At 71.8% G+C, this 57,671-nt stretch carries 42 protein-coding genes, 1 pseudogene and 1 riboswitch (1 of these 44 running past the window's edge); of the genes and pseudogenes, 9 read left to right on the top strand and 34 right to left on the bottom strand.

Translation table 11 applies throughout. From position 1 onward, the window contains the following. Positions 1 to 232: 232 nt before the first annotated feature. From cimA to AB0C36_RS05865, 13 genes are all read right to left on the bottom strand, one after another. Entirely contained in the window at positions 233 to 1,828 is a 1,596-nt protein-coding gene (gene cimA, locus AB0C36_RS05805) for a citramalate synthase (RefSeq protein ID WP_358349773.1), read from the bottom strand. A gap of 400 nt (positions 1,829 to 2,228) precedes the next feature. After that, on the bottom strand, positions 2,229 to 3,329 hold the full coding sequence (locus tag AB0C36_RS05810) for a branched-chain amino acid aminotransferase (protein ID WP_358349776.1): 1,101 nt from the start codon (positions 3,327 to 3,329) through the stop codon (positions 2,229 to 2,231). Between the two features lie 258 nt (positions 3,330 to 3,587). After that, the gene (locus tag AB0C36_RS05815; RefSeq protein ID WP_358349779.1) at positions 3,588 to 4,640 is read right to left on the bottom strand and encodes a 3-isopropylmalate dehydrogenase; all 1,053 of its coding nucleotides are present in this window, start codon (positions 4,638 to 4,640) and stop codon (positions 3,588 to 3,590) included. Between the two features lie 737 nt (positions 4,641 to 5,377). Further along, positions 5,378 to 6,967: a phosphoglycerate dehydrogenase gene (gene serA / locus AB0C36_RS05820; protein WP_358349782.1), complete on the bottom strand. Its 1,590-nt coding sequence runs from the start codon at positions 6,965 to 6,967 to the stop codon at positions 5,378 to 5,380. A gap of 143 nt (positions 6,968 to 7,110) precedes the next feature. Then, positions 7,111 to 7,503 carry an FHA domain-containing protein gene (locus tag AB0C36_RS05825; RefSeq protein WP_358349785.1) on the bottom strand — a complete coding sequence of 131 codons (393 nt, stop codon included), beginning with the start codon at positions 7,501 to 7,503 and terminating at the stop codon, positions 7,111 to 7,113. A 39-nt stretch (positions 7,504 to 7,542) separates the two neighbouring features. Next, entirely contained in the window at positions 7,543 to 8,418 is an 876-nt protein-coding gene (locus tag AB0C36_RS05830; RefSeq protein WP_358349788.1) for a hypothetical protein, read from the bottom strand. Between the two features lie 22 nt (positions 8,419 to 8,440). Further along, positions 8,441 to 10,072 (bottom strand): protein phosphatase 2C domain-containing protein, encoded by a 1,632-nt coding sequence (locus AB0C36_RS05835; protein WP_358349791.1) that lies wholly within the window; start codon positions 10,070 to 10,072, stop codon positions 8,441 to 8,443. Positions 10,073 to 11,093: 1,021 nt separating this feature from the next. Then, positions 11,094 to 12,092 carry a ketol-acid reductoisomerase gene (gene ilvC / locus AB0C36_RS05840; protein ID WP_358349794.1) on the bottom strand — a complete coding sequence of 333 codons (999 nt, stop codon included), beginning with the start codon at positions 12,090 to 12,092 and terminating at the stop codon, positions 11,094 to 11,096. A 119-nt stretch (positions 12,093 to 12,211) separates the two neighbouring features. Further along, positions 12,212 to 12,736 (bottom strand): acetolactate synthase small subunit, encoded by a 525-nt coding sequence (gene ilvN / locus AB0C36_RS05845; RefSeq protein WP_358349797.1) that lies wholly within the window; start codon positions 12,734 to 12,736, stop codon positions 12,212 to 12,214. Positions 12,737 to 12,762: 26 nt separating this feature from the next. Next, the gene (locus tag AB0C36_RS05850) at positions 12,763 to 14,508 is read right to left on the bottom strand and encodes an acetolactate synthase large subunit (RefSeq protein WP_435838988.1); all 1,746 of its coding nucleotides are present in this window, start codon (positions 14,506 to 14,508) and stop codon (positions 12,763 to 12,765) included. A 295-nt stretch (positions 14,509 to 14,803) separates the two neighbouring features. Continuing rightward, positions 14,804 to 17,575 carry a putative bifunctional diguanylate cyclase/phosphodiesterase gene (locus AB0C36_RS05855; protein ID WP_358349803.1) on the bottom strand — a complete coding sequence of 924 codons (2,772 nt, stop codon included), beginning with the start codon at positions 17,573 to 17,575 and terminating at the stop codon, positions 14,804 to 14,806. 415 nt (positions 17,576 to 17,990) lie between these two features. Further along, the gene (locus AB0C36_RS05860) at positions 17,991 to 19,556 is read right to left on the bottom strand and encodes a DUF2079 domain-containing protein (RefSeq protein WP_358349806.1); all 1,566 of its coding nucleotides are present in this window, start codon (positions 19,554 to 19,556) and stop codon (positions 17,991 to 17,993) included. Positions 19,557 to 19,796: 240 nt separating this feature from the next. Then, positions 19,797 to 20,771: a 2-hydroxyacid dehydrogenase gene (locus tag AB0C36_RS05865; RefSeq protein WP_435838989.1), complete on the bottom strand. Its 975-nt coding sequence runs from the start codon at positions 20,769 to 20,771 to the stop codon at positions 19,797 to 19,799. Positions 20,772 to 20,859: 88 nt separating this feature from the next. Between AB0C36_RS05865 and AB0C36_RS05870 the strand changes: the two genes are divergently transcribed. Next, positions 20,860 to 22,053, top strand: a complete 1,194-nt coding sequence (locus tag AB0C36_RS05870; RefSeq protein ID WP_358349809.1) for a PQQ-dependent sugar dehydrogenase — start codon at positions 20,860 to 20,862, stop codon at positions 22,051 to 22,053. Positions 22,054 to 22,162: 109 nt separating this feature from the next. Here AB0C36_RS05870 and AB0C36_RS05875 read toward each other — a convergent pair whose 3' ends face one another. From AB0C36_RS05875 to AB0C36_RS05920, 10 genes are all read right to left on the bottom strand, one after another. Next, complete coding sequence (locus AB0C36_RS05875) at positions 22,163 to 25,177, bottom strand: helix-turn-helix transcriptional regulator (RefSeq protein ID WP_358349811.1); 3,015 nt, start codon at positions 25,175 to 25,177, stop codon at positions 22,163 to 22,165. Positions 25,178 to 25,383: 206 nt separating this feature from the next. Further along, a complete protein-coding gene (locus AB0C36_RS05880) occupies positions 25,384 to 25,566 on the bottom strand; it encodes a hypothetical protein (protein ID WP_358349813.1) in 183 nt (60 codons plus the stop codon). A gap of 294 nt (positions 25,567 to 25,860) precedes the next feature. Then, positions 25,861 to 27,366 (bottom strand): Asp-tRNA(Asn)/Glu-tRNA(Gln) amidotransferase subunit GatB, encoded by a 1,506-nt coding sequence (gene gatB / locus AB0C36_RS05885; protein ID WP_358349815.1) that lies wholly within the window; start codon positions 27,364 to 27,366, stop codon positions 25,861 to 25,863. Continuing rightward, complete coding sequence (locus tag AB0C36_RS05890) at positions 27,363 to 27,596, bottom strand: hypothetical protein (protein WP_358349817.1); 234 nt, start codon at positions 27,594 to 27,596, stop codon at positions 27,363 to 27,365. Before AB0C36_RS05890 ends, gatB begins: the two co-directional genes overlap by 4 nt. A 66-nt stretch (positions 27,597 to 27,662) precedes the next feature. Then, complete coding sequence (gene gatA / locus AB0C36_RS05895; protein ID WP_358349819.1) at positions 27,663 to 29,156, bottom strand: Asp-tRNA(Asn)/Glu-tRNA(Gln) amidotransferase subunit GatA; 1,494 nt, start codon at positions 29,154 to 29,156, stop codon at positions 27,663 to 27,665. A 2-nt stretch (positions 29,157 to 29,158) separates the two neighbouring features. Beyond that, a complete protein-coding gene (gene gatC / locus AB0C36_RS05900; RefSeq protein ID WP_235052788.1) occupies positions 29,159 to 29,458 on the bottom strand; it encodes an Asp-tRNA(Asn)/Glu-tRNA(Gln) amidotransferase subunit GatC in 300 nt (99 codons plus the stop codon). Positions 29,459 to 29,597: 139 nt separating this feature from the next. After that, on the bottom strand, positions 29,598 to 31,892 hold the full coding sequence (locus tag AB0C36_RS05905; RefSeq protein ID WP_358349822.1) for a putative bifunctional diguanylate cyclase/phosphodiesterase: 2,295 nt from the start codon (positions 31,890 to 31,892) through the stop codon (positions 29,598 to 29,600). Positions 31,893 to 32,227: 335 nt separating this feature from the next. After that, positions 32,228 to 34,465 carry an NAD-dependent DNA ligase LigA gene (ligA, locus tag AB0C36_RS05910; protein ID WP_435838992.1) on the bottom strand — a complete coding sequence of 746 codons (2,238 nt, stop codon included), beginning with the start codon at positions 34,463 to 34,465 and terminating at the stop codon, positions 32,228 to 32,230. Between the two features lie 79 nt (positions 34,466 to 34,544). After that, entirely contained in the window at positions 34,545 to 35,630 is a 1,086-nt protein-coding gene (locus tag AB0C36_RS05915; protein ID WP_358349828.1) for a methionine synthase, read from the bottom strand. A 202-nt stretch (positions 35,631 to 35,832) separates the two neighbouring features. Further along, positions 35,833 to 37,143, bottom strand: a complete 1,311-nt coding sequence (locus tag AB0C36_RS05920; protein WP_358349831.1) for a glycosyltransferase family 4 protein — start codon at positions 37,141 to 37,143, stop codon at positions 35,833 to 35,835. A gap of 150 nt (positions 37,144 to 37,293) precedes the next feature. Here AB0C36_RS05920 and AB0C36_RS05925 point away from each other — a divergent pair, with 150 nt between their 5' ends. Together AB0C36_RS05925 and AB0C36_RS05930 are read left to right on the top strand one after the other, a co-directional pair. Further along, positions 37,294 to 39,936: a hypothetical protein gene (locus AB0C36_RS05925; protein WP_358349833.1), complete on the top strand. Its 2,643-nt coding sequence runs from the start codon at positions 37,294 to 37,296 to the stop codon at positions 39,934 to 39,936. A 5-nt stretch (positions 39,937 to 39,941) separates the two neighbouring features. Beyond that, positions 39,942 to 40,937: a phosphotransferase gene (locus AB0C36_RS05930; RefSeq protein ID WP_358349836.1), complete on the top strand. Its 996-nt coding sequence runs from the start codon at positions 39,942 to 39,944 to the stop codon at positions 40,935 to 40,937. Here the strand turns inward: AB0C36_RS05930 and AB0C36_RS05935 are convergent. Then, positions 40,896 to 41,912, bottom strand: coding sequence for an NAD-dependent epimerase/dehydratase family protein (locus AB0C36_RS05935; protein WP_358349839.1), 1,017 nt, complete (start codon positions 41,910 to 41,912; stop codon positions 40,896 to 40,898). The genes AB0C36_RS05930 and AB0C36_RS05935 overlap by 42 nt on opposite strands. Here AB0C36_RS05935 and AB0C36_RS05940 point away from each other — a divergent pair. Further along, on the top strand, positions 41,799 to 43,295 hold the full coding sequence (locus AB0C36_RS05940; RefSeq protein WP_358349841.1) for a glycosyltransferase: 1,497 nt from the start codon (positions 41,799 to 41,801) through the stop codon (positions 43,293 to 43,295). The two genes, AB0C36_RS05935 and AB0C36_RS05940, sit on opposite strands and share 114 nt — an antisense overlap. Before the next feature lie 58 nt (positions 43,296 to 43,353). Here the strand turns inward: AB0C36_RS05940 and AB0C36_RS05945 are convergent, their stop codons facing one another. From AB0C36_RS05945 to AB0C36_RS05960, 4 genes are all read right to left on the bottom strand, one after another. Next, positions 43,354 to 44,280 (bottom strand): alpha/beta hydrolase, encoded by a 927-nt coding sequence (locus AB0C36_RS05945; RefSeq protein WP_358349844.1) that lies wholly within the window; start codon positions 44,278 to 44,280, stop codon positions 43,354 to 43,356. A 258-nt stretch (positions 44,281 to 44,538) separates the two neighbouring features. Continuing rightward, the gene (gene mnmA / locus AB0C36_RS05950) at positions 44,539 to 45,678 is read right to left on the bottom strand and encodes a tRNA 2-thiouridine(34) synthase MnmA (RefSeq protein WP_358349982.1); all 1,140 of its coding nucleotides are present in this window, start codon (positions 45,676 to 45,678) and stop codon (positions 44,539 to 44,541) included. A 144-nt stretch (positions 45,679 to 45,822) separates the two neighbouring features. Beyond that, entirely contained in the window at positions 45,823 to 47,010 is a 1,188-nt protein-coding gene (locus AB0C36_RS05955) for a cysteine desulfurase family protein (protein WP_358349846.1), read from the bottom strand. Positions 47,011 to 47,365: 355 nt separating this feature from the next. Then, positions 47,366 to 48,040: a trimeric intracellular cation channel family protein gene (locus AB0C36_RS05960; protein WP_358349849.1), complete on the bottom strand. Its 675-nt coding sequence runs from the start codon at positions 48,038 to 48,040 to the stop codon at positions 47,366 to 47,368. Between the two features lie 50 nt (positions 48,041 to 48,090). Between AB0C36_RS05960 and AB0C36_RS05965 the strand changes: the two genes are divergently transcribed. After that, complete coding sequence (locus AB0C36_RS05965; RefSeq protein WP_358349852.1) at positions 48,091 to 49,608, top strand: DUF885 family protein; 1,518 nt, start codon at positions 48,091 to 48,093, stop codon at positions 49,606 to 49,608. Between the two features lie 13 nt (positions 49,609 to 49,621). Here AB0C36_RS05965 and AB0C36_RS05970 read toward each other — a convergent pair whose 3' ends face one another. The 4 genes from AB0C36_RS05970 to AB0C36_RS05985 all read right to left on the bottom strand — a co-directional run bounded on the left by AB0C36_RS05970 (position 49,622) and on the right by AB0C36_RS05985 (position 52,283). Further along, a complete protein-coding gene (locus AB0C36_RS05970) occupies positions 49,622 to 50,107 on the bottom strand; it encodes a PH domain-containing protein (protein WP_358349855.1) in 486 nt (161 codons plus the stop codon). A gap of 26 nt (positions 50,108 to 50,133) precedes the next feature. Beyond that, the gene (locus AB0C36_RS05975; protein WP_358349858.1) at positions 50,134 to 50,841 is read right to left on the bottom strand and encodes an enhanced serine sensitivity protein SseB C-terminal domain-containing protein; all 708 of its coding nucleotides are present in this window, start codon (positions 50,839 to 50,841) and stop codon (positions 50,134 to 50,136) included. A 120-nt stretch (positions 50,842 to 50,961) separates the two neighbouring features. Then, complete coding sequence (locus tag AB0C36_RS05980) at positions 50,962 to 51,684, bottom strand: enhanced serine sensitivity protein SseB (protein WP_358349861.1); 723 nt, start codon at positions 51,682 to 51,684, stop codon at positions 50,962 to 50,964. 170 nt (positions 51,685 to 51,854) lie between these two features. Further along, positions 51,855 to 52,283: an OsmC family protein gene (locus AB0C36_RS05985; protein ID WP_358349863.1), complete on the bottom strand. Its 429-nt coding sequence runs from the start codon at positions 52,281 to 52,283 to the stop codon at positions 51,855 to 51,857. Positions 52,284 to 52,437: 154 nt separating this feature from the next. Next, positions 52,438 to 52,553: riboswitch (glycine riboswitch) on the top strand. Between the two features lie 326 nt (positions 52,554 to 52,879). Here AB0C36_RS05985 and gcvT point away from each other — a divergent pair. The 3 genes from gcvT (at position 52,880) to glyA (ending at position 55,862) form a co-directional block, all read left to right on the top strand. After that, the gene (gene gcvT, locus AB0C36_RS05990) at positions 52,880 to 54,037 is read left to right on the top strand and encodes a glycine cleavage system aminomethyltransferase GcvT (protein ID WP_358349865.1); all 1,158 of its coding nucleotides are present in this window, start codon (positions 52,880 to 52,882) and stop codon (positions 54,035 to 54,037) included. A 150-nt stretch (positions 54,038 to 54,187) separates the two neighbouring features. After that, the gene (gcvH, locus tag AB0C36_RS05995) at positions 54,188 to 54,571 is read left to right on the top strand and encodes a glycine cleavage system protein GcvH (RefSeq protein ID WP_358349868.1); all 384 of its coding nucleotides are present in this window, start codon (positions 54,188 to 54,190) and stop codon (positions 54,569 to 54,571) included. A gap of 25 nt (positions 54,572 to 54,596) precedes the next feature. Next, a complete protein-coding gene (glyA, locus tag AB0C36_RS06000; protein ID WP_358349869.1) occupies positions 54,597 to 55,862 on the top strand; it encodes a serine hydroxymethyltransferase in 1,266 nt (421 codons plus the stop codon). Between the two features lie 155 nt (positions 55,863 to 56,017). On the opposite strand, the pseudogene AB0C36_RS06005 reads toward glyA, so the two are convergent. Beyond that, a pseudogene (locus AB0C36_RS06005) lies at positions 56,018 to 56,119 on the bottom strand (heme o synthase); the annotation flags it as partial. Positions 56,120 to 57,012: 893 nt separating this feature from the next. Between AB0C36_RS06005 and AB0C36_RS06010 the strand changes: the two are divergent. Next, positions 57,013 to 57,429 (top strand): type II toxin-antitoxin system death-on-curing family toxin, encoded by a 417-nt coding sequence (locus tag AB0C36_RS06010; RefSeq protein WP_358349872.1) that lies wholly within the window; start codon positions 57,013 to 57,015, stop codon positions 57,427 to 57,429. A gap of 74 nt (positions 57,430 to 57,503) precedes the next feature. Here the strand turns inward: AB0C36_RS06010 and AB0C36_RS06015 are convergent, their stop codons facing one another. Further along, positions 57,504 to 57,671, bottom strand: the 3' portion of a protein-coding gene (locus tag AB0C36_RS06015; protein WP_358349985.1) for an enoyl-CoA hydratase/isomerase family protein. It continues 600 nt past the right edge of the window; 168 of the gene's 768 nt are visible here — the last part of the coding sequence; its start codon lies off the right edge, out of view; it ends in the stop codon at positions 57,504 to 57,506.

Genomic DNA, 57,671 nt, shown 5'->3' on the forward strand with positions numbered 1-57,671 from the left:
CTAGCACGCCGCCCTCTCAAGGCGGTAGCGCGGGTTCGAATCCCGTCGGGGCTACCACGTACGAAATCCCCCACCACGGTGGGGGATTTTCTGTTTCCCGGCGCCTTCCCGCCCCCGCACGTGTCGCGGGGGCGCCGACCAGCTCCTGTCCGGACGCCGCGTTCGATCCGAAAACGGCCCGGGGCCGCCCCGCTCGCGGCGGGACGGCCCCGTAGGGCGTTCTGCGGGGCCGTCAGGCGTCCCGGGTGGGCGTGAGACCGGCCTTGAGGAGCCCGTACGTGTACGCGTCCTCCAAGGCCTGCCACGAGGCTCCGATGACGTTCTCCGCGACGCCGACGGTGCTCCACTCCTTCTTCCCGTCGCTCGTCTCCACGAGCACCCGCGTGATGGCGTCGGTCCCGTGCCGGCCTTCCAGCAGGCGGACCTTGTAGTCGACCAGCTCGAAGGACGCCAGCTCCGGGAAGATGCGCTCGAGCGCGAGGCGCAGCGCGCGGTCGAGCGCGTTGACGGGTCCGTTGCCCTCGCCCGTGGCCACGATGCGCTCGCCCTTGGCGTGCAGCTTCACGGTCGCCTCGTTCAACTGCGTGCCGTCGCCGCGCTGCTCGCTGATGGCACGGAACGACTCCAGCGTGAAGAAGCGCTCGCGGGCGCCCACCACCTCGTCGCGCAGCAGGAGTTCGAACGACGCGTCCGCGGCTTCGTACGTATAGCCGTTGGCCTCACGGGACTTCACCTGGTCCACGACGCGGCCGACCAGGTCGCGGTCGCCGGACAGGTCGTATCCCAGCTCCTTGCCCTTGAGTTCGATCGACGCCCGGCCGGCCATGTCCGACACGAGCATGCGCATGCTGTTGCCGACCAGTTCGGGGTCGATGTGCTGGTACAGGTCCGGGTCGACCTTGATGGCCGACGCGTGCAGTCCGGCCTTGTGCGCGAACGCCGAGACACCGACGTACGGAAGGTGCGTGGACGGCGCGAGGTTGACCACCTCGGCGATGGCGTGCGAGATGCGGGTCATCTCGCGCAGCCGGCCCTCGGGCAGGACCTGCATGCCCTTCTTGAGCTCCAGTGCGGCGACCACGGGGAACAGGTTGGCGTTGCCGACGCGTTCGCCGTACCCGTTCGCTGTGCACTGCACGTGCGTCGCCCCGCCCTCGACCGCGGCGATGGAGTTGGCGACCGCACACCCGGTGTCGTCCTGGGCGTGGATGCCGAGCCGCGCGCCGGTGGCGGCCTTGACGCGTGCCACGGTCCACTGGACCTGGCTGGGCAGCATGCCGCCGTTGGTGTCGCAGAGCACGACCACCTCGGCGCCGGCGTCGTGCGCGGTGCGTACGACACTCGTCGCGTACTCCGCGTTGGCCCGGTAGCCGTCGAAGAAGTGCTCGCAGTCGACGAACACGCGCCGCCCCTGCTCGCGCAGGTGCGTCACGGTGTCGCGGACCATCGCCAGGTTCTCGTCCAGCGTCGTGCGCAGCGCCAGGTCGACGTGCTTGTCGTGCGACTTCGCGACCAGGCAGACCACCGGGGCCTCGGCGTCGAGCAGCGCCTGGACCTGCGGGTCCTCGGCCGCGGTGGTCCCGGCCTTGCGGGTCGCGCCGAACGCGACGAGCTTCGCGTGCCGGAGGTCGAGCTCGGTGCGTGCCCGGCGGAAGAACTCGGTGTCGCGCGGGACCGCGCCCGGCCAGCCGCCCTCGATGAAGCCGACGCCGAACTCGTCCAGGTACCGGGCGATGGCGAGCTTGTCCCCGACCGTGAGGTTGATGCCCTCACGCTGGGAGCCGTCGCGCAGCGTGGTGTCGAAGACGTGGAAACTGTCGTCGGTCATGTCCGTGGGTCTCCTGACGCGTTCTCTGGCGGGACTGTTCAGGTCCGGATGTGCGGTGCTCGATGGCGGGCCCGCGCGCGCTGCCTGGCCGAGGGGTGTCCGGCCAAAACAAAAGACCCCTCGCGGTCGCGAGAGGTCTGCGTGCGGGCGGTGGGCTGAATGACGCTTGCCCCTTGTGGGGGATCAGCCCGGTGCCGGCACGCTGCGGCTAATAATGAGCCACTGCTGCATGGTCGGAAGTCTGCCACACGATCCGGCGGTCGGTACGCGAGTCTCGCCATTTGGGCTAATCGACCACCGGACGGGGGCGGGCCCCCGTCCGGTGAACGGCGTTCGCGTGTTGCGGGCGCGGCGTGCGCCGCGGCCCCGCGTCCGGCTCGGCGACGGCAGTCGCGCCCGCTCAGACGATCTTGTGCAGCCAGCCGTGCGTGTCGGCGGCGCCGCCGGTCTGGATGTCGAGGAGGGCCTTGCGCAGTTCGAGCGTGACGGGGCCCGCGCCGCCGTCCCCGACCTGCCACGAGGCGTCCGTGGACTTCACCGAGCCGACCGGCGTGATGACCGCGGCGGTGCCGCACGCGAAGACCTCGCTGATCGAGCCGTCCGCGTTGCCGGCCTGCCAGTCCTCGACGGAGATCTTGCGCTCCTCGGTGGCGTAGCCGCGGTCCGCGGCGAGGCGCAGCAGCGAGTCGCGCGTGATGCCCGGGAGCAGGGAGCCGGTGAGCGAAGGGGTGAGAATGCGGGCGTCCTTGCCGCTGCCCTGCACGAAGTACAGGTTCATGCCGCCCATCTCCTCGATCCAGCGGCGCTCGTTCGCGTCGAGCCACACCACCTGGTCGCAGCCCTGCTCGGCGGCCTGGGCCTGGGCGACCAGCGAGGCGGCGTAGTTGCCGGCGCACTTGGCGGCGCCGGTGCCGCCGGGGGCGGCCCGCACGTACTCCTTGGACAGCCAGACCGAGACGGGCTTGACGCCGCCCGCGAAGTACGCGCCGGCGGGCGACGCGATGACCATGAAAAGGAACTCGTTCGAGGGACGCACGCCGAGGCCGACCTCGGTCGCGAACATGAACGGCCGGAGGTAGAGGCTCTGCTCCTCCTCCCCCGGCACCCACGCGTGGTCCTGCTTGACGAGCGCGTCGACAGCCGCGACGAACAGGTCCTCGGGAAGCTCCGGCATCGCCAGGCGACGCGCCGAGGCCTGGAAGCGCCGGGCGTTCTCGTACGGGCGGAAGGTGACCACCGAACCGTCCGCGTGCCGGTACGCCTTGAGGCCCTCGAAGATGGACTGCGCGTAGTGCAGCGTCATGTTCGCCGGGTCGATCTCCAGCGACGCGTACGGCGTCAACTGCGCGTCGTACCAGCCCCGACCCGCGCTCCACCGGATCGTCACCATGTGCTCGGTGAACACGCGGCCGAAGCCGGGGTTCGTCATACGAGCGGCGCGCTCGGCATCCGACAGCGGATGCGCGGTCGGCTTGAGATCGATCGTCACGGAGGTCGTCATGGGTTCCAGTGTCCTTCACCGAGGGATTGACGGGGCATCGTGGTGCCGCCTATCGGTTCCAGACGTTAACGCAGTCCACCGGGACACCGACAGGCACGGCCTGGCCGCCTCCGGCGCCGCCCCCGGAACAGGCGGGGCGGTGCCGGGCGGCAGCGGGAAGCCGGAGTGCCGCAGCTGAACCGCCGGTCGGCTTCGGGTGGTCTTGCGCCGACGGCGCCCGGTCGGGCGCCGTCGGCGAAAAAACGCGGGGCCGGCGATTCAGCCGGCTACTCGCTTGGCGATCGCGTCGCCGATCTCGCTCGTGGAGCGGGTGCCCAGCGACGCGCGCTCGGCGAGGTCGGCGTCGACCGCCGCCTCGACGCGGCGGGCGGCGTCGGTGTGGCCCAGGTGCTCGAGGAGCATCGCGACGGACAGCACGGTGGCGGTCGGGTCGGCCTTGCCCTGGCCCGCGATGTCCGGGGCGGAGCCGTGCACCGGCTCGAACATCGAGGGGAATTCACCCGCAGGGTTGATGTTTCCGCTCGCGGCGAGGCCGATACCGCCCGCGATGGCCGCCGCGAGGTCGGTGATGATGTCGCCGAACAGGTTGTCGGTGACGATCACGTCGAAGCGCTCGGGCTGGGTCACCATGAAGATGGTGGCCGCGTCCACGTGCAGGTAGTCGGTGGTGACCTCGGGGAACTCGGCCGCGACCTGGTTGAACACGCGGGTCCACAGGTGGCCGGCGTGCACCAGCACGTTGTTCTTGTGCACGAGGGTGAGCTTCTTGCGCGGGCGGGCCTGCGCGCGGGCGAAGGCGTCGCGCACGACGCGCTCGATGCCGAACGCGGTGTTGACGCTGACCTCGGTGGCGATCTCGTGCTCGGTGCCGGTGCGGAGCGTGCCGCCGTTGCCGACGTACGGCCCCTCGGTGCCCTCGCGGACCACGACGAAGTCGATCTGCGCGTCGGCGCCCAGCGGCGACGTGACGCCCGGGCCCAGCTTGGCGGGGCGCAGGTTGACGTGGTGGTCGAAGGCGAAGCGCAGCTTCAGCAGCAGGCCGCGCTCCAGGACGCCGGACGGCACCGACGGGTCGCCGATCGCGCCGAGCAGGATCGCGTCCTGGCCGCGGAGCTCGTCGAGGACGCTGTCCGGCAGCGTCTCGCCGGTGCGGTGGTACAGCCGGGCCCCGAGGTCGTACTCGGTGGTCTCCAGGGCGACGTCGGCGGGCAGTGCCGCGGCGAGGACCTTGAGTCCCTCCGCGACGACCTCCTGGCCGATGCCGTCGCCGGGAACCACTGCGAGACGGATGCTGTTGGCGTTGCGAGACATGTGCCGGACCTTACTCCTCGTCCCAGCTGTCGACATTCACGTTCCGGATGCTGGGACGGTGTACGCCACGGCGGGGGCAGGCCCGCCGGGACCGGAACTAGCGGCGGTCGCCGCCGACATCGCCGCCGTTGTCACGGCGGTCGAGGGCGCGCTGCAGCGCTTGGGCGGCGTTCTTGCGAGTGGTCTCGTCCATGGTGCACTCCACGAGGTCGAGCGGGGGGCGCTCAGCGGAAATCCGCGGAAGCGGGGTTGGCGGTGACGTGTTCCGCGGCGCTGATGGGCGCATCTCGGCGGACTCGCTCGCGAGGGAGTCGGCGGCGGAGAACCACGTCGGGCTGCGGGACAAACGCGGCGGACCTCGTGGGCGCTCGCGTCCCGCAATTCCTGTCGAACCGGGAGTTAGTGGGTCGATAGGAAGGTGGTTCCTTCACGGTAAGCGACACGGTGGGCCGCTGTCCGCAATTTACTCGGAGTTCCTACTATCTGAGATGCGGGGGTACTCCATCGGAGTCGCGCGAACACGCGAACGGCCCCGGAAGCGGTTGCTTCCGGGGCCGTTCGGGTGTTCGTCGGCCGACGGTCCCGTCGGTCGGGCCGAGTCCGCCGATCAGCCGGCCGGGCCGGCCGGGCTGCTCGGGCTGCTCGGGCTGGTCAGACGCGCCGGACGGGTCAGGCGGGTCAGGCGGGTCAGGCGGGTCTGGCAGCTCGGGTGGATCAGGTGGCGTGGGTGGCCTGGTTCAGTCGGCCAGGTTCACCGGGCGGACGAAGTCCGCGCCGATCTCGGCGCCGATCTCGGTGAGCACGGCCGCCGGGATGGTCGAGTCGACGGTCAGCGCGACCAGCGCGACGCCGCCCTTGGCGGCCCGGCTGACCTGCATGCCGGCGATGTTGACGCCGGCGTCGCCCAGCAGCCGGCCGATGACGCCGACGACGCCCGGGCGGTCGGCGTACCGCAGGAAGACCATGTGCCGGGTCAGCTGGAGGTCCACGTCGAAACCGCCGACCTCGACGACCTTCTCGATCCGCTTGGGACCGGCGAGGGTGCCGGACACCGACACGTCGGTGCCGTCCGTCAGGGTGCCGCGCACGCTCACCACGTTGCGGTGGTCGGGGCTCTCCGAGCTGGTGGTCAGGCGTACCTCGACACCGCGCTCCTGGGCGAGCAGCGGCGCGTTGACGTACGACACCGACTCCTCGACGACGTCGGAGAACACGCCCTTGAGGGCGGCCAGTTCGAGCACCTTGACGTCGTACTGGGTGATCTCGCCGCGCACCTCGACGTCGAGGCGCTGCGCGACGCCGCCGGCCAGCGCGGTGAAGATGCGGCCGAGCTTCTCGGCGAGCGGCAGGCCCGGGCGTACGTCGGGGGCGATCTCGCCGCCCTGCACGTTGACCGCGTCCGGCACCAGTTCGCCGGCCAGCGCGAGGCGGACCGACTTGGCGACCGCGATACCGGCCTTCTCCTGCGCCTCGTCGGTGCTCGCCCCCAGGTGCGGGGTCGCCACGACGTTGTCGAACTCGAACAGCGGGCTGTCCGTGCACGGCTCCTTGCTGAAGACGTCCAGGCCCGCGCCCGCGACCCGGCCCTCCTTCAGCGCCGACGCGAGCGCCTGCTCGTCGACGATGCCGCCGCGCGCGGCGTTGACGATGCGCACGGTGGGCTTGACCTTGTGGAGCGCCTCGTCGCCGATCAGACCCAGCGTCTCGGGGGTCTTGGGCAGGTGCACCGTGATGAAGTCGGACTGCTCCAGGACCTCGTCCAGGGTCAGCATCCGCACACCCATCTGGGCGGCGCGCGCGGGCTGCACGTAGGGGTCGTACGCGACGATGTTCATGCCGAACGCCGACATGCGCTGCGCGACCAGCACGCCGATGCGGCCCAGGCCGACGACGCCGAGCGTCTTCTCGGCGAGTTCGACGCCGGTGTACTTGCTGCGCTTCCACTCGCCGTTCTTGAGCGCGGCGTTGGCCGGCGGAATGTTGCGGGCGACCGAGATCAGCAGGCCGCACGCGAGTTCGGCGGCGGTCACGATGTTGGACGTCGGCGCGTTGACGACCATCACACCGGCCTTGGTGGCCGCCGCGACGTCGACGTTGTCGAGGCCGACACCGGCGCGCGCGACGACCTTGAGGCGCTTGGCGGCGGCGATGGCCTCGGCGTCGACCTTGGTCGCGCTGCGGATCAGGATGGCGTCGACGTCGGCGATCGCGGGCAGCAGCTCGGCGCGGTTGGCGCCGTCGCAGTGCCGGATCTCGAAGTCGGGACCGAGCGCGTCGACCGTGGCCGGCGACAGTTCTTCAGCGATGAGGACGACGGGCTTGCTCACTGCGATCCTTTGCTTTCTTCGTCGGCAGCGATGACAGCGCACCCCGGACGCATCGGGCGCGTGGGGGCGGGTGGGTCTGACGCGGGCACGAGTCTAATGCCGCTTTGTGAATGCCTTCACAGTCGTCCGATGGCTGGACGGCGTCAGTCCGCGGCCAGAAACCATCCGATCGTCACCCGCCGTTGCCCGCCGCGGTCGGCTATGACCACCTCGCCCGAACCGGGCCTGGTGAGCGGCAGGCTTCCCCCGTACGGGAGTACGCGGCGCACCCCGTCGTCGACGTGCACCTCCGCGACCGGTGCGTCCTGCGACCCGCGGATCCAGGTGACGAACCACGCGTTCGTGTCGTCGCAGTGGAACTCCAGGTGCACGCGCGACACGAACAGCCAGTCGGCGGGCGTGACAAGGTGGCAGCGGGACGCGTCGCGGCCGACCGCGAGCGTCGCGCCGGGCCTTGTCGGCGCGTTCGCCATGAGCATGGCGACGGTCGCCGCGTCGTCGGCGCCCGACGTCGAGGCCATATTCAGATCGAGCACCGGTTCTTCCCCTCCCGAAAACCTCTGGTCGTCCCCCGGTCAGGTCCCGGTGGTGCGCCGCGGGGGCTGGCCGCCGCAGGGGCATGGCCCGCGTCCCGCTATGCCGTGGGTGACGGCGGTCTGCGCGATGAGGTCCCATCCGCCGTGCACGTGTCGCACGGTGTCCAGGTAGTTCGGCCCGAGCAGTTCGTTGAGCTCGGGACACAGACCCGAACTGTAGAACTCACGGCGCAGTTTCGTCTTGCACCGTTCGACAGTTGCCGCCGACAGGTGCAGAAGCTCACACAGTTCGCGCGTCGACTTGGCGCGCTTGACCTGGCGACCGTGGATCCAGTCGCACGACATCGCGGTCAGAACCTCGATCTCGGTGTCGGACAACCGGTTCTGCAGGACGAACGGCGCGACGTCCTGCGTCTCGGGCACGCCCACGTCCGGCTCGGTCGGTTCGTCGCCGGCCAGCTGCGGCAGCGACAGCCGCCACTCGACGATCACGCGGCGTCTGCGCGCCAGGTCGCTGATCACGATGCGGCCGGCCCGCTGACCGCCGAGCGGCAGCGTCGCACCGTACGGCACCGGCTCGGAGACCCCTTCGCGGTCGATCTGCACCAGCGCGACCGGGCGGGTGTGCGAGCCCTGGAGCCACTCCACGGTCCAGCGCTTCTCGTCGGTGAACACGAACTCGAGGTGCACACGCGAGACGAAGCGCCAGTCCTTGGGCGTGGCCAGCGCGCAGCGCGACGGGTCGCGGCCCACGCCGAGCCGCTGGCCCGGCTCGCTGGGCATCTTGACCGTACGCGACCTGGGCAGTTCCTGGTCGCGCAGGTCGGCGTCGTCCGACGTCGCCGCTTGGAGGACTAGTTCGAGCATCGCCATCCGTCCGGTCTCGGCCCCTTGTGGGGGCTCCTCGTGCACCATGGTCGCGGTCCGACCGTACGACCTACCCGCTTGCGGGGGAATCCTCGGGTCCCTGGCCGGGGCCCTCGGCGCCGCTCTCGGCGGGCCGGGCCCGCGGTGGCGCGGCGGCCGTGGACGCCGTGGGCAGGGCCTCGCACTCGATGACCACGGCCGTCGCGTCGTCGTCCCCGCTCTGCACGGCGGTGACCGTCAGCGTGGTCGCGGCGTGGAAGGGGTCGCCGTGGATCAGGTCGGCGACGGTCTCGTCCGGCAGGTGGCCGACGCCGTCCGTCGCGAGCACCACGCGGTCGCCCGGGTGGAGTTCGATGCGCTGGAGTTCGGGGTCGGGCTGCTGCGAGCCGCCGAGCGGGGTCGACGTCAGCAGCCACGGGCGGCCCAGGTCGGCCGCGTTGCCCTGCTCGGTGAGGCGGAACGCCGCTCCGCCGCGCACCAGCCAGCACACGCTGTCGCCGCATCCGGCGAGGTGCAGTCGGCCGTCCTGGATGACGGCGGCGACCACGGTGGTGCGCATGCCCTCGTACGTCTGCCCGTGCCCGTGCCGCCGCACCGCCAGGTCGGCGACGGCGATCGAGGCGCGGAGCCGGTCGCTCCATCCGGCGGACAGGTCGGCGGCCGCGAGGTCGGCGACGAGGGTGCGGCACGCGACGTCGGCGGCGTACCACCCCGAGGGGTGGCCGCCGAGTCCGTCGGCGACGACGAAGACGCTGCCCGTGGCGGCATAGCGGTCGTCGTTGTCGCGGGCCGTCAACTCCGGTCCCAGGCCCAGGCGTTCGCGGCGCATGGCGCGCCGGCGGCCGGGGTGCGACGCGGCGGACCAGGCGGACGCCTGGACCTCCACGTCACCGGCGGTCGGCCGGGCGTCCTGGTCGCGGCGGCGCGCGACGCTGTCGGTCCGGGACGTCGCCTCGTCCGCCTCGGCCGGCGGGATCGGCCCCGGCGGCGGGGGTACGGGCGGCGGCGGCACCGCGGGGGTGTCGGTGGGGAGCGCGCGGATCGAGGGCACCGTCGCGTCGTGGCCCGCGGCGCCGTAGGGGTCGGCCTGCGAGCCGCCCACCGCACTCGCCCGGGCCCCAGGCCGGGGCGTCGGGTCGTACGCGGGCGCCGACGCCTGCGCGGACGGCCGGGCGCCTTCCGCCGGGCCGGCCTGGCCGGCCGACGAGCTCCGGCGCGGCGCCGGTTGCCGGGGGGCGGGGCGTGCCGGCTCGACCACGGAGCGCCCGCGCGGGCCGGCCGCCGGTGTCGGGCCCGGCGTCGATGCGGGTGCCGGAGCAGCCGCCGGACCGGGCGCCGGGGCGGCCGGATCGACGTGCGGCGACGGCGCGTCGCCGCCCGGTGGCCGACGCGGCGGCGCGCTGTGCGCCGGCGGCGGGGGTACGGGGCGGGAAGGGGTGGGAGGCAGGTCCGCCATGTCGTCGAAGTCCAGGTAGAGGTCGGCAAACATGTCGTCGCCCGCACCGGGGCCCGGATCGGCGGCGGCCGCCGCCCTGGGCGCCGACGGCGCGGGGTCGGCGTCGCCGGCACGGCGGTCGCCGAACGGTGCGGCGCGCGCCGCGTGTTCGTCCGGCGTTCTGTGTGCGGGCCGGGACACGTCCGCACTGTCGCCGCGGCCGTTGCCGCGGTCGGAATCGGCCTGCGGCGCACCCGGGCGGTCCATGTCGCCTCCCCCTCCGGCCGTCGTGCGGGCCGTACGCTCGCCGTCGCGGGTGGAGGCGCGCAACTCGTCCTGTCGCAGTGTGCGTTCGAACGCTGCGGAAGCGCCCGCGTCGCGTCTCCCGCCCGGCGCCGCCGCGCCATGGCCCAACGCCCCGCCCCCGGGCGGCATTCCACCGCGGGCCGACACGGCCCCCTCCCGGCGGATGGAGTCCCCACTACCCCTCATCTGCCTCACGCTCCACGAGGTCGGTCCGGACGGTTCTCCGGTGCGCCGGTAGAAACGGTGCCACCAGCATTGCGCCTGCGGGCGCCCCGTGACACGGGTCCACCCCTGCGAGTTTGATTGTTCCCTACTCGGGGGCCGACCGGTGAGGCGATCAAGCACACCTGTGGACAACCCGTGGCAGAAGGTTTCGCTTCCCCGCCGCCGCGTCAACCAGGAATGTCGCGAATGTCCTTCATCGCCTGCCCCGGCGCCGCGTCCCGCGACACCTCACCGGCGGCCTCCCCGGCACCGGGAGGGACGGACGGAGGCGGCGGACGGGAAGCGCCGGAGCCGCCCGAGCCGGACACGAACCGAACCGGCGTACTGCCCGCGGTGACCGCGATCGCCGTAGGCGGCATGGTGGAATCCACGGTGAGTTCGTATCCGTCGCGCGGATGTGTGCAGACGATCATTGCCGTCCCGGTTTCCTCATGAGCCGCGAAATACCGCATGCCCCACGAACGTTCCACCGGCCCTTCGCTCGTCGGCGCCCCTCCGCCCGAACATGGGGAGCGTTTCGTTGCGATTTGGCGGGACGTTCGACTGCGTCGACGGAAGGATCTGATAGCCGGCGCGCAGGTTCGCCTCGACCGCGGCGGTCTCGCGAGTGATCTCCTCGCGCGCAAACTGCTCGCCGTTGCAGGCGGAAACTTGGCCGGGAGGCCACCCGCGGGCAACCGACGGGGGGTAGGGCAGGCATGCGAAAGCGCCCCGAACCGTTGGGGGTTCGGGGCGCCACGCGCAATTGCGGTGCGGGTCAGGCGTTCTCGTTGACCCAGCTCATCATCTTGCGGAGCTCCTTGCCGGTCGTCTCGAGCTTGTGCTCGGCGTCGGCCTTGACGTACTGCTTGTACTTCGGCAGCCCGGCCTTGTACTCCGCCATCCAGGCGTTCGCGAACGAGCCGTCCTGGATCTCGGTGAGCACGCGCTTCATCTCCGCCTTGGTGTCGGCGGTGATGATGCGGGGGCCGGTGACGTAGTCGCCCCACTCGGCGGTCTCGGAGATCGACCAGCGCATCTTCTCCAGGCCGCCCTCGTACATGAGGTCGACGATGAGCTTCAGCTCGTGAAGGCACTCGAAGTACGCGATCTCGGGCTGGTAGCCCGCCTCGACCAGCGTCTCGAAGCCGGCCTTGACCAGCGCGGCGGTGCCGCCGCACAGCACGGCCTGCTCGCCGAAGAGGTCGGTCTCGGTCTCCTCGGTGAAGGTCGTCTTGATGACGCCGGCGCGCGTGCCGCCGATGCCCTTCGAGTACGACAGCGCCAGCTCGAACGCCTTGCCCGACGCGTCCTGCTCGACCGCGACGATGCAGGGGACGCCGCGGCCCTCTTCGTACTGGCGGCGGACCAGGTGGCCCGGGCCCTTCGGGGCGACCAGCGCGACGTCGACGTTCGCCGGCGGCTTGATGAAGCCGAAGCGGATGTTGAAGCCGTGCCCGAAGAACAGCGCGTCGCCGTCCTTGAGGTGCGGCTCGATCGCCTGGGTGTACACGTCGGCCTGCACCGGGTCCGGCGTGAGGATCATGATGACGTCGGCCTCGGCCGCGGCCTCGGACGGGGTGACGACCCGCAGGCCGGCCTCCTCCGCCTTGGCACGGCTCTTGGAGCCCTCCAGCAGACCGACGCGCACGTCGACACCGGAGTCGCGCAGCGACAGCGCGTGGGCGTGGCCCTGGCTGCCGTAGCCGATCACCGCGACCTTGCGGTTCTGGATGATGGACAGGTCGGCGTCGTCGTCGTAGAACAGCTCGGCCACTTCGGGGTTCTCCTTAAGACACGAAATGCGGGCCTCAACCCGTGTGCACATCCTTGCAAACGATGCGGCGGGTCGGTGCCAGTGGTTTGCAGTGTGAGACTGACGTGCTCACACAGTGATCAGGCGCTGCGCTCGACGGGCCGCAGCGAACGGTCCGTGATCGACCTGGCGCCCCGGCCGATCGCGACGACGCCGGACTGCACCAGCTCCTTGATGCCGAACGGTTCCAGCATGCGCAGCATCGCGTCGAGCTTGTCGGCACCGCCGGTCGCCTCGATCGTGACGGCGTCCGGCGAGACGTCGACCGTCTTCGCGCGGAACAGCTGCACGATCTCGACGATCTGCGAGCGGGTCTCGTGGTCCGCGCGGACCTTGACCAGCAGCAGTTCGCGCTGCACCGACTGCGACGAGTCGAGCTCGACGATCTTGAGCACGTTGACCAGCTTGTTGAGCTGCTTGGTCACCTGCTCGAGCGGCAGGTCCTCGACCGCCACCACGATCGTGATGCGCGAGATGTCGGGGTGCTCGGTGGTCCCGACGGCGAGCGAGTCGATGTTGAACCCGCGCCGCGAGAACAGCGCCGTGATGCGCGCCAGGACGCCCGGCTTGTTCTCGACGAGGACCGAGAGGGTGTGCTTGGACATGGTCTGATGGCCTTCCTGAGTCCTCGTCACTCTTCGCCGTCGCCGAAGTCCGGGCGCTGGTCCCGGGCGGCGAGGATTTCGTCGTTGGACGTGCCGGCCGCGACCATCGGCCAGACCATGGCGTCCTGGTGCACGACGAAGTCCACGACGACCGGACGGTCGTTGATCTCCATCGCCTGCTTGATGGTGGCGTCCAGGTCCTCCGGATTGTCGCAGCGCAGCCCGACGCAGCCCATCGCGTCGGCGAGCTTCACGAAGTCCGGGATGAACCTGCTGTGCAGGTCGGTGTTGGAGTAGCGCTGGTTGTAGAACAGCGTCTGCCACTGCCGGACCATGCCCAGGCTGCCGTTGTTGATGATGGCGACCTTGACCGGGATGTTGTTCAGCGCGCAGGTGACCAGCTCCTGGTTGGTCATCTGGAAACAGCCGTCGCCGTCGATGGCCCACACCGTGGCCTCCGGCATCCCGGTCTTGGCGCCCATCGCGGCCGGCACCGCGTAGCCCATGGTGCCCGCGCCGCCCGAGTTGAGCCAGGTGTACGGCTTCTCGTGCTTGACGAAGTGCGCCGCCCACATCTGGTGCTGCCCGACGCCCGCCGCGAAGATCGTGTCCGGCCCGCTGATCGCGCTGAGTCGCTCGATGACCAGCTGCGGCGACAGCGTGCCGTCGTCCGGCAGGTCGTAGCCGAGCGGGTAGCGGTCCCGCCAGTCGTTCAGCAGCGTCCACCAGGCCGCGTAGTCGCCGCGGCGGCCGGCCTCGTGCTCGGCCTGGACGGCGACCACCAGGTCGGCGATCACCTCGCGGGCGTCGCCGACGATCGGCACGTCCGCGGTGCGGTTCTTGGAGATCTCGGCCGGGTCGATGTCCGCGTGCACGATGGTCGCGTTGGGCGCGAACGTGTCGAGCCTGCCGGTGACCCGGTCGTCGAACCGGGCGCCGAGCGACACGATCAGGTCGGCGCGCTGGAGCGCGGTGACCGCGGCGACGGTGCCGTGCATGCCGGGCATGCCCAGGTGCTGGTCGTGGCTGTCCGGGAACGCGCCGCGCGCCATCAGGGTGGTGACGACGGGAGCGCCGGTCAGCTCGGCCAGCACCCGCAGTTCGGCGGACGCGTGCGCCTTGAGGACGCCGCCGCCGACGTACAGGACCGGCTGCTTGGCGTTGGACAGCAGGCGCGCGGCCTCGCGGATCTGCTTGGCGTGCGGGCGCGTGACCGGGCGGTAGCCGGGCAGTTCGGGGGTGCCGGACCAGACGAACTCGGTCTGCGCCTGCAGCGCGTCCTTCGAGATGTCGACCAGGACCGGGCCGGGGCGGCCGGTCGAGGCGATGTGGAACGCCGCGGCGATCGTCGGGGCGATCTCGGCCGGGTCGGTCACCAGGAAGTTGTGCTTGGTGATCGGCATCGTGATGCCGCAGATGTCCGCCTCCTGAAAGGCGTCCGTGCCGATCGCGCCGCTGGGCACCTGGCCGGTGATGGCGACCATCGGGACCGAGTCCATGTGCGCGTCGGCGATGGGCGTCACGAGGTTGGTCGCCCCAGGCCCCGAGGTGGCCATGCAGACTCCGACGCGGCCGGTCGCCTGGGCGTAGCCGGTGGCGGCGTGGCCGGCGCCCTGCTCGTGGCGGACGAGGATGTGCCGGACCTTGGTCGAGTCGAGGAGCGGGTCGTACGCGGGAAGGATCGCACCTCCGGGGATGCCGAAGACGGTGTCTACACCGGCGGCTTCCAGGGAGCGGATCAGCGCCTGTGCTCCTGTCACCTGCTCAGTCATGGGATTTCGTCTCTTCTCGATCGCGGTCGGCATCTCGTGTGGTCTGGCCGCGGCTCACGGGGCGCGCCCCGTGGTCACCGCAACAAAAAACCCCTCGAGCCGTGAGGCATGCGAGGGGAGGCGCGTGGGCTGTCGGGTGCTCAGCTCACGCGCGCCATTACTACGAGGATGCGGGTCTGCATGCCCTGACCTTTCCTCCGAGCAAGGGTACGTGTCAAGCAGCGGCCAATCGGGTCTCACCATACGGACAATATGTCCAGGTGAAGCCTGCTCGGCGTCGTACGCGTCACACCGCTCAGACCTGCGGGCGCTGCACCGGCACCACCGGAGGACGCTCCAGCCCCTCGGCGAGTTCCGCCCCCAGCCCGTGGTCGTCGAGCGCGTCGACCAGGTCCTCGGCCGGCCCGTCGGCCAGGCCCGACCCGAGGTCCTCGCGTCCCAGAACACGTAGGACACCCTCCTCCTCCAACGGCCCGGAGTACAGGAAGCCCTGGCCGCGCTGGCAGCCCATCTCGCGCAGGATCGCCGCCTGGTCCGGCGTCTCCACGCCCGAGGCCACCAGGGTGAGCCCGAGGTCCAGCCCCAGCCGCACGATCGTCGAGGTCATCGCGGTCAGATGCGGGCACGAGCCGACCTCCGCCACGAACGAGCGGTCGATCTTGAGCGTGTCGATCGGCATGCGCCGCAGGTACGCCAGCGACGACTGCCCGGTGCCGAAGTCGTCCACCGACACCTTGAGGCCGAGCCGCTTGAGCGCCACGATCCGGTCGATCAGCTCGTCGGCGCTCTCCCCCCGCACGTTCTCGGTGATCTCCAGCGTCAGGGCCTGCGGCGGCAGCGCCGAACGGCGCAGCACCGTGTCGACGACCTCCACGAACCCCGCTCCGGTCACCTGGCGGGCCGGGAGGCTGAGGCTCGCGCCGACGTCGTGGCCCGCGGCCCGCCAGCGCACGGTCTGGTCGACGACCTCTTCGAGCAGCCAGCGGCCCAGCGGCGGCATGGGGGCGTCGCCGCCGCCCGACAGGCGGATGAACTCGGCCGCGCCGACCAGCGCGCTGCGGTCGTCGCGGCGGCGCAGCATGGCCTCGACGTCCCGCACGCGGCCCGTCGCGAGGTCGACGACCGGCTGGTAGAGGACGGTGAGGCGCTTCTCGTGCAGTGCGCGGCGCTGGCGGGCGGCCCGCTCGACGCGGCGTACGGCGTCGATGTGCATCTGCGGGGCGTACACCTCGACGCGGCCCTTGCCACCGGACTTCGCGCGGTACATGGCCAGGTCGGCGTTGCGCATCAGGTCGGCCGGGTCGATGTCGGGGGTCGAGAACGCGATGCCGATCGACGCCGCGACACGGACCTCCTGGTCGTTGATACGGTACGGCGCCGACAGCGTGCTCAGCAGCCGCTCGGCGATCTCCCGGATGGCGCGCGGCGACGCGTCCCCGACCAGCAGTGCGGCGAACTCGTCGCCGCCGAACCGTGCGACGGTGTCGCCGACGCGCACCGCGTGTTCCAGCCGGCGCGCGGCCTGCACCAGGAGTTCGTCGCCGACCGCGTGGCCGCCCGCGTCGTTGACCGCCTTGAAGCCGTCGAGGTCGAGGAACAGCACGGCGATCGTCGGCGTCACGCCGCGGCGCTGCGCGAGGGCGTGTTGGATGCGGTCCTCGAAGAGCGCGCGGTTGGGCAGGTCGGTCAACCGGTCGTGGAACGCGTCATGTTCGAGTTGCGTCTGGAGTTTGACCCGGTCGGTGACGTCGCGGCTGTTGAGGATGATGCCGTCGCCGTAGCGGTTGACCGCGGACTCGGTGTGCAGCCAGGTGCCGGCCGCGGAGCGGATGCGGCACTCGATGCGCGTCATGGTCGGCCGGCCCGCCTCCTCCAGAAAGCGCCGCAGGTCGCACTGCACGCGCGTGCCGTCCTCGGGGTGGATGAGCAGTTCGAGGCGGGTGCCGACCAGTTCCTCGGGTTCGAAGCCGTAGACCCGGCGGACGGCGTGGCTGACGTACTGCAGCACGCCGTCCTTGGCCGCGATCATGATGACGTCGCTCGACCCCTGGACCAGGGAGCGGAAGTGGCTTTCCTGGACCGCGAGTTCCTGGGCCATGAAGACGTTGTCGACCAGCGTGATGCCCTGGCGCAGCACCAGGACGACCAGCACCGAGCCGCCCGCCACCAGCACCACCGGGTCGGGCTGCCGGCCCGCGACCGCGTCGCCCAGCACCCCCGCGGTGCACACGGCCGCCGCGATGTAGGGCGTGAGGGCGGACAGCATGGAGAAGGTGCGGTGGCCGCCCGAGGGTGTGGCGGCGGGCGGTGTCGCGTCGCCCATCCACGGGGCCACCGCGAGCAGGACGCTGCCCGCGAACCAGCCCGCGTCCAGCAGTTCACCCGAGCGGTAGCCGCCGTGCAGCCCGGGGGTGGTCCACAGGGCGTCGCTCATCACCGTGACCGCCAGCGCGACCAGGGCGACGTTGAGGGCCGCGCGGTCCGCGCTGCCGGCCCGGACCCGCAGGCCCAGGACCATGCTGACGAGCAGGATGTCCATGACCGGGTACGCGAGGGTCAGCGCGATCTTCAGGGCGTCGGTGCGGTCCCCGTCGGCGGTCCGCGCGAGGGCCATGCTCCAGCCGAGGGTGAACAGCGAGCCGGCGATGAGCCAGCCGTCCAGCACCATGCAGGCCCACGCGGCAAGTCCCTTGGGACGCTGGGCCACCAGTAGGAGGCCGGTGATCGCGGGCGGCGCGAAGAACAGGAAGAACCAGTCGGCCGGGCCGGGGGTCGGCACGTCGGTGCCGAGCACGACTTCGTACCAGCCCCAGATGCCGTTGCCGACCGCCACCATGCACGCGGAGATGCCGAGGAGCGCCCAGGACAGCCCTGCCCTGCCGCGCAGTTGGGCGGCCCGGACGAGGCAGGAGACGGCGGCGCCGCCCGCGGCGGCGGCCAGCCCGAAGTCGCCCATGGTGAGCGACACCGTGGGGCTGCCCCACCCCAGGAGCGCGCCGATGGCGTAGGCGACGCACAGCGGGACGGCGACGGACAGGGCACGCCGCCTGGCACGGGTTCCGGACAAGATCAGCGGTCACGCCCGCTCGGAGCGCCCGTCGCGGGTCGCTCTCCGATGAATGCGGCGGGCATCGACGCGGTAGTCCCCCGGCATTGACGACTCCCCTCCTCGCCGAGTCCGGAAGCGGCCGGCCTCGGACAGGTCCTGCAGACGTCGCGGACCTGTCGGACCCGTTCAGCCCCCTCGGCGTTCCACGATTCGGACGATACACCACTTCCGTCACTGTGTGCTCGCTCCCAAGAACACAGAGTAACGAACTTTCACCGCGCGCACGCCCTGTTCCAGGGAAGTTGTGACGAAGTGTGCGGGAAATGCCCACGGTTGGCCGCGCAGGGGTGGCGCACAAACGGAACCTTTCCTGGTGACAAGGGTGGCGCGGAAGAAACCGGACGCGAGACCGGTCCGCGTTTTTTGGCCCGGCTCAGTCCCGGCGCAGGATCACGACGCCCTTGCCGGACTCGACGCGCTCGAAGCCCTGCTGCTCCAGGTACGTGATCCAGCTGCGCGCCCACTGCTCCTTGCCGTCCCAGGCGTCGACCGCCGCCCAGCCGGGCCCGGGCAGCACGGTCGGGAAGTTCGTGACGCGCGCCCGCGAGGTCAGCCGCGTGGCGAGGCGTTCGGTGCTGCTCACCTGCACGCCGCCGGGGATCCGCGCGACCAGTTCCTCGGCGCGTTCCACCCGCTCGTCGACCAGCCACGCCTTCTTGTGCAGCAGTTCCATCAACGGGAAGTCGCGGGACAGCGACACCGACACGGCCAGTGGCACGATGACCGCCTTGGCCGCGTACCTGCGCAACCAGTCGCGGCGCGAGCGGCGGAGCTTGACCACGGCGTCCACGAAGGCCGCGAACACGATCGGCATCAGCACGGCGCTGTAGTGGAAGAAGACGCCCCAGTAGAACTCGTTGCTCGAAGTGAACCGCCACAGCAGCGTCGGCAGCACCATGAGCAGGATCGGCGAGCGCAGCGCCAGGAACCCGGTCGGCAGCAGCAGCGTGAACAGCGTCATCCACTTCACGCTGGGGAAAAGCATGTCGTACGGCAGGTCGAAGACCAGCCGGCTGACCGGCACGTCCTCGGCGGACGATCCCGGAGCCGCGTTGCCCGCGCGCGCCTCGCCGCCGTCCAGGTTGCCCCAGAACGGGTATTCGCCGGTCGGGTTGAGCGACGGCAGGATCACGAAGACCACGACCACGAAGGCGACGACGCCGGTCACCGCCGAGACCGCGGCCCAGCGCCACTGCCGCAGCACCGCGAGGTATATGCCCGCCGCCACGAGCGTGAGCGACAGGTCCTCCTTGACCAGGACCAGCGGCAGCAGCCACAGGACGCCCGCACGGTACTCCGCGCGCAGGAAGCGCTCCAGCGCGAACGCCAGCATCGGCACCGCGAAGCAGACCTCGTGGAACTCGAACGCGACCGCGCTCTGCAACCCCCACCCGAGGCCGTACGCGACCCCGAACGCGGCCCCGCCCAGGTTCCCGAACGCCCGCATGCCGATCCGCGTCATCGGGACTATCGACAGCGCGATCAGCAGAGCCTGCGCGACGAGCAGCGTCCCCGGCCCGGGGAACACCCGGTAGAACGGCCCGAGCAGGGCGAGTATCGGGTGGAAGTGTTCGCCGAGCACGTTGAAGCCCGGCTCGCGGATGTCGGAGACCGGGGCGCGGAAGTGCGCGTAGTTGCGTACGACCTGCTCGAACAGGCCCAGGTCGTACGCGTGGGTCTCCATGCGCCGGTGCTTGAGCAGGGAATATGCGGCGTACGCGACGAAGAATGCGAGGGCGACGAGGTACGGCACCGCGCCCGGCCCCAGCCGGAAGCGGTCCAGGCGCGCGCGGCGCGTCGGGGCCTTGGCCTCCCTTAGTCGCGCGTCGCGCGTCTCGGAGGCAACGGCCCCCGGCACGTCGAGGGCCTGCGGGGTTTCGGACACGGCGGATCCGCCTGCGACCGCGCCGCTGTCGACCCGGCTCGCCGGAACGTTCATGATTCTCCGCCTCGTACGCCGACCGCCATGAGACGGCCGCGGCCCCCGCTTCCGGAGGGCAACGGCCCCAGACCCTACCAATCAGATACGGGTCATAGTGATCACATGGTTGTCAGCCGAACGTGCTTTCGGCGCAGCGTCACCCGTCCGTGGCAGGACCGCCCCCGCCGAGCGGGCGGGCAGGCGCCGGATCAGGTGCCAAGCCCGTGCCCCGCCTACCCCGCTGCCCCGCCTGCCCGCCTACCCCGCGACGACGTTGGCCGGCTCGCGGCCCTCCGCCCACGCGGTGACCTGGGTGCGGATCAGCCGCTGCGCGCGCGGCAGGAACGCGGACGAGCTGCCGCCGACATGGGGGCTGACGAGCACCCCCGGCGCGAACCGCAGCGGGTGGTCGGCGGGCAGCGGCTCGGGGTCGGTGACGTCGAGCGCGGCGGTGATCCGCCCGGCGGTCACCTCGGTGAGCAGCGCCTTGGTGTCGACGACCGGGCCGCGTGCGACGTTCACCAGCAGCGCCCCGTCCCGCATGCGCGCGAGGAAAGCCGCGTCGACGAGCCCGCGGGTCGCCTCGGTGAGCGGGGTGGTCACGATGACGACGTCGACGGTCGGCAGCAGGGCGGGCAGTTCGGAGATCGCGCGCACGGCCGCACCGTCGGCGGTGGTGCGGGCACGGCGCGCGACCCGTACGACGTCGACCTCGAACCCGGCGAGGCGGCGGTCCACCGCCTCGCCGATCGCGCCGTAGCCGAGGATCAGCACGGTCTTGTCGGCGAGCGCGGGGTAGAAGCCGGCCCGCCACTCCCCCGCGTCCTGGCCTCGTACGAACGACGGGATGCCGCGCAGCGACGCCAGCGTGAGCGCCACCGCGAGTTCGGCGGTGCTGGCCTCGTGGATGCCGCGGCCGTTCGCCAGCCGCGCGCCGGGCGGCAGGTAGGGCAGGACGTGCTCGTACCCGGCGGTCAGCGTCTGCACGAACCGTACGTCCGGCATCTCGGCGAGCACCCGCAGCGGCGTCTGGTCGAACGTGTACGGCAGCACGTAGAACACCACCCCGTCGTGCTTGCTCGGGGGCGGCGCCACTCCGTCGTAGACCTCGATGTCCAGCCCGGCCGGCAGCCCGCCGACCTCGGCCGGGTCGTAGGGCATCCGGATGCGCCCGGGCACGGCGGAGGGGGCGGGGGCGGCGTGCGAACCGTCAGGGGTTGTCGAAGCGGCCATGTGGGGAACTCTACGGTCGCGGCACGCGTCGTCGAGTCGGGTGGTCCGGCCGGGAGAACGCACGATCGCACAGTGAGGCGGTAAGACGGTGGTCCCAGGCAAGCGCACGCGAAGAGGGTCCGCGGCGAGGCTGGCCGCGGCGGCCGCGGCCGTGGTGCTCGCGGCGTCGGCGTGCTCCGACGACGGTGGCGACGACGATCCGGGCAAGGCCGCGGCACAGACCCCGGTTTCGTCCGGGGCGGTGCCGCCCGGGGCGCCCGGGACTTCCGGGGTGCCCGGGGCACCCGGGCCGACCGCGTCGGGCGTACCGAAGGCCGCGGTGACCGGGGACGTGGTCACCGGGCTCGACTCGCCGTGGGGGGTTGCCCCGCTGCCCGACGGCGACGTGCTCGTGGCGTCGCGCGACGACGGGACCGTGTCCCGGTTCCGCCCCGGCACGCCGGGCCTGACCGAGGTCGGCAAGGTCCCCGGATCACAGCACAGCGGCGAAGGCGGCCTGCTCGGCCTCGCGCTGTCCCCCGATTTCGCCCGCGACGGCTGGGTGTACGTCTACACGACGACCGGTGACGACAACCGCATCCTGCGGATGAAGTACGCCCGCGAGACAGGCCTGACCTCGCCCGAGGTCCTGTTCACCGGGATCCCGTCGGGCGGCCGGCACAACGGCGGCCGGATCGCGTTCGGCCCGGACGGCATGTTGTACGCGGGCACGGGCGAGGCCGGCGACGAGCCGCTGTCGCAGGACCGCGACTCGCTCGGCGGCAAGATCCTGCGGCTGACCCCCGAGGGCAAGCCCGCGCCGGGCAACCCCTTCCCCGGTTCGCCGGTGTACAGCCTCGGGCACCGCAACGTGCAGGGCCTCGCGTGGGACTCGGCCGGCCGGCTGTGGGCCGCGGAGTTCGGCCAGAACGAGTGGGACGAGGTCAACCTGATCACGCCCGGCTCGAACTACGGCTGGCCGGTGGTCGAGGGCATCGCCAAGGACCCGAAGTACGTGGACCCGCTGGTGCAGTGGTCGACGGGCGAAGCGTCGCCCAGCGGCATCGCGATCGTCGACGACGTCGTGTACGTCGCGGCCCTGCGCGGTGAGCGCTTGTGGCAGGTGCCGATCCAGGGCGACCGGCTCGGCGAGCCCACGGCCCTGTTCGAGGGCAAGTACGGGCGGCTCCGCACGGTTCTCCCGGCGCCCGGCGGCGGGCTGTGGGTGGCGACGAACAACACCGACGGCCGGGGCGACGCGCGCGCCGGCGACGACCGCATCCTTCAGGTCTCACTGACTTGAGCTGAACTGACCTGAGCTGTTCTGAGCTGTTCTGGGCCTGGCTGAACCGGGCTGGGCCCGGGCTGGACCCGGCCGGGGTGCCGGACTGCTGCCCCGGCGCGGCGAACCCTCAGGCGGAGTCCACCAGTTGCAGGCGGTGCGCCAGGGCCGCCGCCTCGCCGCGGCTGGAGACCTCCAGCTTGCCCAGGATGTTGGACACGTGCACGCTCGCGGTCTTGACGCTGATGAACAGCTCCTCGGCGATCTGCCGGTTGCTGCGGCCGTCCACGACGAGCCGCAGCACGTCGCGTTCGCGCGGGGTGAGCATCGCGCCTTCCGGAAGCTCGGCGGGCGGCGCCTCGGGACGTACCCCCGACACCCCCGACACCGCCGACCCGTCGAGCGGCAGCCGGGCCCGGCGGGCGAGCAGTTCGGTCTCCTCGGTCAACGGACGCGCGCCCAGCGCGACGGCACTCGCGTGCGCCTGGGCCAGCACGAGCGTGGCCCGCACCCGGTCCCCGGCGGCGATGAGCGCCGCGGCGAGCCGGCAGCGGACCCGGGCGAGGACGTACGGCTGCGACGCCTGCTCCCAGGCCGCGACCGCCTCCTCCCACAGCTCGACGGTCGCCTGGCCCTCCGCCCGGGCCAGTTCGGCGCGCAGGTTGACCGCGTGTGCCTCGTCCAGCGGGCAGTCCCGGGCCAGTGACATAGCCACTGCGCGGATGCGCTTGAGCACTTCCTGCCGGGCCTTCAACTCGGCGCCGCCGCGCGGATATCCGGCGAGTTCGGTCGCGTCGCCCTCGGCACGTGCCGACTCGACCAGCAGCGGCCACGTGTAGCGCTGGTGCCCGGCCGGGAAGTCGTTGCTCAGGTCCGGGGCGATCAGCTCGCGTACGTCGGCGAGGCGGCCGAGGCGGCGGGCGACCGCGACCTCCAGCGTGCGCAGCGGGATGCGGAACTGCGGCTCGACGTACGTCGCGTCGGCGATCTGGCGGGCCTCGTCCAGCAGGCGCGTGGCCGTCGCGATGTCGCCGCGGGCGAGCGCGATCTCGACCAGCAGGCGGTTGGCGTGGCCCGCGGTCTCGGGCTTGGTCTCGTGCTCGAACACCTCGTCGAGCAGGCGTTCGGCCTCGTCCCACTCACCGAGCGAGACCAGGCTCTCGCCGAGGTTGCCGATGGTGAACGCGCCGATGCCGCGCACCAGTCCGCGTTCTCGGGCGATCGCCAGCGCCTCCGCGCCGGCCTCGGCGGCCTCGCGGTGCCTGCCCAGCCCTTCGAGCACCGACGACAGGTTGCTGAGCACGAGGCACATGATGTCGGGCTCGGACGCGCGCTTGGCGAGCGAGCGGGCCTCCTCGAACTCGGCCAGCCCCTCGTGCGGGCGGCCCAGGTTGACCAGCAGGCAGCCGAGCGTCTTGAGGATGGTCGCCTCGTCGGCGGGGCTGCCGATGCTCCGGGCGATGGCCAGGGCCTCGCGCGCGGTCGCCACGGACTCCTCGGTGGGGCCGTCCAGCATCTGGTCGCGGGCGATCTGGCCGAGGACGCGGGCGTGTTCGATGGACGGCGGCAGGCCGACGAGGAGGTGCTCGGCCTTCTGCAGCTCGGCCAGGCCGCTGGAGCGGTTGCTGCCGCGCAGGAGTCCGGCGCGGATGGTCCACAGCGCGGCCGCGCGACGCGGATCCGCCTCGGCGTCGACGAGGTCGAGGGCCTGGCGGCTGAACGCGAGGGCCTTGTCGAACGCGTTGTCGAAGCGGGCCGGGGAGATCGCCGTGAACAACAGGTCCAGCAGCGTGATGCCGGTCAGGTCCTCGGGGTCGGAGACCTGTTCCCACAGTTCCAGGGCGCGTTCGAGGAGGCGGAACTGCTCGCCGAACGCGTACCGCGAGCGCGCGGTGTCGGCGGCGGCCAGGACGGCCGGGAGGGCCTCGGTGGCGCGGCCCGCGTGGTACCAGTACATGGCCAGGCGGCTGGAGTGCTCGTCGCAGGGCACCAGTTCGGGGACGCGCTCCAGGGCCTCCGCGTAGCGCACGTACATCCGCATGCGCTCGCCGGGCAGCAGGTCGTCGCGGACCGCCTCGCGGACGAGGGCGTGCCGGAACTGGTACCCGTCGCCGTCCTTGGTGGGGACGAGGACGTGCATCGACACCGCGCCGCGCAGTGCCTCGTCCAGTTCCGCGCCGCCGAGCCCGGCCACCTCGCTCAGCAGGGCGTGGCCGACGTTGCTGCCGCCGACCGCCGCCGTGCGGACCACCCGCTGGGTGCTGTCGGGCAGTTCCTCGACGCGAATCAGGAGCAGGTCGCGCAGGGTGTCGGAGAGGCCGGTCAGGCGCCCGCCGCGTACCCCGCGCGCCAGTTCCTCGACGAAGAAGGCGTTGCCCTCGGACTTCTGGTAGATCTGCCGGATCAGTCGGCGGGAGGGCTCCTCGCCGAGGATTCCGCGCAGTTGCTCGCCGACCTGGGCGCGGGTCAGGCGGCCGAGATCGAGGCGGCGTACCGACCGGATGCGGTCGAGTTCGGCGAGGAACGGGCGCAGCGGATGGCGGCGGTCGATCGCGTCGGCGCGGTACGTGCCGACGACCAGGATCCGGCCCCGGCGCATCGAGCGGACCAGGAAGGACAGCAGCTCGCGCGTCGAGGCGTCGGCCCAGTGCATGTCCTCGAAGGCGACGACCAGCGTGCGGTCCTCGCCCAGCCGTTCGAGCACGCGCAGCATCAGCTCGAAGAGCCGGGCGCGGTCGTAGTCGCCGGACGTGATGCCGGACGGTATCGGCGCGAGGTGCGGCATGATCCACGACAGGTCCTGCTCGCGGCCCGCGACGGCATCGGCGAGCTGCGGCCCGAGCGCGTCGGTGAGGGCGCGCATCGCCGCGGAGACCGGTGCGAAGGGCAGGCCCTCGGCCCCCAGCTCGAGACAACCGCCGATCGCGGTGACGGCGCCCTTCGCCTCGGCCTGGTCGACGAACTCCTGGAGCAGGCGCGTCTTGCCCACGCCGGCCTCGCCGCCGATCAGGACGACGCCGGGCGTGCCCGCGTCGGCGTCGCGCAGGGCGTCCGCGAGCTGGGACAGCTCGGGGAGGCGACCGACGAAGACAGGGCTCACCGCAACTGTGGACACGTGGTCGAGCATGCCATGGGGAACGGACACAGAGCGCCCCCTTTTCTCCCGAGGCGAACTGGTTGTCGCAGGTCAAGGACGCCGCGCGCGGGGCCGTGGAGAACACCCCGTGCGCGGGCCGGGGCGCCGGACGTGCGAGAAGGGTCCAGGACACCCCCGACGGTGTCCTGGACCCTTCTTCCGGCCCTGGTCGGCTCGGCCCCCCTTCCTCGAAAGCCTCGCCGACCCGGCTCCGGTCATACCGCGGGCCGTACTGACCCCGCGATACCACCGGCGCTTGCGCGTGAACTCTCCTCCGCGGCGCGTGCGAGGCGGCGGGCCTCGCGGCGGTTCCGGAGGGCGGTACGGACCTTGCGCTCGTGCGCGGCGGTGCGGTGCATTTCGGCTTCGCGGGCCTGGAACATCTCGTACTCGAGCATTTCGGCTTCTCCTTGTGACGTTTCCTCGGCGGCTTCTCCGCTTCGGAGCCCCTCTCGGGGCATGTCATAAGGTTCGCGTCCCAGAGGGGGCCGGGGCATCGGGCGGATGCCCGATCTTGGCCGGGCCGGAAGGTCTTAGGGCGCCTTAGGCGGCGTGCAACAGGCCCTAAGGCCCCTAAGGCCCCGCCCACGCCTTACCTAGGTCGGGCCGGGTACGCGTGAAGGGTGCCGCCCTGGTGCGGGGGCGGCACCCTTCATGTCGGGGAACCGGTGCCCTCCGGGGAGGGCCGGGCCTCAGGAGACGCCGAGCTTCTCCAGGATCAGTTCGCGGACGCGGGCCGCGTCGGCCTGGCCGCGGGTGGCCTTCATGACCGCGCCGATGAGCGCGCCCACGGGGCCCAGGTTGCCCGACTTGATCTTGGCGACGGCATCCGCCTGCGCGGCGATGGCGTCGTCGATCGCGGCGCCGAGCGCGCCCTCGTCGGAGACGACCTTCAGGCCGCGCTTCTCCACGACGGCGTCCGGGTCGCCCTCGCCGGCCAGCACGCCCTCGATGACCTGGCGGGCCAGCTTGTCGTTCAGCTCGCCGGCCTTGACGAGCGCGGCGACCCGGGCGACCTGTACGGGCGTGATGGGCAGCGCACCGACCTCGACGCCGCGCTCGTTGGCGTTGCGGGCCAGCTCGCCGAGCCACCACTTGCGGGCGGCGTCGGAGTCCGCGCCCGCCGCGACCGTCTCCACGATCGCGTCGACCGCGCCCGCGTTGACCAGCGACTGCATGTCGAAGTCCGAGATGCCCCACTCGGTCTGGAGGCGCTTGCGGCGCACCGACGGCTTCTCGGGCAGCGTGGCGCGCAGCTCCTCGACCCATTCGCGGGTGGGCGCCACGGGGACGAGGTCCGGTTCGGGGAAGTACCGGTAGTCCTCGGCCTCCTCCTTGACCCGGCCGGCGGTGGTGGTGCCGTCGTCCTCGTGGAAGTGCCGCGTCTCCTGGACGATCGTGCCGCCCTCGGACAGCACGGTCGCGTGCCGCTGGATCTCGAAGCGGATGGCCCGCTCGACCGAGCGCAGCGAGTTGACGTTCTTCGTCTCCGAGCGCGTGCCGAACTTCTCGCGGCCGTGCGGGCGCAGCGAGAGGTTGGCGTCGCAGCGCATCTGGCCCAGCTCCATGCGGGCCTCGGAGACGCCGAGCGCCTTGATGAGGTCGCGCAGTTCGGCGACGTACGCCTTGGCGATCTCCGGGGCGAGGTCGCCCGCGCCCTCGATCGGCTTGGTGACGATCTCGATGAGCGGGATGCCGCACCGGTTGTAGTCGAGCAGCGAGTAGTCGGCGCCGTGGATGCGGCCGGTGGCGCCGCCCACGTGGGTCGACTTGCCGGTGTCCTCCTCCATGTGCGCGCGCTCGATGCCGACGCGCCACGTCTTGCCCTGGACCTCGACGTCGAGGTAGCCGTCGAAGGCGATGGGCTCGTCGTACTGCGACGTCTGGAAGTTCTTCGGCATGTCCGGATAGAAGTAGTTCTTCCGGGCGAAGCGGCACCACTCGGCGATCTCGCAGTTCAGCGCGAGGCCGATGCGGATCGCGGACTCCACCGCCGTGCGGTTGACGACGGGGAGCGCACCGGGCAGGCCGAGGCAGGTCGGACACACCTGGCTGTTCGGCTCGCCGCCGAACACCGTCGAACACCCGCAGAACATCTTGGTGTTCGTGCCGAGCTCGACGTGCACCTCGAGACCCATCACCGGGTCGTACGAGGCGAGCGCCTCCTCGTACGACATGAGTTCGGTCGTGCTGGTCACAGGCCCTCGATCTCCAATGCCTCTTCCTGCTCCTCACGGAGCGAGCGGATCAGCAGGGCGAAGCCGGTGATCACGGCGGCGGCCGAGATGATCGCGTCGGTCATCTCGAGCTTGTCGTGCTTGCCCCTGGCCTCCTTGATCTGCTTCATGACGCCGATCGCGCCGAACACCTGCATGCCCAGGCCGATGAACTTCCCGGCCTTGCTCTTGGGGGCCTTCTTCTTGGCCATCTGATGTCTCCTCGGAAACCGTCGGAAAGTCGGTCGGGATCGGTCGCGTGGACGCCGTGCGGCCGACTACAGGACCGGGGCCCGGTCGAGCAGCGGGCCGCCCCAGCGGTCCAGGTACGCCGCCTCGACCGCGGCACCGACCCGGTAGAGCCGGTCGTCGGCCATCGTCGGCGCGATGATCTGGAGGCCGACCGGCAGGCCGTCCTCGGGTGCGAGCCCGCACGGCAGCGACATCGCGGCGTTCCCGGCCATGTTGGACGGGATCGTGCAGAGGTCGGCCAGGTACATCGCCATCGGGTCGTCGGCGCGCTCGCCGATCGGGAAGGCGGTGGTCGGCGTGGTCGGCGAGACCAGCACGTCGACCTGGGCGAACGCGGCGTCGAAGTCGCGGGCGATGAGGGTGCGCACCTTCTGCGCCTGCCCGTAGTACGCGTCGTAGTAACCGGACGACAGGGCGTACGTGCCGAGCATGATGCGGCGCTTGACCTCCGGTCCGAAGCCGGCCTCGCGGGTCAGCGACATGACCTCCTCGGCCGACCGCTCGCCGTTGTCACCCACGCGGAGGCCGTAGCGCATCGCGTCGAAGCGGGCGAGGTTCGACGACGCCTCGGAGGGCGCGATCAGGTAGTAGGCGGGCATCGCGTAGTCGAAGTTGGGGCAGGAGATCTCGACGACCTCGGCGCCCAGTTCGCGCAGCAGTTCGACGGCCTCGTCGAAGCGCTGCGACACGCCCGCCTGGTACTGCGGCCCGGCGAACTCCTTGACGACGCCGACGCGCATGCCGCGCACGTCGCCGTTGCGGGCCGCGCCCACGACGTCCGGCACCGGCGCGTCGATGGACGTCGAGTCGCGCGGGTCGTGGCCGGCGATGGCCTCGTGCAGCAGCGCCGCGTCGAGCACCGTGCGCGCGCACGGGCCGCCCTGGTCGAGGGACGAGGAGAAGGCGACGAGGCCGTAGCGCGAGACGCCGCCGTACGTCGGCTTGACGCCGACCGTGCCGGTGACCGACGCGGGCTGGCGGATCGAGCCGCCGGTGTCGGTGCCGATCGCGAGCGGGGCCTCGAACGCGGCGAGGGCCGCGGCACTGCCGCCGCCGGAGCCGCCGGGGATGCGGGTGAGGTCCCACGGGTTGCCGGTGGGACCGTACGCCGAGTTCTCGGTCGAGGACCCCATGGCGAACTCGTCCATGTTGGTCTTGCCGAGGATGACGACGCCGGCCTCCTTGAGGCGGCGCGTCACGGTGGCGTCGTACGGCGGCAGCCAGCCTTTGAGGATCTTCGAGCCGCAGGTCGTCGGCACGCCCTGGGTCGTGAAGACGTCCTTGAGGGCGAGCGGTACGCCCGCCAGCGGGCCGAGCGCGTCGCCCTTGGCGCGGCGCTCGTCGACCGCCTTGGCGGCGCTGAGCGCGCCCGCGGCGTCGACGTGCAGGAAGGCGTGCACCTTGCCGTCGACCTCGGTGATGCGGTCGAGGTGCGCCTGGGCGACCTCGACGGCGGACACCTCGCCGGCGGCGATCCGCGCGGCGGTCTCGGCGGCGGTGAGCCTGGTCAGGTCGGCCATTTCTACTGCTCCTCCCCGAGGATCCGCGGCACGCGGAACCGCTGGTCCTCGGCGGCCGGCGCACCGGAGAGGGCCTGCTCGGGGGTGAGCCCCGGCCGGATCTCGTCGGGCCGCATGACGTTGGTCAGCGGCAGCGGGTGCGACGTCGGCGGGATGTCGTCGGCGGCGACCTCGCCGACGCGGGCGACCGCGCCGATGATGTCGTCGAGCTGGGTGGCGAGGTGGTCGAGTTCCTCGGCCCCGAGCTCCAGCCGCGACAGCCGGGCGAGGTGGGCGACCTCCTCGCGCGTGATGCCAGGCATGCAGCGATTCCTTCTAGGGGTGGCTGGGGATGGGTACGTTCGACGCCATCCTAGTTGCCGCGGGTCGCCCGACCGCTCTCATATAGCCGGGCACACGGCCGTGTGCAACGTGGCGCACAGAGCCGCGCGTAGGGCCGGGTTATCCGGTGACCCTGGTCGGCCGGTGCGGCGGCCGGGCGCGGTCGGCTCGCGGCATGGCCGGCGGCGGCACGGTGGCCTGCGGCGGCACGATGGCCTGCGGCACGGTCGGCTGCGGCAGGGTCGGGACGCTCGGCTGCGGCATGGTCGGCACAGCCGCCGGCGGTGCGGACGCCTGCGGCGGCACGGCGGCCGGCAGGTCGGGTACGCGGCGCGACGGCGCCATCCGCGCGCCGACGCCGTGGCGTACCAGCCACGCCGTGGCCTCGTCGCGCGGCAGGGCGCGGGCGATCAACCAGCCCTGCGCGCTGTCGCAGCCGAGGTCGCGCAGGCGGTCCCAGGTGGCGTCGTCCTCGACGCCTTCGGCGACGACGCGCAGGCCGAGCGAGTGGGCCAGGTCGACCGTGGAGCGCACGATGGCGGCGTCCTCCTCGTCGACGGTGAGGCGGGCCACGAACGAGCGGTCGATCTTGATCTCGCTGACCGGTATGTGCCGCAGGTGCACGAACGACGAGTAGCCGGTGCCGAAGTCGTCCAGCGACAGCCGGACGCCGAGTTTCCGCAGCGCGTCGAGGCTGTCCGCGGCCCGCTGCGGTTCTTCGAGCAGCACGCGCTCGGTGATCTCCAAGTGCAGTGCCGCCGCGGGCACTCCGTGTCTGCGCAGCCCGGCCGCCACCGTGTCGGCGAACGCCGGCGCGTGGATGTCGCGCGCCGACACGTTGACCGCGACCGGTACGTCGATCCCCTGCTCGTGCCAGCGGGCCACTTGCGACAATGCCTCGTCGACGACGTAGCGCGTCAGACGAGGCATCAGGCCGGTCTCCTCGGCCAGGTGGACGAACTCCTCGGGCGATATGTAGCCCCGGTCGGGGTGGCACCAGCGCACCAGGGCCTCGCAGCCGTCCACGCGCCCGGTCGTGAAGGACACTTTGGGCTGGTAGTGCAGCTCCACCTGCTGCACGTCGAGCGCGCGGCGCAGGTCGCCGAGCAGCAGCAGTTTCTCGCGCGTGTTGACGTCGCGCGCCGGGTCGTACAGTTCCACGCCGCTGCGCAGGCGCTTGGCCAGGTACATGGCCACGTCGGCGTATTGCAGCAGTCCGGCCATGTCGCCGGCGTGGTCCGGGAAGACCGCCACGCCGACGCTGACCTCGATGTCGAGTGAGAGGTCGTCGAGTTCGAACGGCTCGCCCAGCACCTCGACGACCTGCCGGGCCAGCGACAGCGCGAGCTTCTCGGCGGCGGCCGAACTCGCGAGGGGGTCCCGGCCGCCGGGTTCGCCGAGGTCCGGCATGAGTACGGCGAACTCGTCGCCGCCGAGCCGGGCCACGGTGTCGTCGCCGCCGACCACCCCCAGCAGCCGCTGCCCGACCTGGTGCAGCAGGCGGTCGCCGGCGAGGTGCCCGAGCGTGTCGTTGACCTCGTGGAAGCGGTGCAGGTCGAGCAGGAACAGGGCGACCCGGCCGGTGCCGCCGCTCTTGCGCAGCGCCCGGTCGCCGTGTTCGAGGAGGAGGCGGCGGTTGGGGAGGCCGGTCAACGCGTCGTGGCGTACCTCTTGTTCGCGGTCGAAGGTGACGCGCGTGGTCTGGTGGATGCTGTAGAGGGGGGCCGCGAACAGCGGCAGCGCCCACGGGTTCGCGTGCGCGACGATGGCGATGAGCGGGGCGAGCACGATGAGCGCGCCGTGCGCGACGCAGCGCGAGCGGATCTCCTCCCCGGCCAGCGACCGGGGGCTGACACCGCGCCAACTCGCGCGCAGCAGCCAGCCGATGCACTGCGAGACGCAGACCATGGCGACGCCGGCGACCAAAACCGCGGGCAGGTCGGCGGCGGCGAGTTCGCGCGTCTGGGCGCGTTCCGGGCGTACCCCGCACAGTTGCAAAACGATGTCGGCGGCCAGGAACGCGAGGACGTAGTGGCCGATGATGTACGCGACGCGCCAGGTCGAATCGCGGCGCGCGGCACACGAGATGAGGACGGGGACGGCCTGCACGAGCGAGGCGAGGACCCAGCCGTGCACGATGAGCAGGCCGTACGAGATGGCCACCGAGGCCATGGCGCCGGGCACGTACAGGCCGCGGCGGGTGATGCCGGTGTGGACGCCGTCGAGGACCACCAGCGCCAGCATGATCCAGATGCCGGCCTCGCTCGGCGGGAAGAGCGAGTCGCCGCCCGCGACCACCCGGGCGACCGAGATGAGGAGCACGAGGTTCCCGACACCGCCGACGATGACGGTGTTGGCGACGAACTGGCCAGGGCGCGCGACTCGCGACAGATCTGTTCGTCCGATCCGACGCATGCACATGCTCCCTGCGGCTCTTCCGGGCGGTTCCCCGTCCGGCGGGCCGGACTGCCCGGCCGCGGCAAGGGGTACGCAAGACGTTCCGCGACCGGGCGGCAAGCCCGGCGCGAACCGGGTTCCCGATCAGGGTAGGACGCGTTGCGTTTGCTGGGGAGCTTTATCGCCAAGGTCGAATCGGAAGGTTCTCTTCCGGTCACCTTGCCAGGTACGGCGCCTGACTGCACGTCAGGCGCCGTCGACCGGCGGGTCCGCACGCTGTGTGATGCCGGGTGTGCGGTGCCGTACGACTCGGGGGCGGCATCCGGCCTCGCGGACGGCTCGGGATGTGGCCGCTATTGTGCGGTCTGCTCCGCTTCCTCCGTCTCCCCCGCCTCTTCCGCCTCCGCGCCCCCCGAGCGGGCAGCGAACCACTCGCGGGCGGCGTCCGGCCCGTCGGCGAGCAGGACAGCGAAACCCTCGTCGTCGAGGACGGTGAGGCCGAGTGAGACCGCCTTGTCGTACTTCGACCCGGGGTTGTCGCCGACGATCACGAAGTCGGTCTTCTTCGACACCGAGCCGGTCACCTTCGCGCCCGCGGCCTCCAGCGCCTCCTTCGCGCCGTCGCGCGTGTAGCCCGCCAAGGTGCCGGTGACCACGGTGGTGAGCCCGGTGAGCACGCCGGTGGCCTTTTCGGCCCCGCCCTCCTCGACGAAACGCACGCCCGCGGCCCGCCACTTCTCCACGATCTCGCGGTGCCAGTCCTCCGCGAACCACTCGGCGATCGACTCGGCGATGATCGGGCCGACCCCCTCGGCCGCCGCGATCTCCTCGACGCTCGCGTTCATCAGCCGGTCCAGGTCGCGGAACTCACCGGTGATCGCGCGGGCCGTGGTGTCGCTGACGTGCCGGATCGACAATGCGGTCAGGATGCGCCACAACGGCTGCCGCTTCGCCGCCTCCAGGCCCGCGAGCAGCACCTCGACGGTCTTCTTCGCCTCGCCCTGCTGGTTCGCGAAGAACGACATGACCTTGTGCTCGCCGGTCTCGTCGTCGACCTTCGGCATGCCCGTCCGCTGGTCGCGCACCAGCACCTTGATGGGCAGAAGCTGCTCCACCGTCAGGCTGAACAGGTCGCCCTCGTCGCGCAGCGGCGGCTCGGCCGGCTCCAGGGGCTGCGTGAGCGCGGTGGCGGCGACGTACCCGAGCCCGTCGATGTCCAGCGCCCTACGGCCGGCGAGGTGGTAGACGCGCTCGCGGAGCTGGGCGGGGCAGGAGCGGGCGTTCGGGCAGCGTACGTCGACGTCGCCCTCCTTCATCGGGCGCAACTCCGTGCCGCACTCCGGGCAGTGCGTCGGCATGGAGAACTCGCGCTCGGTGCCGTCCCGCAGGTCGGCGACCGCGCTCAGGATCTCCGGGATGACGTCGCCGGCCTTGCGCAGCACGACGGTGTCGCCGATCAGCACGCCCTTGGCCTTGACCACTTCCTGGTTGTGCAGCGTCGCGTACGCGACCGTGGAGCCCGCCACCTTGACCGGCTCCATGACGGCGTACGGCGTGACCCGGCCGGTGCGCCCGACATTCACCTTGATGTCCAGGAGCTTGGTGTTGACCTCCTGCGGCGGGTACTTGAACGCGATCGCCCAGCGCGGCGCCTTCGACGTCGCGCCGAGCCGCCCCTGCAGCGGGATCTCGTCGACCTTGACCACCACGCCGTCGATCTCGTGCTCGACCGAGTTGCGGTGCTCGCCGAAGTGGCGGATGAACTCCTTGACCTGCTCGGGAGTGTCGACGACCTTGTTGTGCCTGGCGGTGGGCAGGCCCCAGGCGCGCAGCTTGTCGTACGCGTGCGACTGGCAGTCGATGTCGAAGCCGCGCCGCGCGCCGATGCCGTGCACCACCATGTGCAGCGGCATCTGGGCGACGACCCGGGCGTCCTTCATGCGCATCGACCCGGCGGCCGCGTTGCGCGGATTGGCGAACGGGTCCTGGCCCGCGGCCACCCGGCGCGCGTTCAGGTCGTCGAACTTCTCGATCGGGAAGAAGACCTCGCCGCGGATCTCGACCAGCTCGGGGACGTCGTGGCCGCCGTCGTCGCGCAGCCGGGTCGGGATCTCGTCGATCGTGCGCACGTTGGCGGTGATGTCCTCGCCGGTGCGGCCGTCGCCGCGGGTGAGCGCGCGGACCAGCTCGCCGTTCTCGTACAGCAGGTTGACCGCGGCGCCGTCGACCTTCAGCTCGCACAGGAAGTGCAGGTCCGCACCCGCGACGTCCTTGCGCAGGCGCTCGATCCACTCGTCGAGCTGGTCCTCGTTCATCGCGTTGTCGAGGCTGAGCATGCGCTCCAGGTGGTCGACCTTGACCGCGTCGCCGGCCGGTGCGCCGCCGACGGTCTGCGTCGGGGAGTCCGGCGTACGCAGCGCCGGGTACTCCTCCTCGATGCCCTCCAGCTCGCGCATGAGGGTGTCGAACTCGGCGTCGCTGACGGTCGGCGCGTCCTTGACGTAGTACCGGAACCGGTGCTCCTCGAGCTCCTTGGCCAGTGCGACGGCCCGCTCGCGTACCTCGGCGGGGATACCTTCGGCGCCGGTCAGATCAGCCACGTCGTCAGCCTCCAGAAGTACCGGTGTCCGGTTCGCGGGGTCACCACGGAAATGTCCGCTACGTTCTACCTCATCCCTCGGGTGCCTCGTACAGCACCTGGGCGGCCTCGACGCAGTGCTTGAGCGCCCTGCGCACCCACACCGGATCGGCTCCGGCGAGACCGCAGGTCGGAGTGACGACCGCGGCCGCACCCAGGAGCTCCGGGCGGAAGCCGAGCCGGCTCCACAACGTCTTGACACCCCTGACGGTACCGGCCGGGTCCGACAGCGGACGAGCTCCCGCGCCGGTGTTTCCCCTGGTCGTGGCGCGATTGGCCACCCGGTTGGAGGGCTCTTCGGGGGGCAGTGACGGAACGACTCCGAACAGGAACCCGACGCCCGCCTCGACCGCCTCCCCCAACTCCTCCTCGTCGCGGGCGCGCAGCATCGAGAAGTCCAGCGAAACCCCCGCGACCCCCGCCTCCCGCAGCAACCCGATCGGCACGCCGGGGGCACAACTGTGCACCACCGCAGGCCCCCCGACCGCGCCGACGACGGTACGCAGCCGCTCCCGCACCACCGCCTTGTCCACCGCGCGCAGCCTTCCGAACCCGCTGGCGGTCGGCACCGTGCCGGCCAGGACCCCGGGCAACGCGGGCTCGTCGAACTGCACCACCAATTCCGCGCCCGGAATCCGCCTGCGCAGCTCCGCGACATGCCCGCGCAAACCCTCGGCGAGCGACTCCGTCAGGTCCCGGCACGCCCCCGGATCGGCCAGCGCCTTGTCGCCGTGGCCCAGTTCGATCGTCGCCGCCAGCGTCCACGGCCCGGCCACCTGCACCTTCAGCGGCCCCGCGTACCCCTGCGTGAACTCCTCCAGCGCGTCCAGGTCCTCCCGCAGCCACGCCGCCGCCCGCCGGTGGTCCCGCCCGGGCCGGTCGGTGAACCGCCACCCGGAAGGCTGCACCTCCGCGAACAGGTCCACCAGCAACCCGGCCCCCCGCCCGGTCAGATCCGCCCCCACCCCCCGCCCCGGCAACTCCGGCAGATGCGGGAACCCACCCAGCTCCCCCACCACCAGGCGCACGGCCTCCCGCACGTCCTCCCCCGGCAAGGACCCGACACCCGTCGCACTACCGGGCTTCCACGGATACGTCTTCTCGCTGCTGGTCGTCACGGGCCGAGCGTACTGATCACCGCCACCCCGCCCGGCAGATCACTTGCCCGGATGTCGCCGGAGGCCCGTATGGTCCGCCGCGAATGTCAACTGGACCCACGGGGTGACCGGCGACGGATTCGGCGACATCGTGGCCACCTTGACGACCGGCGGACCGACCGCGGTGCCGGTGTCGGAAGCCGGCGCCCTCGGCGCGCCGCGGTCACTCGCCGCCCGCGGCCACCGAATCGGCACCCGGCTGATCTGAACCGCCCTCGCCCCACCGGGCCCGCTGCGATTCCTCGCCGCGGCCCCGGTCCGTGTCGACGCCGTGCGCGGTCCTCGCCGTCGCGAGTGCGCGACGCAGCGCGTCGACCAGGAGCCCGGCCGACTCCGACCACACCGGTACCCGGAACCCCGCCGACTTGCGCGCCAACCCGCCCGACATGGTCCGGCGGATCAGCCCGTCGAGTGCCGGGCGGTCGTCCACCCCGTAGAAGTGCGCGTGCCCGTCGACGGTCTCGCGCAGCGGCGGGATGTCGGTGCAGATCACCTCGCACCCGCACGCGAGGGCCTCCAGCGGGCCCAGGTGGTTGCCCTCGTTGACCGACGCCACCACCAGCGCCGCCGCGCCCGAATAGAGCACGGCCAGCTCGTCGTCGGTGACGCGCCCGGTGAAGCGTACGGTCCGCGCGACGTCCGCGTGCGCGGCCAGCAACTCCTGTACCTCAGGCCGCTGTTCCGCATACCCGCCGACCACCACCAACTCCCCCTCCCCCCGCCGCCCGGCCCCGCGCAACCACGTCTCCAGCAGCCACGAGAACCGCTTGGTAGGCCCTGCCAGCCCCACGAACAAGCAGTACGGCACCGCAGGCGCCACCACCCGCCGCGGCCGGAACAGATCCGTGTCCACACCACAAGGCACCACATCGACCCGCCCCGCCGGAACCCCGAGCAACCGCACCATGTCACCGCGCGTCGCCTCGGAGACGGTGACGAAGCCCCGCGCGTGGGCGACCTGGTGGCGGTTGAGGGCACGGAAGTAACGCTGGAACACGTTGGCCCGCGGGTCGTCCCGGTCGTGGTCCCAGGCCGCGAGGGCTGCCAGCTCGCCTTGTAGACAGGCCCATTCGTCGGCACCGAAGTAGCGCGTGAAGCTCTCCTCGCTGTACGCGTGCTCGGGGAACCGCAAGCGCGACAGATCGTGCGTCGTGGCGACGAACGGCACGGGGCACTGTCGGTCCACGGTGTAGTGCGTCGTGAAGTACAGGTCGACCGAGTCCGCCGCCAGAAGCTCACGCAGCCAGCGGCTCCGACGCACGAACCCGTCAGGTTCGGGGGCGAACGCCACTTCGACGGCCGTCCCCGCCAACGCCCGGCGTACGTCCTGTTCTTGGTGCGCATCCGCGATCGCGCGGAACCCCATGTCCGGCACCGAGCCCGCTCGTTCGGCGAGCGCGCGCAGCAAGGAAAGGCCGTAGCGGGCAACACCCGTGCGCTGGTTGGCCCTGATGTCGACGACGACCGAACGCATGGCCCGCCTCCCCGTGCGGTTCGGGATCCAGCACCCGGCTCCCGATGAACAGCCTTGCCCCATGGACGGGTTCGCGCGACGGATCGCCGCGCGCGACCGAACGTGACTGTTCCCTACTGATCGGATGGTCAAGCGTGATGTCATGGACAGGTGGACCTCGACGATTACTTCTCCTTCGGTACCGGCGGCCCTTTCAACCGAAACGAGATCTTCGCGAACCGGGAGGACTTCCTCGACCTTCTGATGCGCCACACCGAGAACCACGCGGCGCAGCGATGGTCCGCCGCGGAGTTCACCGACTTCCAGCGCGCCGCACACAACGTCGTCGTCCTGCACGGCGACGGCGGCATCGGCAAGAGCACACTCACCCAGCGGTTCGCCACCACCCTCACCACCGCCGACCGGCGCGTGTTACCCGAACGCCGCGTGGTCGCATGTGTCGACTTCGCCGACATCACGAACCTCGGCTTCGAGACGGTGCTGTTGAGGCTGCGGGCCTCCGTCGGGCGCCTGGGCAGACGGTTCCCGGCGTTCGACACCGCCCTCGCGGTCTACTGGGAGCTCAAGCACCCCGGCGTCGCCCTGGGCGACTTCATCGGCCGCAGCACATTCCTGGACAGCAACGACAGGGAGAACGCGGGCGGTCAGATCGTCGCGACGCTGGACGACGTCCTGGGCAGCGCCGGGGCGGTCGGCGCGGGCTACCGGATGGTCTCCGGGCTGGCGCGGCGGATATCCGAGGCCGCGGTCGTGCGCCGCCTGCGCCATGAGTTCCCGCCTTTCGAGGTGATCCTGCAGGAGACCGACCCCGACCGCATGGTCGGCTACCTGCCGATCCTGCTGGCCTGGGACATCGAGCACATCCGGCGGGCGCACGGCGCGGTCGCGGTGTGCGTCCTCGACACCTTCGAGACCGTGCAGGCCCAGCCCCGAGAGGCCGGTTTCCTCGAAGACCTCGTCGCGCGGACCGTGTACCTGATGCCGAATGTGCTGTTCCTGGTCGCCGGCCGGCGTCCGTTGCGGTGGCACGACCCGGTCCGGGCGGTGACGCTGACGTACGGCGGGGAACTGCGCTGGCCGCGCCTGGCGGGCCGGCACGGAGCCGGCGACCAGCACGCCCTTCCGGGGCTGCCGTCGGACCACGCGGACCTGTTCCTGCGCACGCGGCTGACCGCGGCGGACGGGACGCCCGCGATCGACGAGGCGATCCGCCGGCGCATCTCGGAGGCGTCCGGCGGCTCACCGCTCTACCTGGAACTCTCGGTCGGGCAGTACCGCAACGCCGTGGCGCGAGGCGAGCAGCCCACGGCCGACCAGTTCGGCGGCCCCCTGCCGGACCTGGTCCTGCGCATCATGCGCGACCTCACCGCGGACGAGCGCGATCTCCTGCGGGCGGCGTCCCTGCTCGGGGCGTTCGACGCGGACTCCCTGGCGGCGGTCCTCCCGGGGACGGGCGGCGCCGCGATCGAGCGGTTCCTGTCCATGAGTTTCGTCCGCCGCAGCGAGGCCACCTGGCCGTCCTGCCGCCTGCACGAAAACCTGCGGAACAGCGTCAACACCTGCGACATGTACACCGACGACGGATGGACGGACAGCGAACGCAGCCGGCGCTTCGAACTCGCGACGGGGCATGTGACCGGGATCGGGCTCCAGGTGTGGAACGCGGACGCCGCCGACTCCGTCACCGCCACGCAGCGCAGCCAGGCCGCGGTCGCCGCGCTGCTGCTGGTCGTCCAGGCCGCCGTGGAGCGCCGGGTGACGCCGCGGCGACTGGACGCCCTCACGTACACGGCCAGCCAACTCGGGCACTGGCAGGTCCTCGCCGCCCTGCCGTCCGCCGACGGCTGCCCGCCGCCGCTGCAGCGGCTCGTCGAGGCCGCAAGGCTGGGCGCCACGGCCGGCGTGGACGCACGGCACCGGTACCAGTCGATGCGTGCCCTGGCGTCGCCGGTGCGCGAGCATCCGTACGACGACTACGTGTCCTACGAGCTGGGCGCGCTCACCCAGTCGACCGGGAACAACGACGAGGGGGCGCAGCACTTCGGTGCGCTGGCGACGGCCGAGTCCCCGTTGCGCGAGGCGGGCGTATGGGGCAGTGCGGGCGTGGCGCTGCGGCGCAGCCGCCTCGCGGACGTGCTCGGGCTCGTACGCGAGGACCCGGACCAGCCGTTGGAGGTCGCGCGGACTCAGGACCTGCTCGGCCATGTCCGGCTGCACGGCGGCGATTTCGCGGTCTCGGCCGACCTCTTCGAGCGTACGCTCGCGCACGCGCGGGCCTCCGGCGCACCGCTGTGGGCGGCCCGTGCCGCCCGGCATCTCGCGCTGGCGACGATGTGGACCGAGCCGCACCGTGCTTTGGCGCTGCTCCCCGACGCCCGCGACCTCAACCAGTCGCTCGGCGACGTGATCGGCTCGGCGCAGTGCGACCTCGCGGCCGCGCTGGCGTCCGTGGCCCTGGGCGACGACGCCGAGGCGCTCCGTATGCTCGCCCACGCCGCCCAACTCACCATGGAGTCCGGCGTGGTCGGGCAACTGCTGCCGGTGGATGCCGTCGGCACGCTGGTCCACCTGGCGGGCGGGCGGCGGGACGAGGCCCGGGCGGCCGCCGCCCGGCTCGCGGCGGACGCGCACGGCGAACGTCTGGCGCCGCCCGTCTGGGCCGCGGTCACCGCGCTATGGCTCGGCGAACCCGCGCTGTACGACTTCGCCTCGATCGGTTGGTACGACCAGGTGGACACGGCCCGCGCGAAGTGGATGGCACCACTCCAGGCGCTCGTCCCTGGCAGCGTGTGACCGCCATGAGCCCTGCATCCCCACCCGCCCACACGACGCGCCGCGATGACGTGCCGCGGTGCCGACGACTGGACGTCGGCGACGACGGCGCGGTCCTGCCGACGGACGAACTGGACCCCGTGCTGTGCCAGGAGGCCATGCGCCAAGCCCTGGCAAGTCCGCGCTTCGACGGGGACGCCGGGCAACCGCGCGGCATGGAGCGCGTCGTGGCCGGTGCGGCGACCGTGGCCAAGGTGCAGCGGCGGGTCCACGAACGCCTCGACGTTCTCCTGGAGTTCGACGAGCTACGACGCGTCGCGGACGTACCGGCACCCGCGCTTCTGGACCACGGCACGGTCGACAAGGACGGTGTGTCGGTGTGGTGGACGGTTCTGGAGCGGGCCCGGGGCGAACACGGCGACCGCGGCGCCCACGCGACCGAGTTGCTCCCGAGCCGGCAGCGTGCGTTGGCGCGTGTGCTCCGCAGATGGCATACGTACGGCGACGCGGCGCTCGGCCCTCGACTGGACGACCCGGGCATGGCCGGACTGTTCTTCGGCGAGATCCGGGCGCGCGCGCCGGGCGCGGCAAAGCAACTGGCCGCCGAGCTCGACGCGGCGTGCCGGGGCACGGAGATGGCCGCAGTGCACGGGGACGCCGCGGTCGGCCACAACGTGCTGTTCCAGGGTGCCGACGTGACCGCCGTGCTGGACCCGGGCGCCGTACGCGTCGCCCCGCCGATGTTGTGTCTGGGCTGGGCCGTGGCCGTCGACCTCGGACTCGGCGGATCGGTCGACGCCGCGGGCGCGGGATACGCGGCGAGCACCGCCGACCGTGAACTCCTGCATCGCCTGCTGCCCTTGCTCGTGACCCGTCGGCTCGCGGACATGCGGCGCCTCGGGGATACATCGGCCGAGAGACGGCTCGGCGCATGGCTTCGGTCCCGCCGCCCCGAGCTGCTGGACCTCGCCGTCGCGGGTTCAGGCTCCGGGGGCGACGGCGCCGAGGTCGGCACGTTCTGAACCGACCGGTTCTGAGTCGACCCGATCTGAGCCGAGCCGATCTGAGTCGACCCGATCTGAGCCAACCGGTTCTGAGTCGACCGGTTCTGGCGTGGCCGACGACGTCTGTGGGAGGTCCAGGACGCGTCGCAACCCTTCGCACAGCGTGGTGGGTCGGAAGTCCGGCAAGGTGCGTCGCAGCCGGGTGGTGTCTGCCACCAGGTGGGCGCGCTCGTTGGCCCGTACCTTGGACGGGTCCAGGTCGGCGGTCAGTTCGCGCCCACTCAACTCCCCCGCCAGCGCGAGAAGTCCGTGCCCGCTCGTGCCCCGACCGGTTCCCAGGTTCCACGTACCGGACGCCGTGCCGTTCAGGAGTCGGACCAGCGCGGAGGCCGCGTCGTCGGCGTGCAGGTAGTCGCGGACGGTGGTCAGGTCGCCGAGCCGCAGACGGTCCCCGCGGGCCATTTGCCGATAGATCTCGGGGATCAGGTGCGGTGTGGTCGGTTCGGGACCATAGAGGTTGAACGGACGCACGACGATGACGCCGACCCCCCGCACGGCCCCGGCTCGGCGCACCATGTGCTCGCCGGCGAGCTTGCTACGACCGTACGCCGTGCGCGGGGAAACGGCGGAGCGCTCGGCGCTCGCCCCGCTGGACGGGGCGTACACGTCAGCCGTCGACGCGAACACGAACCGCACGGGCGTGTGCGCCCGCCACGCGGCCAGCAGGCGCCCCGTGCCGCCGACGTTGACGTGCTGTGTCTCCCGTACGTCGCCCTCGCAGCTTGGCAGGAAATGGCGCGCCGCCAGATGGACGACCGCCCAGGGACGCTCCGCCGCGCAGGCGTCGGCGACGGCGGTCGGGTGGCATATGTCGATGTCGTGGCGGCGCACGCCCGGGTCTTCCGCGAACCGCGCGAGGCGATGGCTCGTCCCCCCGCTGCCGTTGTCCACCACCGCGACCGGATGCCCTGCCGACCTCAACAAGGCGACCACTCGCGCCCCGAGAAACCCGGCGCCCCCGGTGACGAGGACGGGACGATCCGCCGCACGGCTGTCGGTCCCGCTCCGCAGTCGTCCCATGCGGTGGCATGGTACGGATCGCCCCCGGGTAATCGAAGACTTCCAACTCTGCTTCTACGCACCACACTTCGTACGATCATCGACGACACCTGCGGGGACCCTGTGGCAGATCGCGGCATCACCGTGCTGGTCGACGGCAGGATCGACGGGCCGGACGGCATCGGGCGCTACACGCGGCAGACGGTCGCGGCGCTGCGTGCGCGGGCGGAAACGATGACGACGGCAGACGCAGGCGTATACGCAGACGCCGACGACACCTTGGGCGTGCGGGTTGAGGTGCTCGGCCCTACGGGAACGGGACGCTACAGCCGGGCCGAAGGCGACGAACTCGCCGCCGCGGCGGACCGTGTGGGAGCCGATCTCGTGCACGTCCTCGACTATCGGATGCCCTGGCGCGGACTGACGGCCCCGGTGATCGTGTCGGCGCACGACGTCGTGCGCTTGGTCGATCCGGAACTCTGTTACACGGACCGGCAATTCACGGCCCGGTTCGGAACGCGGGCGTTCGAGGCGCTGGGCGTCGCCGTCGAGGATCTGAGGGAACTGACCCCGCATCCCGGCTTCGACACTGCCAACGCCCCCCGGCACCGGGAGTTCTATGCGCGGATGATGCGCCTCACCGCGAGCCGCGCCGCCCGCATCGTCGTCCCGACACAGGTCGTGCTCGGCCAGTTCGCCGAATTCGTCGACGTCGGCGCGCCGCTGTTGGTGAGCCCCTGGGGAGTGGACCACCTTCCACGCGAACCCGACGACCTAGACCGCGGGTTCCTGCTGTACGTAGGCCAGGCGCGTGTGCACAAGCGCGTCGGCGCGCTCGTCGACGCCTATGCCGCGTCGGATGCCTACCTTGCGGGCGTACCGCTCGTGCTGGTCGGGCGCGACTTCGCCCCCGGTTCGGCGGGTGCGGAACAACTGCGTGAACACCCGTGCGCTCACCGGGTGATGCTTTTGGACACCGTCGACGACGCGCTGCTGGCCGCTCTGTACGCACGGGCGATCGCCCTCGTACACCTCGCGTCGCACGAAGGGTACGGATTCCCGCCGCTGGAGGCACTCGCGGCCGGCGCGCGCGTCGTTGCGAGCGACATCCCGACACTGCGTGAAGTCCTGGGAGATTCGGCGGAGTTCGTTCATGCCGAAAGCACCGCCTCGGTGGCGGCCGCCATCGACCGCGTGGTGTCCGCGCCTGATCCGCCCGCCCTCCGGATCCGCAGGTCGGCGCGGATCCGCGAACGCCGCTGGAGCGACCACGCGGACACGCTGATCGCCTGCTATCGCGCGGCCGTCACCGCATGACCGGGCCCGTACCGGGGTTGGTACGGGCCCTTCTTGGGAGGTGGTGGGACGGGTGGGGTCAGGCGGCGAAGGCTTGGCCTATGCTGCGGCCGATTTCCCGGCGCATGAGGTAGAAGTCGGGGTTGTGCGGTGCCGCGCCGTGTTCGAGGGTGAAGCCGCTGCGGAGTTCGGGGCCGCCGTCGGACTGGCGGGACGGGAAGAGGCGGGCCAGGACGGGTTCGGCGGCGATGAGGTCGTCGCGGTCGGCGAGGTTGATCCAGCGCTCGACGTACGCGGGCGGTTGGGCGGGCTGCGGGCGGACCCAGTCGTCGATCACGGTGTCGGGGCCGAGCGGCGAGCCGAGGGTGATCAGGAGGGGGAGCGGGCGGCGCAGGCGGTGGGCGACCTCGTACGCGACGACCGCGCCGAGGGAGTGGCCGATCACCACGCGGGTGTCGAAGCCGATGTCGGCGGCGACGCGGTCGAGGACCCGGGCGCGGGTGGTGTCGTCGGTGAGGTAGCGGGTGAGTTGGGCCAGGGCCTTGGTGACGAAGCCGCCCGCGGATCCGGGACCGTCCGCGGCGAACCACTTGAGGCCGGACAGTCCGCAGGTCGGGGACAGGACGACGGTACGCCCGGTCTGGTCGGGACCCCCTTCGAGGCGGGCTATCTCGCGCGCGGCCCGCTGCCGCTCGGGCGGCGCGGAGCTGCGGGCGGCGGCCCGGTCGAGCCATTCGCGGCCTATCCGGTCCGCCATCTCGTGCCGCAGGTCGTCGACGTCGGGGGCGTCGGGCTGCGACGGATGACGGCGCATGACATCGCCGTAGAACGCCATGCGTGCGTCGATGCCGCGACGGGTGTGGCGGTACTTCCACAGCCGGTCCGCGGTCTCCGGGTAGCCGGCGGCTTTGACGCCGCGGGCCAGCCGGGGCAGCCACTCGTCCTCCAGGCTGCGGGCCGACCTGAACTCCTGTGCGATCCCGTGCACCAGCACGATTGCGGCCATCGCTCCCCTCCCAAGCCCCCGGGTCCCGAAGAGTGCTCGTCGCGAAATGCCCCGGTCTGCGCGGGGACCGCGGGCCGGAAAGTCGTTTCGCTACCTACTCTTACCCAGCCAGTCACCGAAGTTGCCTTCTCAGTAACGGGAGATTGCGGCCGTTGTACGGACGCCGCGCGGGGAGGGCTGAGGGGAGCCGGACGGACGGGAGGAAGACCGGCGGAGCACTGGTCCGAGGGTCGCTGCCAACTCCGGGTCGGCGGTGGGTCAGGCGACGCGCGAGGTGCCGTCGATGGTGGCCGAGCCGACGACGCGCGTCCCGTCGTACAGCACGACCGCCTGGCCGCGGGCGACGCCGCGCATGGGCTCCAGCAGGCGTACGCGCACGGTGTCGCCGTCGATCTCGGCGACCGCCGGGTGCTCGTCGCCGTGTGCCCGCACCTGCGCTGTGCACTCCAGCGTGCCGCTGGGCGCGGGGCCGCACCAGCGCGGGCGGATGCCGGTGAGTCCGTCGACGTTGAGCGCCTCGGCGGGGCCGACGGTGACGGTGTTGGTCACCGGCGAGATGTCGAGGACGTAGCGGGGCTTGCCGTCCGACGCGGGGGTGCCGATGCGCAGGCCCTTGCGCTGGCCGACGGTGTACGCGTACGCCCCGTCGTGCTCGCCCAGCTTCGCCCCGTCGGCGTCCACGATGTCCCCGGGCGTACGCCCGAGCCGCGTCGCCAGGAACGCCTGGGTGTCGCCGTCCGCGATGAAGCAGATGTCGTGGCTGTCCGGCTTGCGGGCGACGGCGAGGCCGCGGCGCTCGGCCTCGGCCCGGACCGCGTCCTTGGTGTCCATGCCGAGCGGGAAGAGGGCGTGCGCGAGCTGGTCCTCGTCGAGGACGCCGAGCACGTACGACTGGTCCTTGCCGTGGTCCGCGGACCGGTGCAGCTCGCGGCCGGCCGGGCCGTCGACGATCACCGCGTAGTGGCCCGTGCAGACCGCGTCGAAGCCGAGTGCCAGCGCGCGGTCGAGCAATGCCGCGAACTTGATCTTCTCGTTGCAGCGCAGGCACGGGTTGGGGGTACGCCCCGCCTCGTACTCGGCGAAGAAGTCCTCGATCACGTCCTCGCGGAAGCGCTCGGCGAGGTCCCACACGTAGAAGGGGATGCCGATGACGTCCGCGGCGCGCCGGGCGTCCCGCGCGTCCTCGAGCGTGCAGCAGCCGCGCGCGCCGGTGCGGAAGGACTTGGGGTTCTCCGACAGCGCCAGGTGCACGCCCGTCACGTCGTGCCCCGCCTCGTGCGCACGCGCCGCGGCGACGGCGGAGTCCACGCCCCCGGACATCGCGGCAAGCACCCGCAGCGGGCGCCCGTCCTCGGGCACGCGCGCGAAGACGGCCGACTCGTCCGGCTCGGGGAGCATCGGCACGGGCTCGCAGACGGCAGGGGGCTGGGGAGTGACGTGATCAGTCATGGCCCAACCAGGGTACGGGGTGCGCCGCCCCGGCCTCGCCCCGGTTTTCGCGCGTTCCGGACACCCGTACGGGACCGGGCGCGGCGACACGATTCACCGGCGCTGCGTCGTCAGCCCGGCCTTGCGGGCCCGCGCCACCACCGGGGCGATGGCGTCGACCAGCTCGTCGATCTCCCCCGCCGTCGATGTGTGCCCGAGGCTGAACCGCAGCGAGCCCCGGGCACGGGCCGCGTCGGCGCCCATCGCCAGCAGCACGTGGCTGGGCTGCGCGACCCCCGCCGAGCACGCCGAGCCGGTCGAGCACTCGATGCCCCGGGCGTCCAGCAGCAGGAGCAGGGAGTCGCCCTCGCAGCCGGGGAAGGAGAAGTGCGCGTTGCCCGGAAGCCGGTACGCGGGCTCCAGACGGGCGTCGCCGTTGAGCTCGGCGTCCGGGATCTCCGCCAGAACGCGGCGGACCAGATCGTCGCGCAGCGCGCCCACGCGCACCGCGTACTCGGGCTGCTCGCGCACCGCGATCTCCGCGGCGGCCGCGAACGCCGCGATCGACGGGGTGTCGAGCGTGCCGGACCGGACATCGCGCTCCTGCCCGCCGCCGTGCAGTAGCGGCAGCGGCGACATGTGCCGCCCGAGCACGAGCGCCCCGCATCCGAGGGGTCCGCCGAGTTTGTGGCCCGACACCGTCATGGCGTCCAGCCCCGACGCGGTGAAGTCGACGTGGACCTGCCCGACCGCCTGCACCGCGTCCGCGTGCACCGGCACCCCGAACTCGTGGGCGACCGCGACCAGCTCGGCGACCGGCTGCACGGTGCCGACCTCGTTGTTCGCCCACATGACGCTGACCAGGGCGACGGTGTCGGGGGCGCGGGTGAGCGCGGCGCGCAGCACCTCGGGGCGTACCCGCCCGTCCGCGTCGACGTCGAGCCACTCGACCTCGGCGCCTTCGTGCTCGGTGAGCCACACGATGGGGTCGACGACGGCGTGGTGCTCGACCGGCGACGCAAGGATGCGGCGGCGGGCCGGGGACGCCGAGACGCGCGACCAGTAGATGCCCTTGACCGCGAGGTTGTCGGCCTCGGTGCCGCCCGCGGTGTAGACGATCTCGCTGGGCCGGGCGCCGATCGCCTCCGCGAGGATCTCCCGGGACTCCTCGACGACACGCCGCGCGCGGCGGCCCGAGGCGTGCAGGGACGACGGGTTGCCGAGGACGGTGAGCTGCCCGGTCATGGCCCGGACCGCTTCGGGGCGCATCGGAGTCGTCGCCGCATGATCGAAGTAGGCCATCGCAGAACGAAGTCTAGTCGCGGGCGCCGCGCGGCTCTCGGGGCGCCCGGCAGGTTGGCGCCCGGCACGGTCTGCCGTACCGGGGCCCACCGGTCAGCAGCGTGTCAACGGCCCTGCCGAGAGCCCGGCCGACCGTCGCGCGCAGCGACCGCCAGCGCGGTACGAGGAAGCCCTCGGAAGGGGGCGGCGGGCCACCACGGTCGTACGTCAGGGGTTGCTGGATCTCCCACACGCCAGGTGCAACGCCGGGTAGGGCATTTGGGGTACGCGTCGGAGCGACGGACACCACGGACGAGCGCCCCCGAGCGAAAGGCGCCGGCCGAGAGCCCCAGTCGAAGACCCTCGGCCGAAGCCGTCAGTCGAAGTCCCCGCGCACCTCGGAGTTGCGCCGCCAGGCGCGCGGCGCACGCCACCCCTTGTGCAGCGCGAGCACCCGGAACGCGAACGCGAACACCGCCGCGGCCGTCGCCGTGTAGGCGTTGAAATTCCCGGTCTCCACCAAGACCGCGACCAGTGCCGCACCCACCAGCGCCGGAACGGTGTAGATCTCCCGGTCCCAGCGCAGCAGCACCGGCACCTCGCGGGCCAGCACGTCGCGGATCGCGCCGCCGCCGACCGCCGTCGTGATGCCGAGCGCGGTGGCCTGCACCGGCCCGAGCCCGTACGCGAACGCCTTGGCCGTACCGGTCACGCAGAACAGCCCCAGGCCCGCCGCGTCGAAGATGTCGATCGTGCGGCTGATCCGCTCGACCTGCGGGTGCAGGAAGAAGACCAGGCCCGCGGCGAACAGCGGGGTGCTGAAGTAGCCCAGGTCGTCGAACGCGGCCGGCGGCACGTCGCCGATGATCAGGTCGCGGATGACACCGCCGCCGAGCGCCGTCACTTCGGCGAGCAGCACGATCCCGATCACGTCGAAGTTCTTGCGCACCGCCATGAGCGCGCCCGCGACCGCGAAGACGAAGATGCCGGTGAGATCGAGGACCTGCTGGACGTTGTGGCTGTAGATCTCCTGGATCTCCTGTGGCGGCATGCCGGAAATTGTGCCTTGTCCGATCTTGTGCCCCAGGTAGCCTCACGGGCATGGATGCCCGACTTCGCGCGCTCTGCGACCTGACCATGACCGCCGCCCGCGAGGGGGCCGGCCTGCACGAATACGACGGCAGAATCCAGGACCTCTCCCCCGACGGCGTGCGTGCCGGGCTGGCCGCCCTGGGCGGGGGCGCCGAGGGCGTGACGCGCGAGGATCCGCACGACGAGGCGCATCTGTCGGCGTTCGAGGACCACACGCGCGTGGCCTTCGGCGACCTCGAATTGCACCGCCGCAATCCGGTCCCGCATCTCGAAAACCTCGAACTGGCTTTCTACGACAAGGAATACGCGCCCGAGGCGGAGCGCGCCGAGGCTCGTACGCGCCACGTCGCCCAGTGGCCCGACGCGGTCGACATGGCCCTGGAGTCCCTCGACCGCGTATCGGCTCCGGTCGCGAAGGCGACGCTCGGCGCCGCGCGCGGGCAGGCCGCGGCCATCCGCCCCGACGACGGCGAGAACGGTACGCGCGCGCTCGCCGCGCTCGAACGCCTCGTCACCCACCTGGAGCGCGCCGCCGAGCACGGCGACCCCGACCCGGCCCTCGGCGGCGCGGCGCTCGCGCGGCTGATGGGGTCGGGCGAGGCGCTGACGGTCGACCTCGGCCGGCTCGCGGAGCGCGCGGACGCGGAACGCGACCGGCTGCGCGGCATGTTGGCCGAGGCGTGCAAGGCGTACGACCCCTCCCGCACGCCCGCGGAACTGGTCCCGGCGCTGCTCGCCGACCACCCGGACGCCGACGGAATCCTGGCGGAGGCGCGGGCGCAGACGGCCGAGGTCATCGAGTTCAGCCGCGCGAAGAAGCTCGCGCCCTACCTCGACGGCGTGTGCGAGGTGGGCCCCGCGCCGGAGTCCATGCGCTGGGCCATGGCGATGATGTCGTGGAACGCGCCGGGCGAAGCCGAGGCGCCGTCCTGGTACTTCGTGACCCCGCCGGACCCGTCCTGGCCCGCCGAGGAGATCGAGGAGTGGCTGACGATCTTCAGCCGCACCACGCTCCCGGCCATCACGGTGCACGAAGTGGCGCCCGGGCACTTCGCGCACGGGCGTGCGCTGCGGCGCGCGCCGTCGGACGTACGCCGGGTGTTGCACTCGTCGTCGTTCGCCGAGGGCTGGGCGCACTACATCGAGGAAGTGTGCCTGGAAGAGGGCTTCCGCGCGGACGACCCGCGCTATGCGATCGGCATGTGCCTGGAGGCGCTGCTCCGCGTGACGCGCCTGGCGGCGGCGATCGGGCTGCACACCGGCGCGATGGACGTCGAGGAGGCCACGCGGCGCTTCATGGCGGATGCGTACGTCGCCCGCGCGGGTGCCGCGAGCGAGGCGCGGCGCGGCACGTTCGACCCGAACTACGGCTGCTACACGTGGGGCAAGCTGGCCCTCCAGGACCTGCGCGAGAACGCCCGGTCGACGTGGGGCGCCGGCTTCACGCTGGAGCGCTTCCACACCGCGCTGCTCGACCTGGGCAGCCCTCCCCTGGGCCTGATCGGCACGGCGGTCGAACGGGGCTGACGCCCCGTCACGGTCAGCGGCCCGGGTAGCCCGTCGGCGGCTGCCCCGCGTACCGCGCGAGGCCGGCCTGCTGCTGCTCGGGGGCCATGCGGCCGGTCGCGACCGCCCACCACTGCGAGATGGTGGCGAGCTTGACGTCGAAATCGGGGTCGTTCGCGCCGCCACCGGTGGCGGGCACATGGAGGCGTACCCGGCGCCCGCTGACCAGGGTCAGGCGTACGCCACGCGTACCGAGCAGCGATTTGGCCTCGACATTGGCGATGTCCTGCCACGCGAGCCGTCGCGTGCGGAGACCGACCGCGGTCAGCCCGTCGGCGTGCACCACGGTGGAGAAGCGCGCACTCCAGAAGAACAGTGCGACCTGGAGCACGGCCAGGACAAGGAAGAAGTAGCTCTCCTCGATGATCAGCATGTAGACGCCCAGCAGGGCGAAGACGATCCCCAGCACAAGCCACATGAAGCGTTGCCTCAGGCCGAGGACCATCCGGATCTCATGCATGCGGGAACCTTGTCAGAACCGTTACCTCACAGGAAAGACCGGGTCTGCTCTCGCATCCACTTTGCGACGGGATCGTACGGATCGTCGAGTGCGACCGAGGAGATGTCGATGCCCTGCAGCATGCCCGCGGCACGGGCCATGGCCTGCTTCATCCGGTCGACGGTCGCGGGGTCGTTGTCCGCGAGACGGGTCCCTATGACGATGCGCGGCGCTCCGAGCGCCGGCTCCACGTAGGCGCGGTGCGCGGCGCGTACGACGCCGGAGGCCCCGAGCTCGGCGGTGAGGACCGCCCAGAACGCCGAGTCGTCGAGCGCCGGTTCGCCGACGCGCACCGGCCCGGGCATGAGCTTGTCGAGCCCCCCGACGATGCGCCGCAGATCCAGGTACGGCACCCCGACCCCGCCGCCCTGCATGTGCGGGTTGAGCCACAGGCCCCACTGGTCGGGATACAAGGTCGCGGCTATCTCCCGGACCGCGTGCACCTCCCAGCCCCGGTCCCAGCGGCTCTCGTGCAGTTGGCCCTCGGAGGTGAACGCCGGGGCGTAGCGCGACCCGTGCACCTCCATGTTCCCGTATTGCGCGTCGGGGCTGCCCGGTTCGCCCTGCCACAGGAGCATCCAGACGTGGCCGCGGGCAAGGCATTCCAACAGCCGCTCGTACGCCTCGTAGTCCTGCGGCGCGACCTGCCGCAGAGCGTGCTCGACCTCGTTGCCGGGGTTACCGGTAAACGTCACGATGCCCTCCCCTTGCGCTGCGTGACGACGTGCTCATGGTAGGCCGGAGACCCCGGCGCCCACCGCCCCGTACGACCGTGACGAGCGCGCGAGGGCGAATCCCGGACCAGGTCGTGTCCGCTAAAAGGGGCGTTCGTAGAAGGGGCGCACGGACTCCAGCATCCAGTCCCCCACCGGGTCCTGCGCGAGGTCGATCAGCACGAGGTTGACCGGCCACGGCGTACCCGCCCGGCCGACCGCGCGTTCCAGCGCGCCGATCGCCATGCGGCGGTCCTCCTCTTGCCAACGGTCCAGTTCGACGCCGATGAACAGGGACGGCGCGTCGCTCTCGACGAATCCGAGGGCGCGCCGGGCGGTCAGCACGACGTGCGTCGCGGCGAACTCCTCGGCCGCGGCCGCGAGCAGGACGTACGGCTCCTCCTCCGGCGCCGGCTCGATCAGCGTGACGCGCGCACCCGTCGCGCCCGCGCCCGGCACGCGCGCGAGTTCCAGCACGCCGTCCGGCGGAATCGGGATGCCCACCTCGCCGCCGGGGTTCACGGCCATGCCCACATGCGGCGGCAGGCCGCGCGCGAACTCGCGTACCGGCGCGACGGTGAACGCCATCGGCCCCGCGACGCGGCGGAACTGCTCCTCCGAGCTGAACACCGGGACGAAGGGAGCTCCGGCTATCTCCGTGGTGGGCAGCGTCAGTTCGGCATCGTGCGGGCCGCCTCCGGCGGGCAGCGGCACCCACACCTCGGCCTCCGCCAGCGCGTCGATCAGCTCACCGGTGCGCGACGGGTCCTGCATCGCGGCCACGAGGCAGCGTTCGACGTGGTTCGCCGGGAAGGCCACGGCCACCTCCTGAGTGCGATCGGATCAATCGCCAGCCTAGGCCGTGCCAGGACACGAAAACGGCGGGACCCCGCACGATTGCGGAGCCCCGCCGAGTCGTCCGACGGCTCGGGCCGACTGTTCAGGCCCACTGTTCAGGCCGGTCCCTCGGGCCGACGCGTTGCCGCCGGGGAACGCTACGAAAGCAGCGTTGCCTCAAGCGTGATCGGCGCACCGGCGAGCGCCTTGCTGACCGGGCAGTTCTCCTTGGCGTTCTGCGCCGCGGCCTGGAAGTCCTCCTCGGACAGGCCCGGTACGCGCGCCTGCACCTTAAGCACGATCCCGGTGATGCCCTCGCCCGGCTGGAACGTCACGTTCGCCTCGGTGTCGACCGACTCCGGCGGCGTGCCGGCGCCCGCGAGCCCGTGCGACAGGGCCATCGAGTAGCACGAGGAGTGCGCGGCGGCGATGAGTTCCTCGGGGCTGGTCTTGCCGTTGGCCGCCTCCGCGCGCGAGGGCCACGAGACGTCGTACGTCCCCACGCCGGACGAGTCGAGCGACACGGTTCCGGCGCCGCCGATCAGCGCGCCCTTCCAGTGGGTCGTGGCAGTGCGCGTGGTCGCCATGGGCGAACCTCCCTGTACGTACGGTGGTTGGACGCCGCCCACGCTAGCAATGCCGGGGTCGGCAGGCTCATTGGAGAATCCTCCGACACGCCCCGCACCACCCACGCCCGATACCGATACCGATAGCATGCGCGCACAACTTCACACCGGCCCTCGACCCCACGCGGGAGAGCCCTCTTTCACCTGCGCCCTTGCGGCGGCCGGTGGCGGGGCGCCGAAGGAGCAATTCCTCCCCCGGAAACTCTCAGGCCCAAGTACCGCGCGGGTGAGGCGACTCTGGAAAGCAGTCCCGTGCCGTACGGCGGGACTCACCCACGGTGCAAGCCGCCGTCCGCGCCCGCGACCACTTCCGCGGGAGGCGCGACCGCGCGTGAAGCTCTCAGGTCCATGACAGAGGGGGAGGCGACCCACCCGCTGGTGCGGCGTACAGCAGTGCGCGCCGCACACCGCCGAGGGAGCCCCCTGTTGGACCGTTCACCCCACCCTGTGCGCTGCCGCGTACCCGCTGCCGTGCGCCCGCGCGTGCGCACGACTTCGGACGAACCGGTACGAAATCATGGCGTTCGGGACCATCACACCCGCGAGGAGTCCAGCCGATGACGTCCAACCAGGCCGCCCACGAAGAACGCCCCGAAGGACGCGCCGAGGAGCGCGCGCAGGAACGCCGCACGCCGCTCGACGCCGTCCACGACGCACTCGGCGCGACGATGACCGACTTCGCCGGCTGGCGCATGCCGCTGCGCTACGGCAGCGAGAGCGCCGAACACCGCGCGGTACGCGAGGCCGCCGGGCTCTTCGATCTGACCCACATGGGCGAGATCGCCGTGACCGGCCCCGAGGCCGCCCAAGCGCTCGACCACGCCCTGGTCGGCTTCATCTCGAAGATCGGTGTCGACCGCGCCCGGTACACGATGATCTGCGACGCCGACGGCGGCATCCTCGACGACCTGATCGTCTACCGCACCGGTGAGACGGAGTACCTCGTCGTCGCCAACGCCTCGAACGCGCCCCTCGTGGCCGCCGAACTCACCGCCCGGGCCGCCGGGTTCGACGCGGTCGTCACGGACCGCTCGGCGGACTACGCGCTGCTGGCCGTCCAGGGGCCGCACGCCGTCGCAATCCTCGCGCCGCTCACCGACCTCGATCTCGCGCAGGTCAAGTACTACGCCGCGGACCGCGCGGTGGTCGCCGGCGTCGACGTCCTGCTCGCCCGCACCGGCTACACCGGCGAGGACGGCTTCGAGCTGTTCTGCGCGCCCGCCGACGCCAAGCGCCTGTGGACGTCGCTGGCCGAGGTCGGCACCGAGCACGGCATGATCCCCGCCGGCCTGTCCTGCCGCGACACGCTGCGCCTGGAGGCCGGCATGCCGCTGTACGGGCACGAGCTCACGACGTCGGTGACGCCGTACGAGGCCAACCTCGGCCGCGTCGTACGCCTCGACAAGCCCGAGGACTTCGTCGGCCGCGACGCGCTCGCGGCCCGGGAGAAGGAAGGGCCGCGCGCGACGCTCGTCGGCCTGCGGTCGCCGGGGCGGCGCGTGCCGCGCGCCGGGTACGCCGTACTCGACCCGGCCACGAAGCAGCCGGTCGGCGAGGTCACCTCCGGTGCCCCGTCGCCCACCCTGGGTGCGCCGATCGCGATGGCGTACGTACCTCTCGAGCACGCCGAGCCGGGCACCCGGCTTGCGATCGACATCCGCGGGACCGCCGAACCCGTCGAGGTCGTGGCACTGCCCTTCTACAAGCGGCAGTAGCCGGGCCGCCGGCCTCGGACACGGCTTGCCCTTGCCCTCACCCGGATGACTCGGGTGATCCGGGTGATTCGGGCGACGACAAAACGCGCCAAACACCGGCAAGAACCCCCTGCGGATCAGCGACCCTCGCAATGAATGGAGAATGGACCCGTGAGCGCACCCCAGAACCTGCTCTACAGCAAGGACCACGAGTGGCTGACGACGGACGGGAACCCGGCCGTCATCGGCATCTCGAAGCACGCCGCCGACGCCCTCGGTGACGTGGTCTTCGTCCAGCTCCCCGAGGTCGGCGCGCGGGTGACCGCGGGCGAGCCCTGCGGCGAACTCGAGTCGACGAAGTCCGTGAGCGACATCTTCGCCCCCGCCGACGGCGAGGTCGTCGAGGTCAACGCCGCGGTCGTCGAGGACCCGAGCCTGGTCAATTCCGACCCGTACGGCGAGGGCTGGCTCGTCAAGGTGCAACTCGACACCCCGGCCGCCGAGGTCGGCGGCCTGATGTCCGAAGCCGAGTACAACGCCTTCACCGGCGCCTGAGCCCCGATCGAGGAGCTGACCCACCGTGACGATCCTGGACCGTCCGCTGGCCGAGGTGGACCCTGAGGTCGCCGCCGCCGTCGCCGACGAGCTGCACCGCCAGCAGTCGACCCTGGAGATGATCGCCTCCGAGAACTTCGCGCCGGTCGCGGTTCTGGAGGCCCAGGGCTCGGTGCTGACCAACAAGTACGCCGAGGGCTACCCGGGCCGCCGCTACTACGGCGGCTGCGAGTACGTCGACGTGGTCGAGAACCTGGCGATTGAGCGCATCAAGGCGCTGTTCGGCGCCGAGGCGGCGAACGTGCAGCCGCACTCGGGCGCGCAGGCGAACGCCGCCGTCTACTTCGGCCTGCTGCAGACCGGCGACACCGTGCTCGGACTGGACCTCGCCAACGGCGGGCACCTGACGCACGGCATGAAGCTCAACTTCTCCGGCAAGCAGTACAACATCGTCTCCTACAAGGTGGACGCGGCCGGCCTGGTCGACATGACCGAGGTCGAACGCCTCGCCAAGGAGCACCGGCCGAAGATGATCGTCGCGGGCTGGTCGGCGTACCCGCGCCAGCTGGACTTCGCGGAGTTCCGCCGCATCGCGGACGAGGTCGGCGCGTACCTCTGGGTCGACATGGCGCACTTCGCGGGCCTGGTGGCCGCGGGCCTGCACCCCAGCCCGGTGCCGCACGCGCACATCGTCACCACGACGACCCACAAGACCCTCGGCGGCCCGCGCGGCGGCGCGATCCTCGCCACCGAGGAGCTGATCAAGAAGATCAACTCGGCGGTCTTCCCGGGCCTCCAGGGCGGCCCCCTCGAACACGTCATCGCCGCAAAGGCGGTGGCCTTCAAGGTCGCCGCGGGCGACGAGTTCAAGGACCGCCAGGTCCGCACGCTCGCCGGCGCGAAGCTCCTGGCGGAGCGTCTGCTCGCCCAGGACGCGGCCGACGCCGGCATCAAGGTCCTGTCCGGCGGCACGGACGTGCACCTGGTGCTCGTCGACCTGGTCGACAACCACCTCAACGGCCGCGAGGCCGAGGACCGCCTCCACGAGGTCGGCATCACCGTCAACCGCAACGCGGTCCCCAACGACCCGCTGCCCCCGATGAAGACCTCCGGCCTGCGCATCGGCACCCCGGCACTCGCCACGCGCGGCTTCACCGACGACGACTTCCGCGAGGTCGCCGACGTCATCGTCGAAGCCCTGAAGCCGGACTTCGACGACGCCAAGCGCGAAGCGCTCCGCGCCCGCACCGCCACCCTGGCCGCCAAGCACCCGCTGTACCCGAACCTGTAACCCCGCGGATTCCTGATTCGCCCTTTGATGGGCCCGCTCCCCCAACGAGCGGGCCCATCAAGCATTTCGGGAGCAAGGCGACGGTGGCCAAGGGCCGGGAAGCGCCACGAGGCCACCTCCCCCACGGGTAGCGCTCTGCGGGTAATGCCGTGACCCGCCGACAGCGGGTTGACCAGCACCCAGAACCACACGGTCGAGATCACGCCGAGCGCGGTGGCGAACGCCAGGCACTCGCGCGGCGACACCAGTTGCGGTACGGGGGTTCCGCGCGCCCCTCTGCCGCCACCCCGAGCCGGTGCCGCGTCCTGGTCTCACCCCGTGCCCGTCCCCCTCCGGCCCCGCCCTGGCCCGTGCCCCTCCCGGCTCTCACCCCGTGGCCGTGCCCCACCCCTTCCGGCCCCGAGACCAACAGCGGAACAACCCCGAGACCAACGACGGAACACCCCGCACCGGGGCGATTCCCGGTCAACGCGGCCGTTCAAGCGAGCACTCGTGGCATTCACCCCTTGGGAAGGGTGTGGCGCTTTTCGCTTGGCTGCGCTCGTTCCTCGCTCCGCCACGCGATTTCGCACTCCGACCGCTGACTTTCCTTCACCTCCACTCGCTTCGCTCCCTCCGGCGCAGGAAAGTCCGACTGGCGGCCTCCGGCCGCTCTCCTCGCTTCGCTCGTCGATCACACGGGGTCTTCCGACTGCTTCCGGCGGCCTCCGGCCGCGAAGGGGTGGGGCACCATCACGGGGCGGACCGCCCCGTGGGGTTTGCCTCAACTGGCAAGTCCCGGGCACACACCCGGCCGCGTGCAGGTGAGACGCCGCCGCCTGGTCGACCGCCGGGAAATGCCGTGAAGGCGGAGCGCCGCGCGCGCTACGTTTTGTGCATGGGCAGGGATGATCGAGCGGGCGAGCCGGACCGCGGCGGGGTTGCGGAATCCGTACCCGCTTCCGCGTCCTCGGCGGCGGAGGCGGCAACTACCGCTCCCGCGCGGGAGCGGGCTGCGCTTGTCAGTCGGCTCGCGGCCGAGATCGCCGCGCAGGATCGCGAGTTGTTGGATCGGCTCGCGTAGGACGACTGTCCGCTGCCGGTATCCGTACCGCCGCCTGCGCCTGACACCCGCCGCCCTGTACTCCCCACTCCGCCCCTCGGAGCCGTCATGACCTCGATCGACTTCCTCTCCGCCGACGAACTGCTGCTGGTCGCCCGAGAGGCATTCGGTGACGTCCCGCAGGTTCGCGACCGCGGGCTCGTCGAAGGGGCCAGTGCGCGGCCGAGTACCTCTGTGTTCGGCGCGGACGCGTATCCCGGGGTCTGGGACAAAGCCGCCGCCCTGTTGCACTCCGTCGCGCGTGACCATGCGCTTGTGGACGGGAACAAGCGGACGGCCTGGGTGGCCGCGCGGGTGTTTCTGTCGCTCAACGGCGTGCCCGCGGTGCCTGTCGATGTGGATCGGGCGGAGGAGTTCGTCGTGGCGGTGACGACCGGCGCGCTCGCGGATACCGGGGAGATCGGCGTACGGCTTCGTGCCCTTTATCGGGGCAGGGCAGGGGCGGGGGCAGGAGTCGGGACGTGATCGGGCCCTGGCTGCGGCGCGTGTGGGGGTACACGCGGTGCGGCCAGGGCCCCACGATTGCGGTGGGGTGCGGGTCAGCGGGCGACGAACTTGGCCTTGCCGGGGCCGCTTTCGACGAAGCTCTTCATGCCGATCGCCCGGTCCTCGGTGGCGAACAGGCCGGTGAACTGCATGCGTTCGATCTCAAGGCCGGAGTCGAGGTCCGTCTCCAGGCCGCGGTCGATGGCCTCCTTGGCGGCGCG

This window comes from Streptodolium elevatio, assembly GCF_040649515.1.
Classification (GTDB): Bacteria; Actinomycetota; Actinomycetes; order Streptomycetales; family Streptomycetaceae; genus Yinghuangia; species Yinghuangia elevatio.

Bases quoted from the DNA above. Each gene is read 5' to 3' on its own strand.
- AB0C36_RS05970 (WP_358349855.1), bottom strand. From the start codon at position 50,107: ATGCATGAGATCCGGATGGTCCTCGGCCTGAGGCAACGCTTCATGTGG.
- AB0C36_RS05960 (WP_358349849.1), bottom strand. From the start codon at position 48,040: ATGCCGCCACAGGAGATCCAGGAGATCTACAGCCACAACGTCCAGCAG.
- AB0C36_RS05920 (WP_358349831.1), bottom strand. From the start codon at position 37,143: ATGCGTTCGGTCGTCGTCGACATCAGGGCCAACCAGCGCACGGGTGTT.
- AB0C36_RS05880 (WP_358349813.1), bottom strand. From the start codon at position 25,566: ATGCTCGAGTACGAGATGTTCCAGGCCCGCGAAGCCGAAATGCACCGC.
- AB0C36_RS05965 (WP_358349852.1), top strand. From the start codon at position 48,091: ATGGATGCCCGACTTCGCGCGCTCTGCGACCTGACCATGACCGCCGCC.
- AB0C36_RS05955 (WP_358349846.1), bottom strand. From the start codon at position 47,010: ATGGCCTACTTCGATCATGCGGCGACGACTCCGATGCGCCCCGAAGCG.
- gcvT (WP_358349865.1), top strand. From the start codon at position 52,880: ATGACGTCCAACCAGGCCGCCCACGAAGAACGCCCCGAAGGACGCGCC.
- ilvN (WP_358349797.1), bottom strand. From the start codon at position 12,736: ATGTCCAAGCACACCCTCTCGGTCCTCGTCGAGAACAAGCCGGGCGTC.
- AB0C36_RS05830 (WP_358349788.1), bottom strand. From the start codon at position 8,418: ATGGTGCACGAGGAGCCCCCACAAGGGGCCGAGACCGGACGGATGGCG.
- AB0C36_RS05860 (WP_358349806.1), bottom strand. From the start codon at position 19,556: ATGAACGTTCCGGCGAGCCGGGTCGACAGCGGCGCGGTCGCAGGCGGA.
- mnmA (WP_358349982.1), bottom strand. From the start codon at position 45,678: ATGCTCCCCGAGCCGGACGAGTCGGCCGTCTTCGCGCGCGTGCCCGAG.
- gatA (WP_358349819.1), bottom strand. From the start codon at position 29,156: ATGGCCGACCTGACCAGGCTCACCGCCGCCGAGACCGCCGCGCGGATC.
- AB0C36_RS05865 (WP_435838989.1), bottom strand. From the start codon at position 20,771: ATGGCCGCTTCGACAACCCCTGACGGTTCGCACGCCGCCCCCGCCCCC.
- AB0C36_RS05985 (WP_358349863.1), bottom strand. From the start codon at position 52,283: ATGGCGACCACGCGCACTGCCACGACCCACTGGAAGGGCGCGCTGATC.
- AB0C36_RS05905 (WP_358349822.1), bottom strand. From the start codon at position 31,892: ATGCGTCGGATCGGACGAACAGATCTGTCGCGAGTCGCGCGCCCTGGC.
- cimA (WP_358349773.1), bottom strand. From the start codon at position 1,828: ATGACCGACGACAGTTTCCACGTCTTCGACACCACGCTGCGCGACGGC.
- AB0C36_RS05890 (WP_358349817.1), bottom strand. From the start codon at position 27,596: ATGGCCAAGAAGAAGGCCCCCAAGAGCAAGGCCGGGAAGTTCATCGGC.
- AB0C36_RS05850 (WP_435838988.1), bottom strand. From the start codon at position 14,508: ATGACTGAGCAGGTGACAGGAGCACAGGCGCTGATCCGCTCCCTGGAA.
- AB0C36_RS05810 (WP_358349776.1), bottom strand. From the start codon at position 3,329: ATGACGACCTCCGTGACGATCGATCTCAAGCCGACCGCGCATCCGCTG.
- AB0C36_RS06010 (WP_358349872.1), top strand. From the start codon at position 57,013: ATGACCTCGATCGACTTCCTCTCCGCCGACGAACTGCTGCTGGTCGCC.
- AB0C36_RS05945 (WP_358349844.1), bottom strand. From the start codon at position 44,280: ATGGCCGCAATCGTGCTGGTGCACGGGATCGCACAGGAGTTCAGGTCG.
- AB0C36_RS05930 (WP_358349836.1), top strand. From the start codon at position 39,942: ATGAGCCCTGCATCCCCACCCGCCCACACGACGCGCCGCGATGACGTG.
- AB0C36_RS05815 (WP_358349779.1), bottom strand. From the start codon at position 4,640: ATGTCTCGCAACGCCAACAGCATCCGTCTCGCAGTGGTTCCCGGCGAC.
- gatC (WP_235052788.1), bottom strand. From the start codon at position 29,458: ATGCCTGGCATCACGCGCGAGGAGGTCGCCCACCTCGCCCGGCTGTCG.
- AB0C36_RS05835 (WP_358349791.1), bottom strand. From the start codon at position 10,072: ATGGACCGCCCGGGTGCGCCGCAGGCCGATTCCGACCGCGGCAACGGC.